The sequence below is a fragment of the Saccharothrix luteola genome, from assembly GCF_020859565.1.
Lineage (GTDB): Bacteria > Actinomycetota > Actinomycetes > Mycobacteriales > Pseudonocardiaceae > Actinosynnema > Actinosynnema luteola.
The window spans coordinates 137,824-195,494 of the sequence record NZ_JAJHUO010000012.1 but is presented as its reverse complement, the minus strand read 5'-3'; the positions used below and the strand labels follow the sequence as shown (position 1 = coordinate 195,494).

Below are 57,671 nucleotides of genomic sequence, written 5' to 3'. Positions count from 1 at the left end.
TCGACGGCGGCAAGGGGTTGTGGACGATCTGGGAGCGCCTGGCCGGCCCGCTGGCCGACGGCGTGCCGCCGGGGGCGTTGGCGGTGCCGGAGAACGCGCCGCCGGCCGTGGCACGGGCGTTGGAGCTGCTCATCGGTCAGCTGCACGAGCACGACATGCTCGTGGAGGTGCCCGCCGACTGGGGTGGTGACGCGCCGCCCGAGGACATCGCGAGCTGGCTGGAGTCCGTCGCGCCGGCACCGGTCGAAGCGTGGCGACGGCTCCGGTCGGCGACGGTCGTGGTGACCGGTGAGGGTGCGTTGGCCGCTCACGCGCACCGGGCGCTGGTCGCCGCGGGGGTGGACGTGTCGCCCGTCCGGCCCGGCGCCGGTCTGCTCCTGGTCGCCGGCGGGCACGCCGTCGCCGCCGGGTGTGCCGCCGACGTCGGTTTCGTGGTCGCGCCGGGCGCCGTCGCGGACGTCGAGGCCGACGCGGCCGCGGTGGCGGCGCGGCTGGCCGGCGCGCCGGGGACGCCGCCGGAGGTGTTGGCCGCTCTGGTCGGGTCGGCCGCGGCGCACCGGATCGTGTGCGCGTTGGGCGGGCTGCCCGACCCGTCCACCGAGGTGGTCGACATGTGGAGCGACGTGCCGCCGACCGGGCCGCCGCACCAGGCCGTCCTGGTCGCGCGGGTCGACCCGCTGCACGCGGAGTACCACCCGTGGCTGTCCGCGGTCCGGCCGCGGGAGCCGACCGGTGCCCTGCTGGAGGTGCTGGGTGATCGGGAGCTGGGACCGGTGCCCACCCCGTTGCCGGGCGAGCTGCCGCAGTTGCCGGTGAAGCTGGCCGCGTCCGGCGAGGTGATCGGTTTCGGGACCACCGAGCACGCCGCCCGGCTGGATGCTCTGTTGCGCGCCGCACGTGCGCTCGCACCGGACGGTGTGGCGCTCGGCGCGGATCGGGTGCACGCGCTCGGTTTGGCCTTGCGCACGGCAGTGCGGTCCCTGGTCGGCACACCGGTCGCGGAGGAGGAGTGGGCCACCGACCCGACCGCCCGGCGTTGGTGGAAGGCCGTGACGCTCCGGTTCGCCCTGCCGGCCGAACTGGAGGTGACCAGGCTCGGCCCGCGCGTGGTGCGGGCGGTGGTGCGGGTGGGTGGGGAGGAGCTGTCCTGGGCGGTCGAGGCCGAGCCGGGGGACGCGGTCGCATTCGCCGCAATGGGCGCCGCCGGGCGGGCACAGGCCAGAGCCGTGACAACCGCCGAACCCGGACCAACCGCAGTCACCGAACCCGTCGTGCTCTGCGGCGCGGCGCCGTTCGCCGAGCCCGACGGGGCCGCGGCGCCGTGGACGAACCGCGACTGGCACTGGCCGTACGGGCTGCGCGATGGCGAGGAGGCGTTCCAGGAAGACTTGCGGGCGCTCGCGGCGGACGTCAAGCCGGTGCACCTCGGCCCCGTGCTGGAGGCGGCGGGCCTCGTGGGGTTCGCGGTGGCGGGGGGCGGACGGTGACCGTGCGTGTGGTGGAGTTGGCCGAGTACGCGATCGGTGACCTGGACGGCGTCGGCGCGGACGGTCCGGTGGTGCCGGTGCGGTTCGACGGCGCGTTGGTGCTGATCGGTCCGGTGTCGGACGGGGTGTGCGTGAGTTGCGCCGAGGACGCGCGACTGGCCACGCTCGGCGCGTCCGTGCCGCGTGGTGATCGGCGGATGCGGTTGGGCGGCTTGGCGTCCTCGGCGTTGCGGCCGTTGATCACCACCCTCGTCGAGCGCGTGCGGGCCGATCCGGACGCCCACCGCGACAAGGTGGTGGCGTTGCGGACCGATCTGGCGACCGTCGGCGAGCACCGGGTCCGGCCCCGGCCCGGTGGCTGCCCGACGTGCGGCCCGGTGCCCGACGATTCCCCGGAAACGGTGGTGCGCGAGCCGATCCCGGTGGTCCCGGGCACGTTGCGCGGGCCCAACCCGCTCACCGAGGGCGACGCGCTGCGGCGCGAGCTGTTCGACCTCAGGCACGGTCCGGTCGGCGGGATGCACCGCATCGGCGACCTGACCGTGGCGGCGGTCAGCGCCGAGCTGGGCGGCGGGCAGGCCGGGTTCGGCCGCACCGCCGACTACGCCGACGCCGAACGGGTCGCGCTGTACGAAGCGGTGGAACGGCACGCGGGCCTGCGGCCCCGGCGCGTCACCACGGTCCTGGAGGCGTCGTTCGCCGAGCTGGGCGACCGCGCGCTCGACCCGACGCGGCTCGGCCTGCCCGACCACGAGTCGCCGCACGTCGTGCCGTACCACCCGGACGAGCGGACCCGGTGGGTGCACGGCTGGTCGTACACCCGCGGGCGGCCGGTCGCGGTGCCCGAGCACGTGGCCTACTGGGGCCACGGCGACGGCACGCGATTCGTGGACGAGACGTCCAACGGGTGCGGCACCGGCAACAGCCTCACCGAAGCGGTGCTGTACGGGTTGTTCGAGGTCGCCGAACGGGACGCGTTCCTGATGGCCTGGTACCAGCGGACGCCGTTGCGGAGCCTGCGCGTGCGCGACGACGTCACCGCGCACATCGCGGACCGGCTGGAGCAGCTGGGCTACCGGCTGGAGCTCTACGACGCCACCAACGACCTGGGTGTGCCGTCGGTGCTGTCGCTTGCGCGCTCCCCCCGGCAGCCGCACGCGTTCTTCGCCGCCGGGGCCGGGCTCGACCCGGACGCCGCGATGCGGTCGGCGGCGGCCGAGGTGGCGATGGACGTCGAGGCGGGCGCGAAGCGCTACCGCGTCGAGCCCGGCGACTACGACGTGGACCGGCTGCGGGCCCTGCTGCGCGAACCGCGGCTGATCCGGAGCATGGACGACCACGTCAACGTCAACGGCCTGACCGAAGCCGCCGAGCGGTACGACTTCCTGGCACCCGGTCCGGAGGTGGAGCTGGAGGTGCCCGACGTGCCGCGGGACGACCTGGACGCCTTGCTGGAGCACTACGTGCGCAAGTGGGCGGCGTTGGACCTGGAGGTGATCGCGGTCGACCAGAGCGACCCGGTGGTGCGCGACCGGCTCGGCCTGCACTCGGCGAAGGTGATCGTGCCCGGCGCCGTGCCGATGACGTTCGGGGAGCTGAACCGGCGCACGCACGGCCTGCCGCGGCTGCGCCTGGCCGGCACCCCGCTACCCCACCCGTTCCCGTGAGCGCCGAGGCCCTGCTCGCCGCGTACACCCACGGTCCGGGGCGGGTGGTCGAGCCCGGGGCGTCGCCGCGCACGGCCGCCCCGGAGGGACCGCGCGTGCCGCTGACGGCGTTGCGGGGACGCTTCGGCGCGGCGTTGGGGCGGCTGCTGTCCGACGTGGCGACACCGCTGCGCTGGGAACCGTGGAACCAGTACAACGACCACCGGGCCTACCCGTCGGCACGGGCCGCGGCCACCGTCGACCTGGTGGTGGACGGGCGGTGGACGCTCGACCCGGTGCGGCGGGCGTTGGTCGGCGACGGCACGCCCGCGGTCGACGGGCCGGTGCGGGTCGAGCTGGTCCGCCGGCGCGACCGCCTCTCCCCCGGCTACCGCGACTTCGGCGACGTGCTCACGGAGTTGGAGGTGGGCCACGTCGCGGCGGCGTTGGTCGAGCACGCGGCACGGCTCGGCCTCGTGGCGCGCGTCTCGGGGCTGACGGTCACCGTGGCGTTCGACGGGGTGACGCCGGAGCCCGCTCCCGTGCCGCGGCGCAGTTCGGGGGTGGGTCCGCGCGGTATCGCGGCCGATCCCCGGCCGTTGCCCGAAAGCGCGCTGCGGGCGGTCGTGGCGGTGCTCAACGACCCGCCGGCCGGGTCGCCCGTGCGCGACGACCTGCGGCACCGGCTGGCCGTGCGCAACGTCGAGGGCGTCGCCGACGGCTGGTACGCCGTGGACGGCGGGCTGAGGCTGGTGTCGCCCGGACCGGCGGTGGCCGGGTTGCGGCCGGTGTTCGGGCACCCGCCCGGGACGATCCACGTCGCCTCGATGAACCTCGCGCTGGTGACGACCGGCGACCCGGCCGCCGCCGTCGCGTCCGGCGGTCCGGACGGCTACCGGGCCCTGCTGCGCGCGGCCGGCGCGATGGCGCAGCACGTGGGCACGGCCGCGGCGTCCGCCGGCGCGTTCTGCCGGCCCGCGCGCAGCACCGACGACGGCCCGTTGGAGGCCATGGTCGGCGCGCCCCCGTCGCACGTGCTGCTCTACCTGCTGCTGGCCGGGCGTTCGCGTGGCACGGGCTTCACCTACGACCTCACCCCACTGGAGACGTGATGACGTGGACCAGCCTGCACGTGCGGCTGTCGTGGTCGGTCGAGGACGTCGACGCGTTCATCGCCGGCGTCCTCGCGCCGGAGCTGGACGGGCACCGCGCGGCGGGACGGGTCGCCGACTGGTTCTACGTGCGGTACTGGGAGGCCGGGCCGCACCTGCGCGTCCGGGTGCGTGACGCGACCGTCGACCTGGCCGGTCGGTTGCGCTCGCTGGTCGCGGAGGCCGATCACCCGGTGCAGGCCTCGTCCCCCGGGTGGCTGCCGCACGGTGACGTGCGCGAGACGCCGTACGAGCCGGAGGTGGAGCGGTACGGCGGGCCGGAGGCGTTGCCCGTGGCCGAGGACGTGTTCTGCCGCAGCACCGAGGTGGCGGTCGCCGTGCTGCGGTCGTCGGGGGTGCGGTTCACCGCGGCGGTGGAGCTGGTGATGGCCACGACGATCGCGCTGCGGATGGACCGCCTGGAGGCGGCGGCGTGGCTGCGTTCCCTGGCGACGGGGTGGCGGCAGGCGCTCGAACCCGTCGCACCGCCCGGCCTGCGCTCCCACGTCGCCGCGCGGACGATGCACGAGGCGCGCGCCGCCCACCTCGCCGCCCGGTGGGACCGGCTCGAATCGGGCGCCACGGGTGTGGTGGCGTACTGGATGGACCAGGTGCGGGCGGCGGACCTGCCGCGTTACGCCTGGGCCTCGCAACTGCACATGCTGTGCAACCGCCTCGGCGTCGACCCGGAGGAGGAGCGCACCGCCTGCCGGCTGGTGGCGATGACGGCCGAGGCGCCGGACGGGCCCACCCCGTTCCACGAGGACGGTGCGACCGCGCCGGACCGGCGCTACCTGGCGGCCAGCAGGTTCCACTGGGGCGTGCCCGACCAGGGTGGGCGCCAGGACGAGGTCACGCCGCCGGCCACGCCCCCGTGGTGGCCGGACGTGCCGCTGCCCGAGGGCGCGCCGGTGGCCGGCGGCCTGGCCGACGCGCTGCTGACCCGGCACACCGCACGCGGCGCCGAGCTGTCCGGCACGCTCGACGCCGGGCAGCTGGCGACCCTGCTGTGGACCGCGCAAGGCGCTCTCCCGGACGGGCGCAGGCCGTACCCGAGCGCGGGCGCGCGGCACAGCGCCCGGCTGCGGGTGGTGGCGTGGCGGGTCGCCGGGCTCGCACCGGGCGTGTACGAGGTGGACGAGGTGCGGCGGACGCTGGTCCACGTCGCGTCCGCACCGCTGGTGGACGACGTGCGGGCGATCTCCATGTACTTCGGCGACGGGGAGACCAAGGTCGACCCGGCCACGATGCCCGCGATGCTGGCGCTCTACACGCGGGTCGGCGCGTTGCGCGAGGTGTACGGCCTGCGGACGCTGCGGCTGGCGTTCACGGAGGCGGGGCACCTGGCGCAGAACCTCGCGCTGGTCGCCGCGTCGTCCGGGCTGGCGCTGGGCGTGATCGGCGGTTTCTACGACGACATGGCGCACGACGTGCTGTGCCTGGACGGGGTGGACGACGCGTTGGTCTACCTGATGCCGCTGGCCGCCGTCGGCTGACCGGTGATCCGGCCGATCGCGGTGGTGAGGACGCGGAGCAGTTCGTGCGGCAGCGACCTGCCCGCCGCGGTGAAGAGGTCGGGGTAGAGCGCGGGACCGGTGTTGACGTCCACGACGATCGGTTCGCCTTCGTGGCGGATGACGTCCAGGCCGAGCAGCGGCAGGCCGAAGGCCCGGTGCGCCCGCAGCGCCAGTGCGGCGTGCGTGGCGGGCACTTCCCGGTGTTCGACGGCGCCGCCGCCGCGTCCCGCGTCGTAGACCTTCCAGGCGAAGTCGTTCCACCGCACGTGGCGTTCGGGGGTCTTCCGGAAGCCGTACACCACCTCGTGCTCCGCGACGGTGACGCCCAGCCAGTCCTCCGGGTCGTTGGGGTAGAAGCGCTCGAGCAGGTAGCTGCGGGCCGGTCCCGACGACGGCACGCCGCGGACCCGTCCCTCGGTGGTCTCGGAGTCGATGTAGCCGACGACGTCCCTGAGCGTGGTGAAGTTGTCGATGAACAGCACTCCCCAGCCGAAGCAGCCACGCCGCGGCTTGAGGACGGCGTGGCCCCACTCCTCGATCACGGGCGCCGCCGCGTCCAGGTTGCGCCGGCTGACCAGCACGTTGTCCGGGACGGGGACGCCGGCGCGGGCGAGCGTCAGGTACGACCAGTGCTTGTCGAACGCGACCGCGATCCGCTCGGGGTCGGGCACGACCGCCGTGTCGCGCTTCACCGTGAGCAACGCGTCGAGGTCGTAGGTGCCGGGCTTGCGCGCGAAGTCGGCGTACCAGAGGTACAGGTCCAGGTCGTTCAGGCACACGTCACCGCAGTGGACCCGGCCCCGGCGGATGTAGGAGTCCCGGAAGTCCAGCCCGTGCACGAACTCCACTCCGGGCAGTTCCGACAGCAGCCCCATCAGGGTCGCGTGGTCGTCGGGCGGGATGACTCCGCCGTTGCCGGGCCCGCCGTCGGCCGGGCGAGCAGGCAGGAACGTCCCCACCCGGACCATGGCGCCACCTCCGGCAGTGGGATGGCACGCCACCCGCCCGTCATGCGCACCCGGCCGCGATATCACCCGGAAGACTCGCGAACCGGCTCCTGCGCAGGGACATGCTCACACGTTCGGTACACGGTCGGTAACGCAAAGCGAACGGTGGCCGATGACCACCATGTCCGCCGCTGAGACATCGGGAGGTCCCGGATGAACGCGAGCAAGGCCACCGCAGCTGCCTGCCTGGCCGCCGCGGCGACGTTGACCGGCGTCGTGCCGACCGCGAACGCCGCCGTCGAGCAGGCCTGCCTGGTCAACGAAGTGGTGACCTTCAGCGAACCGGTGACCAACACGCCGAACACGGTCACCGTCACCGTCGAGGGCCAACTCTTCAACTGCGCCAACGGCTCCGCGGCCACCGGTTCCTACACCGAGGTCGCCACGCTGCCGGACTACACCTGCACCGCGCTGTTCTACCAGGGCGCCGGCACGCGGACCTTCACGTGGACCGACCCGGCCGTCGCGCCGAGCACGTTCTCCTACAACCGGACGTCCAGCCGGGTCGGCGCGAACATCGTCATCGTGCTGCTCGGCTCGATCAGCTCCGGCACGTTCGCCGCCCAACCCGCGAAGGCGCAGCTGACCGCGCTGAACCCCGACCCGATCAGCTGCGCCACCACCGGCGTCTCCCGGCTGTCCCTCGTCGGCGCCCTCACCGTGGGGCTCTGACCCGCATCACCCGATCGGGACCTCGGACCACGCGGACCCCCTCGTTGCGCTACGGTTGCAACCGTACGGTTGCTACTCACGAGAGGCGTCCCGCCATGGGTTTTCCCGATCACATCGAGCGGGTCGTGGAGATCGCTCAACCGCCGGCCAAGGTCTGGGCGGCGATCACCACGGCCGAGGGGCTGGGCACGTGGTTCGGCAACGAGGCGACGATCGACCTGCGCCCGGGCGGCACCGCGCGGGTGACCTGGTCCGACGGGCCGACGGTCGAGCTGCGCGTGGAACGGGTGGAGGAGCCGACCGTGTTCGCCTTCACGTGGCCGGTCTTCGGCATGCCCGCGGACGACCCGCGCCGCACGTACGTCGAGTTCACCTTGGAGGAGGTCGACTCCGGCACGCGGCTCAAGGTCGTGGAGCGCGGGTTCGCGCAACTGCCGGAGGACGGCTACGGCAAGGGGTACGAGGCGCACAACCAGGGTTGGACGAGCGAGCTGGGAGAGCTGGTCGACTACCTCGAACCCGCCTGACGCCGATGCCGCCCGACGTCGAAGCGGTCGCCGAACGGGTCTTCACCGCCCTGTCCGACCCGACCCGGCGCGCCATCCTGGCGGCACTGGCGGCGGGCGGCCCGGCCACGGCCACGGACCTGGCCGATCGCCTGCCCGTCACCCGGCAGGCGATCGCGAAGCACCTCGCCCTGCTCACCGACGCGGGCCTGGTGCTGGCGGAGCCCGGCGAACGGCGCCGGGTGCGGTTCCGCCTGCGCTCCGCGCCGATGCGGGTGGCACAGCAGTACCTCGCGGCGCTGGCACGCGACTGGGACGGACCGCTCAGCGCCCTGAAGGACCACCTCGACCGCGACCCCACCGGATGACCGCGGCCCTTCACGACCACCCACCTCCGCGGTGGGCTGCCGTGAACGTCAACCCGAGAGTGGAAGGTGGACAGCCATGATGAAAACCCCTCCGATCGTGTCCGCGGCGGCGTGGGAGGACGCTCGCCGGGAACTGCTGGTGAAGGAGAAGGAGCTGACCCGGGCTCGGGACGCGATGGCCGCGGCACGGCGGCGGATGCCGTGGTTCGAGGTGGAGAAGGAGTACGCGTTCGACACGCCGCGCGGCCGGCAGAGCCTGCTCGACCTGTTCGAGGGCCGGCGGCAGCTGATCGTCTACCGGGCGTTCTTCGAGCCCGGCGTGCACGGCTGGCCGGACCACGCGTGCCCCGGCTGCTCCCTCGTGACGGCCGACCAGATCGGTCACCTCTCCCACCTCAACGCCCGCGGCACCACCCTCGTGCTCGCCTCGCGCGCGCCCCAGGCCGACATCCGGCGGTTGAAGGAGCGGATGGACTGGCGGATGCCCTGGGTGACCATCCTCGACGAGTTCGACGTCGACTTCGGCGTCGACGAGTGGCACGGCACCAACGCGTTCATCCGCGAGGGAGACCGCGTGTTCCGCACCTACTTCATCAACGAACGCGGCGACGAGGCGTTGGGCAGCACGTTCAGCTACCTCGACATGACCGCGCTCGGCAGGCAGGAGGACTGGGAGGACTCGCCCGAGGGCTACCCCCAGACCCCGGCCGGCTCGTGGTGGAGGTGGCACGACGAGTACCCCGACGCGACCGCCGACCACGGGTCTCCGTCTCCGACGACGGGGTGAGAACCCGCGGGCGGCCGTGGCCGGCGCGATGGTCGCCGGAACACGGGGCGGCGCGGAACGGTCCGGTGCGCGTGGACCGGATCGTTCCGCGTGGCCCGGGCGGCAACCCGGGGCGCGGTGGGGCGTCTCGCACGGTGTAGCCGTCCCACTTCCCCTGTGAGGTCGCCATGTTCCGCCGCACCCTGATCGCGCTGTCGGTCGCGGTCACCGCCGCCGTGGTCGTCGTCGCGCCACCGGCGTCCGCCGCCATCCCGGGCGACGAACTGGTCCTGTCCTCCCCCGCCGGCCCTTCGTCGTACGTCAGCCGGATCAACTCCGCGTCCTGCCCGGCGGGCAAGCAGGTGATCGGAGCGTTCGCCTACGCGCGCGGGGCCAGACGTGACGTGCTGATCACCGCGTTGATCCCGTCGGCGACGTCGGTCGTCGCGCTCGCCCAGGAGGACCAGGACGGCACCGACGCCGAGTGGAGCCTCATCGTGGAGGCGATGTGCGCGCTGCCCGTGCCGGGCCACACCGTCGTCCAGTCCTCGTCGGACTCGACGTCGGCCAACAAGCAGGTGCGCGCCACGTGCCCGGCGGGCAAGAAGCTCCTCGCCTCCGGCTGGAACACGCAGGGCGCGGGCCAGGTGCACGTCAACCAGGTCGCGCAGGCGCCGGACCTGACGAGCGTCGCGGTGACCGGCATGGAGGACCCCGACGGGTACGGGGGCAACTGGCGGTTGACGACCTACGCGGTGTGCTCGGATCCGTTGCCCGGCCAGGGGTTGCGCACGGCGACGTCACCGGTGGACCAGGGTGACAAGTGGTTCGACGTGCGGTGCGACTCCGACCAGCGGCGGCTGTCGGCGGGCTGGTCGTTCATCGGCGCGGCCGGCGTGACGCCCGCCGGGCAGGTGCTGCCGACCATCTGGGCCACCGGGACCTCGTGGTACGAGCTCGACGTCTGGGAGGACGACGACGGTTTCGCGCACGCCTGGTACGCGATCGGTCGGGTCGTGTGCGTGGACCGGTGAGCACCGGCGGGAACACAGCGGAAATATAGATTTCGGTAAACCGTCGCGGTATTCGTGCGTGCCCTCGCGGTGCGGTGGCGCGCGCGGGTACGGTTCGCCGATGATTGATCCGGGGTTCGTCGGAAAACGGCTCGATCCCGTTGTGCTGCGGGTGCCGCGGGAGCGGGTGGTCGCATTCGCGCGGGCCATCGGCGAGGACGGCGCGGTGCACGTCGACATCGACGCGGCGCGGGCCGCCGGTCATCCCGACTTGGTGTTGCCGCCGACGATGTTGTTCGGCTTGGAACTCGAGGCGCGTGGCGAGGAGTTGTTGGTCGACATGGGCCTCGACCCGTTGCGCGCGTTGCACGCCGAGCAGTCGTTCACCTATCACCGGAACGCGCACGCCGGCGACGAGTTGCGGTTCGAGAGCGTGGTCGCCGACGTTTACCGGCGGATGGGTGGCCGGTTGGAGTTCATCGTGCAGGAGACGTCCGTGCACCGGGGTGGTGAACACCTGGTGGATTTGCGCCAGGTGCTCGTGATCGAGGATAGGGAGGCGGCGTGAACGCGCCCGCGGTCGGTGACCGGTTGCCCGTGACCGAGCTGCCCGCGATCACCCGGGAGGGGCTTCGGGAATTCGCAGTCGCGTCCGGCGACGACAATCCCGTGCACCTCGACGACGCCGCGGCGCGGCAGGGCGGGCTGGACGGCGTGGTGACGCACGGGATGCTCGTCATGGCGCACCTCGGCCGGCTGGTCACCTCGTGGCCGGCGGCGGGCGCGCTGCGGTCGTTCAAGGCCCGGTTCACCGCGCCGACCCCGGTCGGCGCGCGGGTGACGTGCAGCGGGAAGGTCGCGTCGGTCGACGTGGCGGCCGCGACGGCTCGCGTCCAGGTGACGGCGACCCGGGACGACGGCGTCGCCGTGGCGCGCGGCGAGGCGGTCGTGGAGCTGGCGCCATGACCCGGTCCGTGCTGGTCGTGGGCGCGAGCCGGGGTATCGGCGAGGCGGTTGCGCGGGAGTTCCGGCGCGCCGGCGACCGGGTGGCGGGCACGCACCGCGGGTCGGGCGTGCCGGTGGACGGGGTGTTCGGGGTGGAGCTGGACCTGGCCGACGCCGACCGGGTGGCCGACGCCGTCGCCGAGGTCACCGCGCACCAGGGCGCGCCGGAGGTGGTCGTGCTGAACGCGGGCGTGACCCGCGACGGGCTGGTCGCGCGGATGCCCGAGGAGCACTACCGGGAGATCATCGAGGTGACGCAGCTCGGCGCGTTCCGCGTGGTGCAGCGGGTGCTGCCCGCGATGGCGAAGGCGCGGGCGGGGTCGATCGTGCTGGTCTCGTCGGCGTCGGCCCGTGCCGGGTCACCCGGTCAGGCGAACTACGCGGCGGCCAAGGCGGCGTTGGAGGGGTTCGCGCGGTCGGTGGCGCTGGAGTACGGGCGACGTGGTGTGCGGGTCAACGTCGTCGCGCCGGGCCCGGTGGACACCGACATGGTCGCCGTGCTGACGGACGCGCAGCGGCAGGCGTTGATCGACCAGGTGCCGCTGGGCCGCCTGGCGCGGCCGGAGGAGATCGCCGAGGTGGTGCGCTGGGTCGCGGGCTCCACGTACGTGACCGGTGCGACGATCCCCGTCACGGGCGGCGGCGCGCTCGGCTGGTGAGGCCCACACAGGCCTGGCGGGGCCCGGTGAGGCCTGGTGCGATCCCCGCGTCACACCAGGTCGTTCTCCTGGGCGTAGATGGCCGCCTGCACGCGCGAGCGCAGCTCCAGCTTCGTCAGGATGCGGGAGACGTGGGTCTTCGCCGTCGCGCCGCTGATGAACAGCTCGTGCGCGATCTGGGCGTTCGACAGGCCGCGGCCGAGGCAGCGCAGGACGTCCAGCTCCCGCTCGGTCAGCTGGTCGAGCCGGCTGTCGACGACCGGCTGGGCCTTCACCGGCGCCTCGGCGTAAGCCTTGATCAGCTTGCGGGTGATCTCCGGGCCCAGCACGTTCTCGCCCGCCGCGACCAGCCGCACCGCCTCCACCAGCCGCGGTGCGTCCACCGACTTCAGCAGGAAGCCCGCGGCGCCCGCGCGCAGCGCCGCGAACACGTACTCGTCCAGGTCGAACGTCGTCAGCACGAGCACCTGGGCCACGCTGTCGCCGTGCAACGCCTTGGTCGCGGCGATGCCGTCCAGGCCGGGCATGCGGATGTCCATCAGCACCACGTCCGGCCGCAGCGCCCTCGCCTGGCTGATCGCCGTCGCCCCGTCACCGGCCTCGCCGACCACCTCGATGCCCTCGGCGTTGCCCAGGATCAGCACGAGGCCGGCGCGGATGGCCGCGTGGTCGTCCACGACCAGCACCCTGATGCTCACCGCTCCACCCCGGGCAGCGGCAGCACCGCGCGGACCTTCCACGCGCCGTCGGACGGCCCGGCGGTCAGCGAGCCGCCGACCGCCGCCGTGCGCTCCCGCATGTTCAGCAGCCCCGTGCCGAGCCCTCCGCCGCCACCGCCGTCCCGCAGCTCGTTGACCACTTCCAGCACCATCTCGGTGTCGGTGCGGCGCAGTTCCAGGACGACGCTCGTGCGCGGTGCGTGCTTCATGGCGTTGGTCAGCGCCTCCTGCGCGATCCGGTACGCGGTCAGGTCGACCGCGGCGGGCAACGGCTCGGTGTCGTCGTAGTCCACCCGGACGTCCAGCTTCATGCCGCCCGCCTGTGCCGACTCGATGAGCCGGGACAGCTGGGCCAGCCGCGCGGGCGCGGTCGGCTCGTCCGGGTCGGTGACGTCGGCGCGCAGCAGGTTGATCATGGCACGCATCTCGTCCAACGCGCTGACGCTGTTCTCGCGCACGGACTTGAGCACCACTCGCGTCATCGGGTCGTCGTCCTTCAACGACAGCGCCGCCTCGGCCTGGATGGCGATCGCGGAGAGGTGCCCGGCGATCACATCGTGCAGGTCACGGGCCATGTGCGCGCGTTCGGCGGCGACCGCGGCGGTCCGGTCCAGCTGGGCGATCTTGGCCAGCTGCCGGGCGTTCGCCCGCTCCACCTCGGCCATCCGCTGGTGCTGCCGGACGTTCGTCGCCCACCACACCGGGATCAGCAGGAACGGCAGCACGGCGAACGCGGCCAGCACCGTGGCGCGCCAGCCGGGCACCAGCAGCACGGTCGCGGTGATCGTGCTGATCGACGTCAGCACGGCGATCGGCACCATGTCGCGGCTGAGCCGGCGCGGGCCGTAGAGCGTGGCCGCGTAGAGCAGGTCGGCGTACACGACGAGCGTGGGCGTGCTGACGCCGATGACGCAGTCCACGAGCAGGAACGCCGTGCCGACCGCGAGGGCCGTGCCCGGCGCGATCCGGCGGAACGCCTCCACCACGCAGATGCCGCCGAACAACAGCACCCGCACCCACAGCGGAATGTGGTCGTCCAGGCGGAACAACGGGTACAGGCCGGTGACGAACAAGACCGAACCGACCACCAACGAGCTGATCACGATGAGCGCGTCGTGCTGCCACTCCGGCAACTTCCGGAGCCCGGAGACAGCGCGACTCAGTCCGGCCTGCACCGCGCGATCACAGCACACGCCACGGCGGCTCGCATCGGCCGAAGTGATGACCCGTGATCGCTCCGACCGCCGATGCCGCGGCAACGTCCGCTTCGCGATGATGTCATCACGGCAGGCGCACGGGCCGCCGACCACACCGGGAGGAGCGGATGTCACCATGAAAAGCGTGGCGGTAGCACTGGCGGTGGTGTCGGTTCTCGCGCTGAGCGGCTGCGAACCGTCCGCGAACCAGACTTCGCCGGACAACACCGACGAGGGTCGGAAGACCTTGCTGTGCCACGTGGCGAACGGATGGGTGTCCGCGGGTCCCGACGGCAAGAGCGAATCGGCCAAGACATTGGCTTCGGTTATCGACGACATCGCCGGGAACATGGACGAATCGTCGCAGACCGCCAAGGTGTTGGCCGCGGCCCGGCAGTTGTTGTCGGACAACGCCCAGGACATCTCCGAGGGCGCCGCGAAAATCAAGGAACTGTGCTGAGGGTGTGCCCGCGCCCGGCAAGGAGGACAAGTGGCTGAGGGCAAGGTGAACGACGGTCGGTGGGCCCCGTGGTGGGTGTACGTCGTCCTGATCGTCGGGTCCAACCTGATCAAGCAGTACTTCATCGGCGGCAAGGTGTCCGACGTGGCCAACGTCGCGATCACGGTGGCGATGGTCGGCGTGCTGATCGTCGTCATCACGGCGGTGTACCGGTCGATGTTCGCCGCCCGGCGGGGGTGAGGGCGCCCGGGACTCGGCGGCCCCCCCTGGTCGCCGCGCGGTCGGTGGGCCGGGCCCCCGCCCCACCTACCGCTGTTCACCGGGCCGCCACGCGGCGGTAGGCGCGCATGCTCAGCGGCACGAACACCGCCACGATCAGCAGCGACGACAGCCAGGCGTAGGCCAGCGCGTGGTCGTCGGGCCACGAGCCGGACACGACGTCCAGCCCCGGCACGGTGTTGCCGAACAGCCCGCGCACCGCGTTGATGACGGCGGTCAGCGGGTTCCACTCGGCGATCACCCGCAGCGGGCCCGGCATCGACTCCTCCGGCACGAAGCCGGACGACACGAACGTCAGCGGGGTCAGCCAGATCAGGCCGGCGCTCTGCGCGGCCTCCGGGCTCGGCGAGACCAGCCCGATGAGCGCCCCGATCCACGACATGGCGAACGCGAACACCAGCAGCACCAGGAACGCCAGCACCGCGTCGGTGAAGCTGCCCCGCACCCGCCAGCCGATGAGCAGGCCGCACAGGCACGTCACGAGCATCGCCACGACGCTCACCGCCAGGTCCGACAGCGTGCGGCCGACCATCACCGACACACCGGACATCGGCAGCGACCGCAGCCGGTCGATGAAGCCCTTGCGCAGGTCCGTCGACAGGCCGATGACGGTGAACGCGGAGTTGAACGCCAGCGTCTGCACCAGGATGCCCGCCAGCAGGTACTCGCGGTACGCCGCGCCGCCGAGCAGGCCGCCGAACACGAACCCGAACAGCAGCACGAACATCACCGGCTGCACCACCGCGGCGAACGCCCAGTCGACGCTGCGCCGCACGTGCAGCAGGTTGCGCCAGGCGATCATCCAGCCGTCGACGGCGACCTTGGCCACTGCGGTCACGAGTCCTCCCCGTCGTCGGCGCGGTCGGTGAGCATCAGGAACACGTCGTCCAGCTTGGGGCGGTGCAGCGACACGTCGAGCACCCGCACGTCCAGCGCGTCCAGCCGCTGCAACGCCTCCATCAACGTCTTCGGGCCCACGTGCACCAGCACGTGCGCCCGGCGCAGGTGCTCGTCCACCACGGGCTCGGCCGCGCCGACCTCGGCGAGCACGCGGGTCAGCTCGGGCAGGTCCGCGTGGTCGGCGACGACGATCTCCAGGCGTTCGCTGCCGACGCGGGCCTTCAGCTCGTCGGACGTGCCCCGCTCCACCACCCGGCCGCGGTCGATCACCACGATCGAGTCGGCCAGGTGGTCGGCCTCCTCCAGGTACTGGGTCGTGAGCAGCACGGACGCGCCGTCGTCCACGAGCCGCCGCACCATCTCCCACGTGTCGAGGCGGGACCGCGGGTCCAGGCCCGTGGTCGGTTCGTCCAGCACCACCACCGGCGGCCGGGCGACGAGCGCGCCCGCCAGGTCCAGCCGCCGTCGCATACCGCCCGAGTAGGTGCGCAGCAGCCGGGACGCGGCCTGCTCCAGCCGGAACAACGCCAGCAGCTCCCGGGCCCGCGCCCGCGCCGCGGCGGCCTTGTACCCGTACAGCCGACCGACCAGGTACAGGTTCTCGTACCCGGTCAGGCTCTCGTCCACGGCCGCGTACTGCCCGGACAGGCCAATGGACCGGCGCACGTCGGCCGATTGCGAGACCACGTCGTAGCCGGCCACGCGGACGTCGCCCGCGTCGGGCCGCAGCAACGTCGTCAACACCCGCACCATCGTGGTCTTGCCCGCGCCGTTGGGGCCCAACAAGCCCAGCACCGTCCCGGTGGGCACGGTCAGGTCCACGCCGTCGAGGGCGCGGTGCGCCTTGTAGGACTTGACGACGCCTCGCGCCTCGACGGCTGCGGTCACCGTTCCTCCTCCGTGTGGTCGTCCGCCCCGACCGGCGTCCTGGGCGGGAACAACGTCAAGCGCAGCGGCCAACCGACGAGCCAGATCGCGGTCACCGCGGCGAGCTGGATCTCGAAGTTCCACAACTCGACCGTGCTCGGCCCGCCGATCAGGAACATCACCAGCGTCAACGCCGACGAGATGCCCAGCGCGGCCAGGCAGCGCAGCCACATCGCCCACTCGTGCCGCTGCCGGGCACGCCCGCGGCGCGGCGGGCGGGCCGGCTTCGGGCCACCGGCGAAGCGGTGCGCGAACCACGCGTCCGCCCGCGCCACCAGGTACGGGCCGAACGCCACGCTGATGCCCAGGTAGGCCGCGGCCAGGCTGTGCGTCATGCCCGGCGTGCCGCCCGTGCGCAGGTCGACGGCGCACGCCACCACCAGCACCAGGTCGACCACCGGCACGCCCACCAGCAGCGCGCCGCCCAGCCGGGGCTTGCGCAGCGCGTACCGGGCGAGCAGGCCCGAGGCCAGCACCACCCAGAACGCGATCTCGCACGCCACGATCAGGTACAGCACGAACGGGTCCTGCCCCGCCGCCTGAGCCCGGACCTCCTGCGCCCACGACCCCATGTCCCGTGATCACGATCCCGCCGACGGCGGCAGTCCCACGACGGGGACACCGGGCCGGTCTCCGACCACGTGCGCGCCGCCGTCGACGTGGACGATCTCGCCGGTCGTCGCCGGGAACCAGTCCGACAGCAGGGCCACGCACGCGCGGGCGACGGGCGTGAACTCCTGGTCGTCCCAGCCGAGCGGGGACTTGCCGTGCCACCGCAGGCCTTCGCGGCGGGCGGCTTCGTCACCGCCCGGCCCGATCGCGACGGCCGCGGTGGTGCGCAGCGGACCGGCGGCGACGAGGTTGACGCGGATGCCGTCGCGGCCGAGGTAGGACGCCAGGTACCGGGCGCAGGACTCCAGCGCCGCCTTCGCCACGCCCATCCAGTCGTACTCGGCGTAGGCGTGCGAGGCGTCGAAGTCCAGGCCCACCACGGAACTGCCCCGTCCCAGCATCGGCCGCACGGCGCGCACGAGCGCCTGCAACGAGTAGGCGGAGACGTGCAACGCCGGCGCGACGTCGTCCCAGCGCGCGGTGAGGAAGTTGCCGCCGAGCGCTTCGGCCGGCGCGTACGCCACGGAGTGCAGCACGCCGTCCACGCGGTCCGCGTGCGCACTGATCCGGTCCGGCAGGGACGCGAGGTGGTCGGCGTCGGTGACGTCCAGCTCCACCACCGGCGCGGGCGACGGCAGGCGTTGCGCGAGCCGTTCCACCAGCCGCACCCGGCCGTAGGCGGTGAGGACGACGTTCGCGCCTTCCTCCTGCGCCAGGCGTGCCACGTGGTAGGCGATGGACGACGGCGTGAGCACGCCCGTCACGAGCAGGGTCTTGCCCTTGAGCAGGTCCACGGCTCAGCTCTCCAGCACGTAGCCGTCGCCGGGGCGGTGGCCCCGGGAGCGGCGGAGGTCGGCGAAGACGAACGTGCGCTGCAGCCAGCGGTCCGCGCCGTCGTAGCGCGGGGTGAACGCCGACCGGCCGTGCACGGTGACCCGGTTGTCCACGATCGCCAGGTCGCCCGCGGTCAGCCGCAGCGCGTTGAACGAGTTGTCGAACAGCTCGCCCAGCTCGGCCATCGCCGCGACCGCGCGCTCGGTGACGGGCCGGGTGGCCGCCTGGTCGACGCACAGGTCCGGGTCGTCCGGGTCGCCGTGCAGCACGGCGCGCGGCGGCACCTCGCCGGACGTCGCGCCGAACGAGGGCGGCGGCGCGGTGACGAACTCCGCCGACGACAGCGCCGAGCGGGCCTGCTCGCCCAGCTTCGGCAGCACCTGGCGCGAGCACACCAGCCGCAGCTCGGCGATCCGCTCGTGGTCCGGTCGCACGCACCCCAGCAGAACGAAGTCGGGGCGGTGCCGGTGGAACGCGTTCTCGGTGTGGAACGTCAGGTGCGCCGACCCGACGTTGCCCTGCACCTCCTCCTTGCCCGGCACCGGCACCACGTTCTGCACCAGCGCGCCCGACTTCTCCGCGCGGAACGCGCCGGGGTCGCCGAGGCCGTGCGCCACGAGCACGAGCACGGCGGCCGACACCGTCGCCTCGCGCACCACGGAGCCCTCGGCCTTCGGCGTCGGCGGCAGGTTGTCCTCGTCCACGGGCAGGTTGCGCAGCAGCAACGCGCCGCCGGTGCCCGAGTCGCGACGGAATTCCTTGAGCGCGTGCCGGAGGGTCGCGGGCGCGTCCTCCCACGCCCGGCGTGCGGCGGCCACCCACTCGGGGCTGTCGAGCCGCCCGCCGGCCACGTCCAGCAGGTCGCGGGCGATCCGGTCGAGCCACTCGTGCTCGGCGGCGTCCAGCGCGGCGGTGGTCAGCACGTCTTCGTTGGCCAACAACATTTCCCTCACCCTCAGTGAGTCGTCACCGGGCGGACCCGCCCGAGGTGCGCGGAGATCGCCCCGAGCAGGGCGGTCGGGTCGTGCCGGAAGTAGAAGTGGCCGCCGGCGAACGCGCGGTGCTCGCGCAGCCGGCCGGACGCGGCGAGGTCGCGCCACGCCTCGCCGCCGTCCGCGTCGACGTCCGGGTCGGCGTCGCCGCGGTAGACCACGAGCGGGGTGGCCAGGGGCGGTGTGCCCATGGGATCCGGCACGGCGGGCGCGTACCGCTCGATGAGCCGGTAGTCGGCGCGGATCATCGGCAGCAGCAGTTCGCGCAGGTCGGGGCTCTCCAGCGCGGCGGCGTCGGCGCCGGACACGCGGGTGAGCTCGGCGACGAGCGCGTCGTCGTCGCGGGTGTGCAGGTCGCCGCGCGCGCGGCGGTGCGGAGCGGTGAACCCGGAGGCCACGAGCAGGGCCGGCGGGTGGCCGCGCTCCTCGCACCGCCGGGTCACCTCGTACCCGATCGCCGCGCCCATGCTGTGCCCGAACAGCACGACCGGCCGGTCGAACAGCGGGGCGAGGACGTCGGCGAGCACGTCGGCCATCGCCGCCATGTCGTCGACCAGATCGTCGACGAGGCGTTCCTCCCGGCCGGGGTACTGCACGACGCGCACCTCGACCGACGCGGGCAGCCGCGCGCCCCAGTCGCGGTAGTAGCTCGCCGATCCGCCCGCGTGCGGCAGGCACACGAGGGTCGTCGTGGCCGACGGCCGGGGCGTGCGCGTGCGCAGCCAGCGGTCGGCGGTGGTCGTGGCCGCCATGCGCACCTCCTTGTCGTAGACGGGTCTGCTCAGGCGCCCATGGCGTCGACGAGGCTCTTGGGGCGCATGTCGGTCCAGGTCGCCTCGACGTGGTCCAGGCAGTCCTGGCGGGACGCCTCGCCGAACACCACGCGCCAGCCGTCGGGCACGGGGATGAAGTGCGGCCAGAGGGAGTGCTGGTCCTCGTCGTTGACCAGCACGAAGTAGGTGCCGTTCTCGTCCTCGAACGGGTTGGTGCTCATCGCGGGTCTCCTTCGGGTCGCGGCGTCGTCACGGCGGTGGTGACCGCCCTGGCGACCTCGTCGAGGACGTCTCGACGAGTCATCTCTTCGTGGGGTGCGGGCACGTCGTGCACGCGGATGGCGCCGGTGACGTGCGGCGTCCACCGGCCCGGGTCGCGTTCCGGGTGGTCGGCGGCGTCGGTGGCGCGGAAGAACAGCAGGTCGCCGTCGAAGCGGCGCGGCGCGTGGGCGGACAGGGCGCGGCCGTTGGCCAGGTAGGTGGTCAGGACGGCGCGGGCGAGGTCGTCGGTGGTCTGCTCGTAGCCGCCGAGTTCGGTGCGCACCACGGCGACGGCGCGGGCGTGGCCCTCGGGGGTGGCGAGGTCTTCCGGGCTCAGGCCGGTGCCGGCGAACGCGTCGGCGAAGACCTCTTCGGTGGTCAGCGGGGTGGCGTCGGCGCGGGGGTAGGAGTCGAGGATCGCGAGCAGGTCGACGGTCTCGCCGGCTCCCTGGAGGCGGACGGCGACCTCGTGCGCGAGGTGGCCGCCCATGGACCAGCCCAGCAGGCGGTACGGGCCGTGCGGCGCGACGGTGCGGATGTGGTCCGCGAAGCGGGCCGCCTGGTCGCCGATGGTGGGCGGCTCGCCGAGCGAGCCCCGATCACCCGCCCCGCCGAAACCCGGCCCGTCACCGGGCGAGTCCTCGCCGGCGGTCGCGGAGAGGTCCGCTTGGAGGCCGTAGAGCGGCACGTCCGGGTCGAGCGCGCCGAGCAGCCCGGTGTAGCACCAGCTCAGCCCGGAGGCCGGGGGCAGGCAGAACAGCGGCGGCGCGTCACCGCCGACCCGCAGCGGCAGGACCGGGCCGAGGGCGTCGACGTCGGTCGCGGCCGGGTCGCCGTCGAGGCGGCGGGCGAGTTCGGCCGGGCTGGGCGCCTCGAACAGCGTCCGCACGGTCACGTCGGCGGCGAAGCGCGACCGCACCCGGTCGGCCAGCGTCACGGCCAGCAGCGAGTGGCCGCCCGCCGCGAAGAACCCGCGATCCGGGTCGACCCCGTCCACCCGCAGCACCTCGGCGAACATGCGGCACAGCAGGTCCTCGGTGAGGCTGCGCGGCGCGCGTCCGGCGGTCGCGACGGCGCTCGGCGCGGGCAGGGCGCGCCGGTCCAGCTTGCCGTTGGCGTTGAGCGGCAACGCGTCCAGTGCGGTGAACGTGCCCGGCACCAGGTGCGCGGGCAGGTCGGCGGCGACGTGGTCGCGCACCACGTCCGGGTCCGGCGACGCACCGGGCTCCGGCACGTAGTACGCGGCCAGCCGCTGGTCGCCGGGCACGTCCTCGCGCACCGCGACGGCCGCGTGGGCCACGCCCGCGCACCGCGCCACGGCGGCCTCGACCTCGCCCAGCTCCACCCGGACGCCCCGGAGCTTCACCTGGTCGTCGACCCGGCCCAGGTACACGAGCGCGCCGTCGTCGTCCCACCGCGCCAGGTCGCCCGTCCGGTACAGGCGCGAGCCGGGCGGCCCGTACGGGTCGGCGACGAACCGCGTCGCGGTCACGCCGGGGCGGCCGAGGTAGCCGCGGGCCAGCTGCACGCCCGCCAGGTACAGCTCACCCGGCGCGCCGGGCGGCACGGGCGCGAGGCGGGCGTCCAGCACGTGCGCGCGGGTGTTCCACACCGGCCTGCCGATGGGCACGCGCGGGTCGTCGGCGTCGCACTGCCACGACGTGACGTCGACCGAGGCCTCGGTGGGGCCGTAGAGGTTGTGCAGTTCGGCGGAGTACGCGGCCAGGAACCGGTCCCGGGTCGCCGGGAGGAGCGCTTCGCCGCTGCACACCACCCGGCGCAAGGTCGGGCAGGGCACGGGTTCCACCAGGAACGAGTCCAACATGGATGGCACGAAGTGGACGGTTGTCACCCCGTGCTCGTTGATCGCCTGCGCCAGGTACGCCGGGTCGCGGTGGCCGTCCGGCTTGGCGACCACGATCGCGGCGCCGGTGATCAGCGGCCAGAAGAACTCCCACACCGACACGTCGAACGTGTAGGGGGTCTTGAGCAGCACCCGGTCGTCGGCGGCGAGGCCGTAGCGGTCCTGCATCCACCGCAGCCGGTTCACGATGCCGCGGTGCGGCACGCCGACCCCCTTGGGCGTGCCCGTGGAGCCGGAGGTGTGGATGACGTACGCCAGGTCGTCCGGTCGCGCACGGCGCGGGGTCGCCTCCGGCCCCTCGCCGTGCACCCCCAGCACCGACGCACCGGGGAACGCCGCCGGGTCGTCGGTCACCACGCACACCGGCCGGGCCTCGTCCAGCAGCACGGCGCGCCGCCGGGCCGGCAGGTCGGTGTCCAGCGGCAGGTAGGCCGCGCCGGACTTCAGCACGGCCAGCAGCGCCACCACCAGGTCGGCCGAGCGCGGCAGCGACACGGCCACCAGCGCGTCCGGCCCGGCGCCCGCGGCGACGAGGCGGCGGGCCAGGCGGTCCGCGGACGCGTGCAGCGCGGTGTAGTCCAGCACCCGGTCGTGCTCGACGACGGCCGTGGCGTCCGGCGAAGTGGCCGCCTGCCGGTCCAGCAGGTCGGTGAGCGTGACGTCCTCGACGGGCGTCGCGGTGGAGTTCCACTCGTGCAGCACCCGGTGGCGGTCGGCGTCGTCCAGCGGCGTGATCGCGCTCAACGGCCGGTCCGGGTGCTCGACCAGGTCGGCCACGATGCGCAGCAACCAGTCCGCCAGGCGGCGGGCGGTGGCCGCGTCCACCAGGTCGGGCCGGTGGTCCAGCCGGAACGCCAGGTTCTCCCCCGGCACGCCGATCAGGGTCACCGGGTAGTGCGTGGCGTCGCGGGCCTCCACGTCGATCAGGAACGCGCCGCCGGCCAGCTCGGTGTTGTCGTCGTCGCCCGCCGGGTAGTTCTCGAACACCAGGGTCGTGTCGAAGAGCGGTCCGCGCCCGACCCGGCCCTGGAGGTCGGCGAGGTTGACGTGCTGGTGCTCCAGCAGGCCGGTCTGCTGCGACTGCAGCGCGTCGAGCAGGTCCGCGGCGGTGTCGTCGGGCGACCAGGTCACCCGCACCGGCAAGGTGTTGATGAACAGGCCGATCATGCGCTCCACGCCCGGCAGCTCGGGCGGGCGGCCGGACACCGTGCCGCCGAACACCACGTCGGTGCGGCCGGCGTGCACTCCGAGCGTGAGGCCCCACGCGGCCTGCACGACGGTGTTGACCGTCCAGCCGCGCTCACGGGCCAGCTCGCCGAGCCGCCCGGTCAGCTCCGCGCCCAGCTTCGCCTTCAGCTGCGCGGGCGGCGCCTGCTCCCCCGGCCGACCGGCCCCACCGACCAGCGTCGGCTCGGTGACGCCGTGCAGCACCGCGTCCCACGCCTTGCGGGACACCTCGTGGTCGCGGGCGTCGAGCCACGCCAGGTAGTCGCGGTAGGGCGCGACGGGCGCCATGCCCCGCTCGTCGCCGTGCCGGTCGTACAGCTCGAACAGCTCGTCCAGCAGCACGGGCAGGGACCAGCCGTCGACCACGATGTGGTGCACGGTGACGGCGAGCCGGAAGTCCTTGAACGGCATCCGGAACAGCACGCACCGCAGCGGCACGTCCTCGTGCAGCGCGAAGCGGCGCAGGCGTTCGGCGTCGTAGCGCTCCTGGAACCGGGCTTCCGCCTCCGCGACGGACAGCGTCGAGCAGTCCACCACCTCCCACGGCACGTCGACGTGGTCGAGCACGACCTGCACGGGCTGGTCGAGCCCTTCGTGGACGAACACCGACCGCAGCCCGGCGTGCCGCCGCACCAACGCCTCCACGGCGTCGCGCAGCGCGTCCACGCCGAGTTCGCCGTAGAGGTCGACGGCCACCTGGACGGTGTAGAAGTCGAGGCCGTCGGTGTCGTGCAGGGCGTGGAACAGCAGGCCCTGCTGCAACGGGGCCAGCGGGAGGATGTCCTCGATGCGCGGTGCGGCGCTCATGAGCGGCCTGCCTTCCTCATCATGGCCTCCAGGTGGGCGATGTTCTTCTGCGACAGGGGAACCAGCGCCACGTCGGAGGGCGTGAGGCCGCCGGCGCGCGGGTCGCGGGCGTGCGCGGCGAGCGCGGCCAGGGCGTCGCGCCACAGCCCGCCGAGCGCGGCCACGTCCGGTTCGTCGAGCAGGGCGGCGGGCCACGACAGGGCGGCGACGAGGCGCGGGCCGCCCGCGCCGTCCTCGGTGAAGGCGTTGACCTCCAGCACGTGGGCGAACGGCAGCCCGTCGTCGCCCACCGCGCCGCCGGCGTCGGTCAGCGGCGTCCAGTCGCGGCCGGTCGCGCCGACGCTCGTGCGGCCCAGGTAGTTGAACCCGATCCGCGGCGGCGGGCAGGCGGCGAGCTTGCCCGCGGTGTCCGGGTTGAGGTGGCGCAGCAGGCCGTAGCCCAGGCCGTGGTCGGGCACCGCGCGCAGCCCTTCCTTGACCTGCTTGAGCGCCGTGCCCACGGGTTCGCCCGCCGCGAGCACCTCGTCCCACCGCAGCGGCGGCACGTCCACCCGCACCGGGTAGAGGTTGGTGAACCAGCCGACCGTGCGGGACAGGTCCAGGCCCGGCGCGACGGCGTCCTCGTGCCTGCCGTGGCCCTCGCGGTCCACCAGCAGCGCGTCGGGCAGCCGTTCGCCGCGCCGGGCCAGCCACTCGCGCACGGCCAGGCCGAAGCCGGTGAGCAGCACGTCGTCCACGCTGACGCGGAACGCGGCGGGCGCGGTGGTCAGCAGGGCCGTGGTGACGTCCGGGTCGACCTCGACCACAGCGGTCCGCGCCGTGGCGAGGGTGTCGCGGCGCGGGTCCAGTGGACGGGAGCCGATCGCGGGCTGCGCGGTGTCGGCGGTGGCGAGCCAGTGGGGCAACTGCTCGGCCCACCGCGGTTGCGTCGCCGCCTCGGCGAGGCGGGTGGCCCAGCGCCGCCACGACGTCCGCACCGGCGGGAGCTCGGGTGTGACGCCCAGGCGGGCGGCGGTCGCGGCGGAGGCGAGGTCGGGCAGCAGGATCCGCCACGACACGCCGTCCACGACCAGGTGGTGCGCCAGCACGAGCAGCCGGCCGGGCGCGTCGGGTCCGGCGTCGAACCACACCAGGCGCAGCACCACCGCGTCGTCGGGCCGCAGGGCGCGGCGGGCGGTCTCGGTGTGCTCGGCGACCACCGCCGCCAGGTCGCCCTCGGCGAGTCCGGCGACGTCGACGCGCGTGACGTGCTCCTCGGCCCGCACCGCGCCGTGCGGCAGGACTTCCAGCGCCCAGCCGTCGTCGTCGCGGTGCAACCGGGTGCGCAGCGCGTCGTGGTGGTCGAGCACGACGGCCAGCGCGTCCACCAGGTGATCGGCGGTGGTCCCGGCGGGTGTGGCGACCACGTGCGACTGGTTGAACCCGTCGACCGGGCCGCCGCCGGCGCGCAGCCACTCCACGATCGGCATCAGCGGCACCCCGCCGACGCCGTCGGCCACCTCGTCCTGCTCCACCGGCGGCACGGCGACCTCGGCGAGGCGTCGGACGGTCTTCAGCTCGAACACGTCGCGCGGGGTGAACACCCAGCCGGCCGTGCGGGCGCGGCTGACCAGCTGGATCGACATGATGCTGTCGCCGCCCAGGTCGAAGAACCCGTCGTCCACGCCGACCCGCGCCACGCCGAGCACGTCGGCGAAGACACCGGCCAGGGCCTCTTCCACCGCCGTGCGCGGCACGGTCACCGGCGCGGCTTCCCGTTGCGGCGCGGGCAGCGCGCGGCGGTCGACCTTGCCGTTGACCGTCAGCGGCAGCTCCGGCAGCACCACGAACGCCGACGGCACCGAGTAGTCCGGCAGCGCGGCGACGGCGGCGGCGCGCGCTCCCTCCACGTCCACGTGGTCGCCGACGAGGTAGGCGACGAGTCGGCGCTCACCGGGCCGGTCCTCGCGGAGCACGACCGCCGCGCCCCGGACGCCGGCCCGGCCGGTCAGCGCGGCCTCGACCTCGCCCGGCTCGATCCGGAAGCCGCGCAGCTTGACCTGCCCGTCGGTGCGGCCGACGAACTCCAGCCTGCCGTCGCGGGACCAGCGGGCCAGGTCGCCCGTGCGGTACATGCGGTCGCCGGGCGCGCCGTGCGGGTCGGGCAGGAACCGCTCGGCGGTGAGCCCCGGTCGGGCCAGGTAGCCGCGGGCGAGCTTGCCGCCGGCCACGTACAGTTCGCCCGTCACGCCCGGCGGCACGGGCTGCAGCCGGCTGTCCAGGACGCGCAGCGCGGTGCCCGCCATCGGGGCGCCGATCGGCAGCGGGCTCGCGGCCACGTCGCCGGGCAGCACCGCGTGGCGCGCGGCGAACGTGGTCGTCTCGGTGGGGCCGTAGCCGTTGACCAGCACCAGGTCCGGGCAGGCCCGGCGCACGGCGGCGACGGCGTGCTCCGACACCACGTCACCGCCGGCCCACACCTCGCGCAGGCCCGCCAACGTCTCCGGGGCCTCCTGCGCGACCACCCGGAACAGGCCGGCGGTCAGCCACAGCGCGGTCACGCCGTGCCGGTGGATCGCGGCGGCGAGACCGGCGATGTCCACGTCGTCCGGCGAGTCCACGACGGCCGTGCCGCCGTTGAGCAGCGGCACCCACATCTCGTACGTGCTCGCGTCGAACGCGTAGGAGGAGTGGACCAGGACGCGGTGGTGCGCGCCCGTGGCGAAGATCGAGTCGGTGGCCAGCTCGACCACGTTCGCGTGGGTGACGGCCGCGCCCTTCGGCACGCCCGTGGAACCGGACGTGTGGATCACGTACGCCAACTGGTCCGGGTGCGGTGCCGGCAACTCGGTGTCGGGCGCGGGCGGCAACTCGGCCGTGAAGTCCACGACGTGCGCCGGTGCGGCCAGGCCGGCGGGCAGATCGGCGCGGTCGGTGAGCAGGACCGCGGCGGAGGTGTCGGCGAGGATCAGGTTGTGCCGCTCGACGGGGTTGCCGTCGTGCAGCGGCACGTAGGCGCCGCCCGCGTAGAGCGCGGCGAGGGTGGCGACGGTCCGCTCGGCGGTGCGCCGGGCGAGCACGGCCACCCGGGTCTCGGCGCGCACCCCGATCCCGACCAGGTGGTGGGCGAGCGCGCGGGCGCGGGCGTCCACCTCGGCGTAGGTCAGCTCCCGGTCGCCGTCGACCAGGGCCACCGCGTCCGGGGCCTTCGCGACCTGCGCGCGGAAGCGGCCGACGACCGTGCCGCGCGCCCGGTGGGAGGGGTTGCGGCCCCACACGTCCAGCACGATGCCGCGTTCGCCTTCACCCAGGACCGGCAGGGCGCTCACCGGGGTGGCGGCGTCGGCGGCGACGGTCCGCAGCACGCGCGTCAGGCGTGCGCCGAGGGCTTCGGCGGTGGCGCGGTCGAACAGGTCGGCGGCGAACTGGATGGTGCCCTCCAGGCCCGCCGGCGCGCCGTCGCGGTGGGTCTCGCCCAGGTCGAACGACAGGTCGAACTTCGCCGGGCCGTCGCCGAGGTCCACCAGGTCCAGGCTCAGGCCGGGCAGCTCCAGGTCCGGCTCGGGCGCGTTCTGGAGCACGAGCATCACCTGGAACAACGGGTGCCGCGCGACGGACCGCTCGGGGTTGAGCGCGTCCACGAGCCGGTCGAACGGCAGGTCCTGGTGCGCGAACGCGGCCAGGTCGGTCTGCCGGACGCGGCCGAGCAGCTCCTCGAACGCGGGGTCGCCGGACGTGTCGGTCCGCAGCACGAGCGTGTTGACGAAGAAGCCGACCAGGTCTTCCAGCGCGGCGTCCGTGCGGCCCGCGACGGCCGTGCCGAGGACCACGTCCTCACCGGCGCCCAGCCGGGTCAGCAGCGCCGAGATCGCCGCCTGGAGCACCATGAACAGGCTCGTGCCGGTCCGGCGGGCCAGGGTCAGCAGGTCGGCGTGCAGGTCGGCGTCCACGTGCCACCGCACGAGGCCGCCGCGGTGGGAGGCGACGGCCGGCCGACGCCGGTCGCTGGGCAGCTCCAGGGCGTCGGGGATGCCGTCGAGCTGCCGCCGCCAGAACTCCAGCTGCGCCGCGCCCGCCGAGTCGGGGTCGCCGTCCGCGCCCAGCACGTCGGCCTGCCACAACGCGTAGTCCGCGTACTGGACGGGCAGTTCCGGCAGCTCCGGGGCGCGTCCGGCGAGGCGGGCGCGGTAGGCGTGGCCGAGGTCGCGGGTCAGCGGCGTGAACGACCAGCCGTCGCCCGCGATGTGGTGCAGCACCAGCAGCAGCACGTGCTCCGAGGGCGACACCTCGAACAGCCACGCCTTGAGCGGCAGTTCGCGGGACAGGTCGAACGTGCACGCCGCCGCCTCGTCCAGGCGCTCCCGCAGCACGGTCGCGTCCGTGGTGCGCACGCTGAACGCCCGGGTCAGCGCCTCGTGGGCCTCGGCGGCGGGCACCACGAGCTGGCGCGGCGCGCCGTCGGAGTCGGGGAAGACGGTGCGCAGCGACTCGTGGCGGGCCAGCACGTCGCCCAGGGCGGCGCGCAGCGCGGTCACGTCCAGGTCGCCGGACAGCCGCAGCGCGATCGGGATGTTGTACATCCCGTTGGCGTCTTCCAGCCGGTCGAGGAACCACAGGCGGCGCTGGGCGAACGACAGCGGCACCACGTCGGGCCGTTCGGCGCGGGTGACGCCCTTCCGGGCGGCGCCGGCGGCGGTGGCACGGGCGGCCAGCAGCGCGGGCGTCGGCGCTTCGAACACCGCGCGCAGCGGCAGTTCCACGCCCATCGCCGCACGCACCTGGCTGATCAGGCGGGTGGCGAGCAGCGAGTGGCCGCCGAGGTCGAAGAACCCGTCGTCCACGCCGACCCGCGCCAGGCCGAGCACGTCCGCGAACACCGCGCACAGCACCTCTTCGGCGGGGGTGCGCGGCGCGGCGTCGCCGACCACGGCGGCGTCCGGCGCGGGCAGGGCCCGGCGGTCGAGCTTGCCGTTGGCGTTCAAGGGGAACGCGTCGAGCACGACGAGCGCGGCGGGCACCATGTACGCGGGCAGGGTGGCGCGCACGGTGTCGAGCACGGCGGCCGGGTCGACGGGGCGGCCGGGCACGACGTACCCGACGAGCCGCTTGTCCCCCGGCCGGTCCTCGCGGACCACGACGGCGGCGCGGTCCACGTCGGCGTGCCGGGCGAGCGCGGCCTCGACCTCGCCGAGCTCGATCCGGAAGCCGCGCAGCTTCACCTGGTCGTCGGAGCGGCCGAGGTACTCCAACTGCCCGTCCACGCCCCAGCGCACGAGGTCGCCGGTGCGGTAGAGCCGCCCGCCCCGGCCGAACGGGTCGGCCACGAACCGCTCGGCGGTCAGCGCGGCCCGCCCGACGTAACCCCGGGCCAGGCTGTCACCCGCCAGGTACAGCTCACCGGGCGTGCCGGGCGGTACGGGTCGCAGGGCCGCGTCCAGGACGTACGCGCGGGTGTTCCACAGTGGACGGCCGGTGGGCGCGGGACCGTCGAGCGGGTCGGGCGCCGTGGAACCCCACTGGAGGGTGTAGACGGTGGCCTCGGTGGGGCCGTAGATGTTGTCGATCCGGGCGGCCGGGAGGGCGGCGCGCACGTCGTTGTAGACGCTCGCGGGCAGGCCTTCGCCGGCCAGCACGACGGCCCGCGCGTCCAGCTCCACACCGGCCGCGAGGACCTGGGCGCACACCGAGGGCACGCCGCTGACCAGGCCGCCCGTCCAACCGCCGCGCTCCACGAGGGTGGTCAGGTTCTCCACGACCTCCACGCGTCCGCCCACCGTGAGCGGGGTGAACAGCTCGAAGACGGACACGTCGAAGTTCAGCGAGGTGGACAGCAGCACCGAGGACAGCTCGTCGGCGGTGAAGTGGTCGGCGGCCCAGCCGACGAGGTTCGCCATGCCGCGCCGCGTCACGGCCACGCCCTTGGGCCGGCCGGTGGAGCCGGAGGTGTGGATGACGTAGGCGAGCGACCCGCCGTGCACGGCCGGGGCCGGCGGCGCGACGGGCCAGGTGAGGCGTTCGGCGACGGCCGGGTCGTCGAGCAGGACGAGCCGGTCGGCGGCGACGGTGAGGCGGGACGCCGTGGTGCTGTCGGCCACCACGCACACCGGTCGCGTGTCGTCCAGCACGAACGCCACCCGCTCGGCCGGGTGGCCGGGGTCCAGCGGCACGTACGCGCCGCCCGCCCTCAGCACCGCGAGCAGCGCGACCACGGCCTCGGACGTGCGGGGCAACGAGACCGCGACCACCGTCTCCGGCCGCACGCCGCGCTCGACGAGCAGGGCGGCGAGCCGGTCGGCGCGGGCGTCCAGCTCGGCGTAGGTGAGCACGCGGTCGGGGCCGATGACGGCGAACGCGTCCGGCGTGCGGCCCGCCTGCCGTGCGATGAGCTGCTCCACGAACACCTCCGGCACGGGCCGCGCGGTGTCGTTCCACGTGTGCAGCACGCGTTCGCGTTCGGTGGGGTCCAGGACGTCCACGTCGCCGAGCCGGATCGCCGGGTCGGCGACGACGGTCTCCAGCAGCCGCACGAGCCGCCGCGCGAGCACCCGGGCCGTCGACGCGTCGAACAGGTCGAGGGCGTGTTCGAGGTCGCCTTCCACACCGGCCGGCCGGCCCGCGTGGTCGTGGGTCTCGCGCAGGTCGAGCAGCAGGTCGAACTTGGCCGCGCCGCCCGGCACTTCTTCGAGGTCGATGGCGAGGTCGGGCAGCTCCAGGTCGGCCTCGGGCGTGTTCTGCAGCACGAGCATCACCTGGAACAGCGGGTGCCGCGCCAACGACCGGCGCGGGTTGAGCACCTCCACCAGCCGTTCGAACGGCACGTCCTGGTGCGCCAACGCGGCCAGGTCGGTCTGCCGCACCCGCTCCAGCAACTCCTTGAACGTCGGATCGCCCGAGGTGTCCGTGCGCAGCACCAAGGTGTTGACGAAGAACCCGACCAGGTCGTCCAACGCCTCGTCGGAACGCCCCGCCACCGCCGTCCCCAGCGGGATGTCGGTACCGGCGCCCAAGCGCGTCAACAACGCCGCCACGGCGGCCTGGAGCACCATGAACACCGTCGTGCGGGTCTGCCGCGCCAGCGCCACGAGCCTGGTGTGCGTGTCGGCGTCCAACCGCAACGGCACCCGCCCGCCCCGGTAGGACGCCACCGCCGGCCGCGGCCGGTCCGTCGGCAGCTCCAGCACCTCGGGCAGGCCGGCCAACCGCGTGCGCCAGAACTCGACCTGCGCGGCGAGCGCGCTGCCCTCCTCCTCGTCGGAGCCGAGCACGCGCCGCTGCCACAGCGTGTAGTCCGCGTACTGCAACGGCAACGGCGGCAGGTCCGGGGCCTCGCCGGCGAGCCGGGCGCGGTAGGCCGTGCCGAGGTCGCGCAGCAGCGGCGTCAACGACCAGCCGTCGCCCGCGATGTGGTGCACCAGGAACAGCACCACGTGCTCGTCGGGCGCGAGCTCGAACAGCCACACCCGGCACGGGAGCTCGGCGGCCAGGTCGAACCGGTGGCCCAACGCGTCGGCGACGGCGGCCGGCAGGTCGTCCTCGTCCACCTCGACGTGCACCACCGGCAGCACGGGCGCGTCGAGCACGTGCTGGCGCGGTTCGCCGTCGACTTCCGGGAACGTGGTGCGCAACGACTCGTGCCGGCCCACGACGTCGCGGAACGCCGCGGTGAGCGCGTCTCGGTCCAACCGCCCGGTCAGCCGCAGCGGCAGCGGCACGTTGTACATGCCCGCCGCCTCCTCCAGGCGGTCGAGGAACCACAGGCGCCGCTGGGCGTACGACAGGGGCAGCACGTCCGGGCGCGGCATCACCTCCACGTCGTGGCGGGTGCCCCTGGCGCGTTCGGCGAGGGCGGCCAGCGCGGCGGGCGTGGGCGCTTCGAACACCGAGCGGATGGACAGCTCCACGTCCAGCACCGACCGCACGCGGCTGACCAGGCGGGTGGCGAGCAGGGAGTGGCCGCCGAGGTCGAAGAAGCTGTCCTCCACGCCGACCGACGGCACGTTGAGGACCGTGGCGAACACGCCGACCAGCACTTCCTCGGTGAAGTTGCGCGGTGCGCGGCCGGTCGCGGCGGTGCCGCCGACCACGTCCGGCGCGGGCAGGCCGCGGCGGTCCAGCTTGCCGTTGGTGGTCAACGGCAACGCGTCGAGCCGCACGAACGCCGACGGCACCATGTAGTCCGGCACGGCGGCGGCCACGTGCGCGTGCAGCGCGACGGGGTCGAAGTCGTGGCCCTCGGCGGGCACGACGTAGGCGACGAGCCGCTGGTCGCCGGGCTGGTCCTCGCGCACGACCACGCCGACCGGCCCGGTCGACGGGTGCCGCGACAGCACGGACTCGATCTCGCCCAGCTCGACGCGGTAGCCGCGGATCTTCACCTGGTCGTCGGCCCGGCCGGCGAACAGCAGGTCGCCGTGCTCGCCCCACCGGGCCAGGTCGCCGGTGCGGTACATGCGCGAGCCCGCCGGACCGTACGGGTTGGCGACGAACCGGCCGGACGTGAGGCCGGGCCGGGCGACGTACCCGCGGGCCAGGTTCTCGCCCGCGATGTACAGCTCGCCGACCACGCCGGGCGGCACCGGGCGCAACGCGTCGTCCAGCACGTAAGCCTGCGTGTTCCACAGTGGACGGCCGAGCGACAGCACCTCGGCCGGGATCTCGTCGTCCGGCTCGATCACCAGCGACGTGCAGCCGACCGTGGTCTCGGTGGGGCCGTACTCGTTGACCACGCGGGCGCCGGGGTGCCGTTTGCGCCACACGTCGAGCTGCGCGCCGGGCAGCGGCTCGCCGCCCAGGACGAGTTCGGCGGTCGGCGAGTAGGTGTCCGGCAGCACGTCGAGCACGGACAGGTGGCTGGGCGTGCCCTTGAGGTACGCGAAACCGGCGGCGGTGGGGCTCGCCGGGTCGATGCCCTCGTCGGCGAGGTCGCCCAGGTGCACGGCGCCGCCGGAGATCAGCGGCGCGTACAGGCCGGTGACGGTGAGGTCGAACGTGACGGGCGAGTGCAGGAACGCGCCGGATCGCACGGACGGGTACGCGTCGACCGACCACTGGAGGTAGTTCACGGCGGCGCGGTGCTCGACCAGCGTGCCCTTGGGCCGGCCGGTGGAGCCGGACGTGTAGATGACGTACGCGGCGTGCTCCAGCCGCAGCGGCGCGCGTCGGTCGGCGTCGGTCAGCGGTTCGGCGGACCGGGACGCGTGGTCGAGGTGGTCCAGGACCAGCGCCGGCACGGCGAGCGCGGCGAGGCGGGGCGCGAGGGCCGCGTCGGTGACCAGCCGCACGGGCCGGGTCTCGCCGATCATGTCGGCGAGCCGTTCGGCGGGCTGGTCTGGGTCGAGCGGCAGGTAGCCCGCGCCGGTCTTGAGCACCGCGAGCAACGTCGTGACCAGGCGCGTGCCGCGCGGGAGCGCCACCGCCACCAGGGTTTCCGGCCCGGCGCCGTGCTCGACGAGCAGGCGGGCGAGGCGGTTGGCGTCGGCGTGCAGCTCGGCGTAGGTGCGGACGTCGAGCCCGTGCACGACGGCGGTCGCGTCCGGCGTGGCGGCGGCCTGCCGGTCGAGCAGGGCGGTCAGGTGCAGCGGCTCCACGGCGTGGTCGGTGTCGTTCCAGTCGACCAGGACGCGGTCCCGCTCGTCCGCGTCGAGCAGGTCGACGGCGTTCACCGGCCGGTCGGGGTCGGCGGCGATGGCGCGCAGCACCAGCCGCAGCCACTCGCCCATCCGGGCCACGGTCGCCCGGCCGAGCACGTCGGGCCGGTAGTCCAAGCGGAACGCCAGCCGCTCGCCGGGCAGGCCGACGAGGCTGATCGGGTAGTGCGTGGCGTCGCGGGCCTGGAAGTCGGTGATCCGCACTCCGCCGCCCAGCACGGGCGCGGTGTCGACGTCGACCGGGTAGTTCTCGAACACCATCGTGGTGTCGAACAGCTCGCCGTGGCCCGTGCGGCGCTGCACGTCGGCCAGGCCCACGTGCTGGTGCGCGATCAGCCCGGCCTGCCGGTCCTGCACGGCGGCCAGCAGGTCGCCCAGCGACTGGCCGGCCGTCCACGACACGCGCACCGGCAGCGTGTTGATGAACAGGCCGAGCATGGTCTCCACGCCCGGCAGCTCGGCGGGCCGGCCGGAGACCGTGCCGCCGAACACCACGTCGCGGCGGCCGAGGTAGCGGCCGAGCACCACGCCCCACGCGCCCTGGGCGAGGGTGTTCATCGTCCAGCCGCGGGCGCGGGAGGTGCGGGTGAGGGCGTCGGTCAGCTCGTCGTCCAGCTCGACCAGCACGCCGTCGGGCACCACGGAGGCGTTGACCGCGGCCGACCCGACGAGCGTCGGCCCGTCGAGGCCCGCCAGCACCTCGTCGTAGGCGGCCAGCGCGCCGTCCACGTCCTGGCGCCTGAGCCAGCCCAGGTAGTCGCGGTAGGGGGTGACGCGGGGCATCGCCGAGTCGTCGCCCGCGTGCTCGTAGAGGGTGAACAGCTCGTCCAGGAACACGGGCGTGGACCAGCCGTCCATCAGGATGTGGTGCATGGTCAGCAGCAGCCGGTGCACCTGACCGGGCAGCACGACGAGCACGAACCGCAGCAGCGGCGCGCGGGCCATGTCGAAGCGGCGGGCGCGTTCGGAGTCGACCAGCGCCGCGTACTCGGTCTCCGGGTCCGGACTGCCGGTCAGGTCGACCTCGTGCCAGGGCGCGCGCACCTCGCGGCGCACGACCTGCACGGGCCGGTCGAGGCCCTTGTGCCGGAACCCGACGCGCAGGTTCGCGTGCCGGCGCAGCAACGCGTCGGCGGCGGCGCGCAGCGCGGCCACGTCCACCGCGCCGGTCAGCTCGGTGGCCATCTGCACGGTGTAGACGTCCAGGCCGTCGCGGTCGTACAGGGCGTGGAAGAGGAATCCCTCCTGCAACGACGACAGCGGCAGGACGTCCTCGACTGCGGACTTCTTGCTCATCGGTCCAAGTCCTCGCTCTCGTCGTCTTCGTCTTCCAGCAGGTCCAGCTCGTCCTGGCTGAGCGGGACCAGGTCGACGTCGGACGGGGTGAGCCCGCCCGCCGCCGCGCCCCGGACGTGCTCGACCAGACCGCGCAGCGCCTGCCGCCACGCCGTGCCGAGGTCGGCGGCCTCGGCGTCGGCGAGCAGGTCGGCGGGCCAGGCGAGGGTGGCGGCCAGGCGCGGGCCTTCCGGTGTGTCCTCGGTGACGGCCGTGACCTCGATCGCGTGCACGAACGGCAGGTCGTCGTGCCCGACCGGGGCGGTGAAACCGGGCGCGGGCAACCACAACCGGTCGCCGCCGGATGCGGCGGTGTCGACGCGGCCCAGGTAGTTGAACGCGATCTGCGGCGCGCCCAGGCCCGCGAGCTTGCCCGCCGTGTCGGCGTTGAGGTGGCGCAGCAGCCCGTAGCCGACGCCCTTCTCCGGCAGCTCGCGCAGCTGTTCCTTGACCCGCTTCAGCGCCGTGCCCGCGGCGGGTCCGCCGGCGAGCAGCTCGGGCCAGCCGACCCGGCCGGGGTCCAACCGCACCGGGTGCACGCTGGTGAACCAGCCGACCGTGCGGGACAGCTCCACGTCCGGCACGACGTCCTCGCGGCCGTGGCCCTCGACCTGGAGCAGCACGGAGGTCTCCGCGCCCCGGCCGCGGCGTTCCCGCCACCGGCCGACGGCCAGCGCGAGCGCGGTCAGCAGCACGTCGTCCACGCCCGCGTGGAACGCCGCGGGCACCTCCGTGAGCAGCGGCGCGGTTTCCTCGACCGTGAGGGCGACCTCACTGGTGCGGGCCGTGCCCACGGTGTCGCGCGCCGGGTCGAGGGGCCGTGCGCCGAGCAGCGGGTCCGGGCCGTCGAGCACGGCGGTCCAGTACGGGAGCTGGTCGGCGCGGGCCGGGTCGTGCGCGGCGTCGTGCAGCAGGTGGGACCAGCGCCGCCACGACGTCCACACCGGTTCCAGCCCGGGCTCGCGGCCGGCCGCGAGGGCGTGCCACGCCTGGGCGAGGTCGGGCAGCAGGATCCGCCACGACACGCCGTCCACCGCGAGGTGGTGCACGACCAGCAGCAGGTCGCCGGGGTGCGCGGGGCCCGCGTCGAACCACACCGCTTGGACCAGGCGGCCGCGTGCCGGGTCGAGGCGCCGCCACGCGGTGTCGGCCTCGGCGCGGATGGCGGCGGCACGCGCGGTGTCGTCCAGCCCGGTCACGTCCACGCGGCGGGTGACGTCGGCGGCGCGCACCGTGCCGCGCTCGGCGATCTCGTAGACCCACTCCCCCTCCGCGTCGCGGTCGAGGCGGGCGCGCAGGGCGTCGTGGTGGTCCAGCAGCGCGTCGAGCGCGGCCGGCAACCGGTCGGGGCCCAGTTCCGCCGGCACCGCGACGAGCTGGGCCTGGTTGAAGCCGTCGAGCGTGCCGCCACTGTCGAGGAACCAGCGCACGACCGGCGTGAGCACGGCGGGGCCGCTGCCGGTCGGGTCGGCCACGAGGCGGGCGTCGGCGGGCTCGACGGCCACGAGCGCGAGCTCGGCCGCCGTCTTGCGCTCGAACACGTCACGCGGGGTGAACACCAGGCCGGCCCGGCGGGCGCGGCTCACGAGCTGGATGGAGCCGATGCTGTCGCCGCCGAGGTCGAAGAAGCTGTCGTCCACGCCGACGTCCGGCAGGCCGAGCACGTCGGCGAACACCGCGCACAGCGCCTCTTCCCGTGCGGTGCGCGTGCCGTGGGACCGCGGTGTCGGCTCGGGCGCGGCGGGCGCGGGCAGCTCGGCGTGGTCGAGCTTGCCGTTGCGGCTCAACGGGAGTCGGTCCAGCACCACCACCGCTGACGGCACCATGTAGTCGGGCAGTTCGGCGCGCAGCGCGGACCTCAGGGCCGCCGTGTCCAGCAGCTTGCCGGGTGTCGCGGTGACGTACGCGACGAGCCGGGGCGTGCCGCCGTGGTCGGGGCGCAGCAGCACGGCGCACGTGTCGACGCCGTCGTGGCGGCGCAGCGCGGCTTCGACCTCGCCGGGCTCGACCCGGAAGCCGCGCACCTTGACCTGGCTGTCGACCCGGCCCAGGAACTCCACGTGCCCGTCGGGCAGGCGGCGGGCGAGGTCGCCGGTGCGGTACATGCGGGCGCCGCAGGCGTTCGGGTCGGCGACGAACCGGTGCGCGGTGAGCGCGGGTCGGTCGAGGTAGCCGCGGGCGACGTTCGGCCCGGACAGGTACAGCTCGCCGGGCACGCCCACCGGCACTGGCCGCAGCCACGCGTCGAGGACGTGCGCCCGGCTGTTGAGCACCGGCGTGCCGATGACCGGGGCCGGGTGGTCGGCCAGGTCGGCGATCACGGAGTCCACTGTGGACTCGGTTGGCCCGTAGAGGTTGAGCGCCACCAGTCCGGGCGTGCCGCGCAGCCTCTCCCACAGGTGCGCGGGCACCGCCTCGCCGCCGAGCAGCACGACCGACGGGAACCGCTCTTCGCCGTCCAGCAGGCCGTGCGCCACGAGGTGGTCCACATAGGACGGGGTGGTCTCGATGACGTCGATCCGCTCCCGGCGCAGGTGGGCCACGAGGGCGTCCGGGTCGCGGCGGGCGTCGTCTCCGATGACGTGCAGCTCGTGGCCGGCGAGCATCCACAGCACCGGGTCCCACGACGCGTCGAACGCCGCGGGCGCGGTCAGCGCGGCCCGCAACCGGTCACGGCCGAGGCGGCGCGCGACGAGGGCGAAGACGTGCTCTTCGTGGTGGCGCAGGAGGTTCGCCAGCGAGCCGTGCTCGACCACGACGCCCTTGGGCCGGCCGGTGGAGCCGGAGGTGTAGATGACGTAGGCGGCGTCACGTGCCGTCAACGGCCGGGTCCGGTCGGCGTCGGTGGGCGCCGTGTCCGGGGCGCCCGGCGCGGTGTGGTCGGCGACCGAGCCCTCGATGACCAGGGTCGGGCGGGCGTCGGCGAGGGTGGCGCGCCGCCGTTCCTCCGGGTGGTCCGGGTCGAGCGGCAGGTACACCGCACCCGCCTTGAGCACGGCGAGCAGCGCCACGACCGTGTCGACCGAGCGCGGCAGCACCACCGCCACCACGTCGCCGACCGCCGTGCCGCGGCGCAGCAGGGAGTGCGCGAGCCGGTTGGCGCGCCGTTCCACCTCGGCCGCGGTGAGGCGGACGTCGCCCGCCACCAGGGCCCGCCGGTCGTCGGCGAACCGCTCGAACCCGGCGAGCACGGTCTGGTCGACCACCGGGCCGACGGGTCCGGCCGCGCTCCGGACCAGGTGGTCGGCCTCGCCGGGCGCGAGGAGGTCCAGCTCGCCGACGCGCCGCGCCGGCTCGGCGGTGGCCTGGTCCAGCACGCGCGCGAACCAGCCCGCGATCCGGTGGGCGGTGTCGGCGTCGAAGAGGTCGCGGCTGTACTCCAGCTCGCCGTGCAGGCCCGCGGGCCGGCCGGCGGAGTGCCGCTCGGCCAGCGTGAACGACAGGTCGAACTTGGCCGGCCCGGCGGGCAGGTCCACCACCTCGGGCGTGACGCCCGGCAGGTCGAGGTCCGGGTCGGCGTTGTTCTGCAGCACCAGCAGCACCTGGAACAGCGGGTGCCTGGCCAGCGACCGTTGCGGGGCCAACTCCTCGACCAGCCGGTCGAACGGCACGTCCTGGTTCGCGAACGCGGCCAGGTCGACGTCGCGCACCCGCTCGACCAGGTCGGCGAACGCGGGCTCGCCCGACGTGTCCACCCGCAGCACGAGCGTGTTGACGAAGAACCCGACCAGGTCGTCGAGCGCCTCGTCACGCCGACCGGCCACGGGCGTGCCGACCGCGATGTCGACACCCGCGCCCAACCTCGTCAGCAACGCGGCCAGCGCGGCGTGCAGCACCATGAACGGGCTGGCGCCGTGCGCGGCGGCCAGTCGCGCCACGCGAGCGTGCACGTCGGCGTCCAGGCGCAGCGGCACGGAGCCGCCCTCGTGCTCCGGCCGGCTCGGACGGGGCCGGTCCGTCGGCAGGTCCACGGTGTCGGGCAGGTCGGCCAGCCGGGCGCGCCAGTGGTCGAGCTGCGCGCGCAACGGGCTGCGCTCGTCGTCGTCGGAACCGAGCACGTCGTGCTGCCACACCGTGTAGTCCGCGTACTGCACGGGCAGCGGCGTGAACTCCGGCGCGACGCCCGCGTGCCGGGCGCGGTAGGCGACGCCGAGGTCGCGTAGCAGCGGCGCGAGGGACCAGCCGTCGGCGGCCACGTGGTGCAGCAGCAGGAGCAGCACGTGGTGGTCGGCGGCGAGCCGGTACAACCGGACGGCCACCGGCAGGTCGTCGGCCAGGGCGAACTTGTGCCGAAGGGCCTCGGCCAGCTCGGCGGTCAGCTCGTCCTCGGTGGTGTCGACCCGCCTGGTCGCGGCGCTGAGCAGCGCGGTCGCCGCCGCCGGCTCCAGCACCGCCTGCCGCGGCGCTCCGTGGACCTCGGGGAACACGGTCCGCAGCACCTCGTGCCGGACCACCACGTCGGCCACGGCCGCGAGCAGCGCCGAGTCGTCCAACGCGCCGGTCAGCCGCACGGCCAGCGGCACGGAGTACATGCCGCCCGCCTCGTCCAGCCGGTCGAGGAACCACAGGCGTTGCTGGGCGGCGGACAACGGCACCACGTCGGGGCGGGGCCGCGGCGTCACGCGGGCACGTGCGGGCGCGGCGTCGTGCAGGGCGCGGGCCAGCCCGGCGGGCGTCGGGTGCTCGAACACCGCGCGGATCGGCGCCTCCACGCCCAGCACGGCGCGGACCCGGCTGATCAGCCGCATGGCGAGCAGCGAGTGGCCGCCCAGGTCGAAGAACCCGTCGTCCACACCCACCTCGGGCACACCGAGCACGTCGGCGAACAACCCGCACAGCGCCTCCTCCACGCCGTGCGCCGCGCGGGACGGGGAGGTGGCGGCGGTGGCGGGCGCGGGCAGGGCGTGCCGGTCGACCTTGCCGTTGGCGTTGAGCGGCAACGAGTCCAGCTCCACCACCACCGACGGCACCATGTACGCCGGCAGCGCGTCGCCGACGTGGGCGCGCAACACCGCCTGGTCCACGATCGCGCCTTCGGCGGGCACCACGTACGCGACGAGACGACGTTCACCGCGGTGGTCGGCCCGCACGGCGACGACGGCGTGCGCCACGTCCGGGCGCCGTGCCAGCACGGCCTCGACCTCGCCCGGCTCGATGCGGAAGCCCCGCAGCTTCACCTGGTCGTCGGCCCGCCCGTGGAACGCCAACCGTCCGTCCGGCAGTCGCCGCACCAGGTCGCCGGTGCGGTACATGCGGTCGCCGGGCGGCCCGTACGGGTCGGCCACGAACCGCTCGGCGGTCAGCCCGGCTCGCCCGAGGTAGCCGCGCGCGAGCCCGGTGCCCGCCACGTACAGCTCACCCACCGCGCCGGGCGGCGTGAGCCCGAGGTCGGCGTCGAGGACGTGCACCCTCGTGTTGTCCATCGGCAACCCGATGGGCATGGCCTCCGGGTCGGGTTCGCCGGGCCGCAGGGCGAAGCGCGTGGCGAACGTCGTGGTCTCGGTGGGGCCGTAGCCGTCGACCACGGTCAGCTCCGGGCAGTGCGCGCGGACGCGGGCCACCGCGGCGGCGGGCACGACGTCACCGCCGGTCCACACCTCCCGCACGCCCGCGAGGCACGTCGGCGCTTCCTCCGCGACCAGCCGGAACAGGCCGGCGGTCAGCCACAGGGCGGTGACGCGGTGCTCGGCGACGACCCGGCCGAGCGTGATGATGTCGAGCACGCCGGGCGGCGCGACGACGACCGCGCCGCCCGAGAGCAGCGGGGCCCACAGCTCGTAGGTGGCGGCGTCGAAGGCGTGCGACGAGTGCAGCAGCACGCGGGCGTGCGCGGGGGTGGTGAACAGCCGGTCGGTGGCCAGTTCCACGACGTTCGCGTGCGTGACGGCGACACCCTTGGGCACACCCGTGGACCCGGACGTGTGCATGACGTACGCGAGCTGGTCGGGGTGCGTGCGCCGGTTCAGCGGACCCGCGGCGGGTGGCTGCTCGTCGGTGCGCACGACGTGCACGGGTGCGGTCAGGCCCTCGGGCAGCGTCGGGCGGTCGGTGACCAGGACGGGCGCGTCGAGGTCGGCGAGCACGAAGTCCAGGCGCTCCACCGGGTACGACTCGTGCAGCGGCACGTAGTAACCGCCAGCCTTGAGCACCGCGAGGATCAGGACCACGAGCGCGGGCGACCGGTCCACCAGCAGCGCTACCGGCGTTTCGGCGTCGACGCCCGCGGCGGCGAGCCGGTGCGCCCACCGGTCGGCCTCGGCGTCGAGCTGCCGGTAGGTGAAGGAGACCTCGTCGGACACCACGGCGGGCGCGTCGGGCGTGGCGGCGGCCTGCGCCTCGAACCGGGCGGCCAGGGACGTGACGTCGACGGGGCGGGCGGTGTCGTTCCAGGTGACGAGTTCGGCGTGCCGTTCGTCGGCGGTGAGCAGGTCGAGCCGGGCCAGGGGCGCGGCGGGGTCGGCGGCGACGGCTTGGAGGAGCGTGCCGAGGCGGGTCACCAGGTGTCGCGCGGTGGCCTCGTCGAACAGGTCGAGGGCGTACTCCAGGGCGCCGGCGACACCGGTCACCGCGCCGCTGCCGTCGCGGGTCTCGTACAGGTCGAACCACAGGTCGAACTTGGCCACGGCCGTGCGCAGGTCGGCCACGGCGACGTCCAGGCCGGGCAGCTCGACGTCCGGGTCGGGGGTGTTCTGGAGGACGAGCATCACCTGGAACAGCGGGTGCCGCGCCAACGACCGGCGCGGGTTCAGCTCCTCCACCAGCCGTTCGAACGGCACGTCCTGGTGCGCCAACGCGGCCAGGTCGGTCTGCCGCACCCGTTCCAACAACTCCTTGAACGTCGGATCGCCCGAGGTGTCGGTCCGCAACACCATCGTGTTGACGAAGAACCCGACCAAGTCGTCCAGCACCTCGTCGGAACGCCCGGCCACCGCCGTGCCCAGCGGGATGTCCGTCCCCGCGCCCAACCGCGTCAACAACGCCGCCACGGCCGCGTGCAGCACCATGAACACGCTGGTGCGCGTGTCCCGCGCGATGTCGGCCAGCCGGCCGTACAGCTCGCCGTCCACGGTCAGCGGCACGCGTGCGCCCCGGTGCGAGGGCACGTCCGGGCGCGGTCGGTCGGCGGGCAGCTCCAGCACCTCGGGCAGGCCGGCGAGCCGGTCGCGCCAGAACCGGACCTGGCGGGTGAGCACGCCGTCCGGGTCGTCCTCGTCGCCGAGCGCGTCCCGTTGCCACAGCGCGTAGTCCGCGTACTGCAACGGCAACGGCGTGAACTCCGGGGCGACGCCCGCGTGCCGGGCGCGGTAGGCCGTGCCCAGGTCGCGCAGCAGCGGGGCCAGCGACCAGCCGTCGGCGGCGATGTGGTGCACGACCAGCAGCAGCACGTGCTCGTCCGGAGCCGTGTCGAACAGCCACAACCGCCACGGCAAGCCGTGCGCGAGGTCGAAGCGGTGGCCGGTGGCGGCGGTCATCTCCGCCGCCGGGTCCGCGACGGCCGCCGTCACCACGTGGTCGGGCAGCAGGCGCAGGGCGTCGGCCGGGTCGAGCACGTGCTGGACGGGTTCGCCACCGACCTCCGGGTAGCGGGTGCGCAACGGCTCGTGGCGGGTGACGACGTCACCGAGGGCGGCCAGCAGCGCGGCGCGGTCGAGCGGTCCGGTCAGGCGCAAGGGCAGCGGCACGTTGTAGGTGCCGCCGGTCTCGTCCAGGCCGTGCAGGAACCACAACCGGCGCTGGGCGGACGACAGCGGCACGAGGTCCGGGCGCGGCCGGGCCGCGGGACGGGAGCGGGCGACGGCGGCCCCGTCCACGACGAGCGCGAGCCCGGCCGGGGTCGGGTGGTCGAACACCGAGCGCAAGGACAGCTCCACGCCGAGCGCGGCCCGCACCTTGCTGATCAGCCGGGTCGCGAGCAGCGAGTGCCCGCCGAGGTCGAAGAACCCCTCGTCCACGCCCACCCGCTCGACGTCGAGCACGTCGGCGAACACGGCGACCAGCAGTTCTTCCAGCGGCGTGCGGGGCGCACGGCCGACGGCGCCGGCGTCGGGCGCCGGCAGCGCGTGCCGGTCGAGCTTCCCGTTGGGCGTCAACGGCAACGCGTCCAGCCCGACGAACGCCGACGGCACCATGTACCCCGGCAGCCGGGACTCGGCGGTGGCCCGCAGCGCGGTGGTGTCGACGTCGGCGGGCGTCACGTACGCGACGAGCCGCTTGTCACCGGGCCGGTCCTCGCGCACCACGACGGCGAGCGCGCCGACGCCGTCGTGCTCGGCCAGCACCGCCTCGACCTCGCCCAGCTCGATGCGGTGGCCGCGGACCTTCACCTGGTGGTCGCGGCGCTCCAGGAACACCAGCGACCCGTCGGCGCGGCGCACCACGTAGTCGCCGGTGCGGTACATGCGGCGGCCGGGACGCGGCGTGAACGGGTCGGGCACGAACACCACGCCCGTGCGGCCCGGGTCGCCGAGGTAGCCCCGGCCGACGCCCTCGCCGCCGACGTACAGCTCGCCGGGCGTGCCGACGGGCACCGGCCGCAGCCGGTCGTCCAGCACGTACAGGCGGGTGTTGCGCAGCGCGCTGCCGATCGGCACGCCGTCGGCCACGTCGGCGGGCGAGGTGATGAACGCGTGCGTGACGTCGTCGGCGCACTCGGTGGGGCCGTAGGCGTTCATCAGCGGGATGCCGGGGAACGCGTCGAGCCAGCGGGCGCACAGGTCGGCGGGCAGCGCCTCGCCGGTGGCGACGAGCAGGCGCAACGAGGCCAACCCGGGCCGGCCGCCGTCGGCGTCCCACAGGTCCAGCGCGGCGCGCAGCAGCGACGGCACGACCTCCAGCACGGCCACGCGTTCGGCGTCGGTGCGGTCGAACAGGCCGCGCGGGTCGGCGGCGAGCTCCCGGGTGACGACCCGCGCCGTGCCGCCCGCCACGAGCGGGGCGAGCATCTGCCAGATGGAGATGTCGAACGTCAGCGGCGCGTTCTGGACCACGGTGTCCACTTCGGACAGCGCGCAGTCCTCGACCTTGGCCAGCAGGTGGTTCACCATGCCCCGGTGGGTGACCATGGCGCCCTTGGGCTTGCCGGTCGACCCGGACGTGAACAGCACGTACGCCAGGTCGTCGCCCGCGCCGACGGGCTCGGGCCACTCGTCGGTGATCTCGTCGGTGACCGGCAGCAGGTCCACGGCCCCGGCCAGGTCGGCGGCGAAGGGCGCCACCGCCGGTGACGCGAGCACCAGGCGTGCCCCGCTGTCGGCCAGCAGCGCCCGGCCGCGGGCGATCGGCGCGTCGGAGTCCACCGGCACGTAGGCCGCGCCCGCGCCGAACACCGCCAGCACGGACACCACGAAGTCACGGCCCGGGGCGGTGGGCAGCGCGACGACGTCGCCGCGCTCCACCCCCGCGTCCCACAACCGGCGGGTCAGCGCTCCGGCCCGCCCGGCCAGCTCGGCGTAGGTGGTCGGCCCCTCGTCGTCCACCACGGCCACCGCGTCGGGGTGGCGCCGGGCGTGGTCCAGCACCCGGCGCACCACGCCGTCCGCGTCGTCCAACGGGGCGTCGGTGCGGTTCCAGCCGTCCAGCGCCTGGTCGCGCTCGGCGGCGTCGAGCAGGTCGAACCACGCCAGCGGTGCGTCCGGCTCGGCCAGCAGCCGGTCGAGCAGCCGCAGCAACCGGTCCAGGTGCCCGGCCACCTCGTCGGCGGTGTAGAGGAACTCGTTGCCGTCCAGGTCGATCCGCACGGGGTTGCCGTCGGACCTGTCGTAGGCGGTGACCTCCACGTCGTCGATCACGCCGTTGGACAGGTTGTGCGCGGTGACGGGGTGTCCGCCGAAGGTGACGTTGTAGTCGAACGGCATGATGTTGACCACGACGTTCGCCAGCTGCCCCGCGCCGCGCACCAGGCCGAGGTCGCGGAGCACGTCCTCCTGCCGGTACCGCTGGTGCTTGAGCGTGGTGCGGGCCTCGACCGTGGTGCGGCGCAGCACGTCGACGAACGTCGCCGCCGGGTCGACGTCCACGAACAGCGCGAGGATGTTGCTGACCATGCCCGGCGTGTCGCGCAGCAGCTTGCTCTTGCGCGCCATCACGGGGAAGCCGACGGGCGTGGTGCGCGCGCCCGTGACCAGGTGCAGGTAGACGGCGGTGGCGGCGGTCAGCGCCATCGGCCAGGTGGACGCGTTGGCCCGGGTGAGCTCCTTCATCCGGTCCATCAACGCCGGGTCGACGTGCGCGGTGGCGCGGGCGGGGCGGGCGCTGGCGGGCGCGGTGCCGGAGGTGAGGCCGACGGGCGCGGGCCGGTCGGCCAGCCGGGCCCGCCAGTGCTCCTGGTCGCGGCGGTAGGCGTCCGAGGCGCGGTACGCGGCGTCGTCGTCCAGGTACTGCTGGAGGGTGGCGAACGCGCTGGGCGGCGGCTCCTGTCCCGCCACCAGAGCCGAGTACACCGCTGCCAGGCGGTCGGTGAAGATGCGCCCGCTCACCCCGTCTGCGATCACGTGGTGGTTGCGCTGGTAGTACAGGTACCGCTCGTCCTCGACCTTGAACAGCGCGTCCACCGACAGCGGTCCCTTTTCCAGGTCCATCGGCCGGTACAGGTCCTCGTCCATCCACGCCACCGCGTCACCGACCGGGTCGGCGCGATCGGTGTGGTCGAAGAAGTGCAGGTGCGGGTCGGGTGCGAGGAACTGCCACACGCCGTCGGCGTCCTCGGCGAACCGGACCTGGACGGTCTCGGCCTCCAGCACGGTGCGGCGCAACGCCTCCTCGAACAGCGCCACGTCCACCGCGCCGTGGATCTCCAGGTACTCCGACATGACGAACACGTTGTCGGGGTTCAACCGCTGGCCGTACCAGATCCCCAGCTGTCCCGGGGAGAGCGGCCACCGCCGCCTGTCCTCGCTCACGTCCCTGGTCCTCCCTAGTGCCGTGACCGGCAGCCTTTGCCCCGTATTTCGATGGTCGGACGGGTGCGTCGCGGTGCCGAGCGCCGGAAGACGCGGCGAAGGTTGCCGGTCACGGCACTGGCCCTCGTCTCGTGGTCCCGGCCCGGGATTCCCTAGCCCTGCCACCGGCGCAGCACGACCACGGCGTTGTGGCCGCCGAAGCCGAAGGAATTGCTCATCACCACGTCCACGTCGTGCGCCTGCGCCTCGTGGGCGACGAAGTTGACCGCGCGGTCGATCGGCCGGTGGCAGTTGATCGTCGGCGGCACGAGACCGCGGTTGATCGCCATCGCGCCGACGATCGCCTCCACCGAGCCCGCCGCGCCGATCATGTGGCCGGTCATGGACTTCGTGGAGCTGATCGGGACGCGCTCGGCGTGCTCGCCGAACACCGCGCGGATCGAGTCCAGTTCGGACTGGTCGTTGAACACGGTGCTGGTGCCGTGCGCGTTGACGTAGCCGACGTCCTCGGGCGCGAGGCCCGCGTCGGCCAGCGCACCGCGCATGGCGGCCCGCGCGCCCCGGCCCTCGGGGTGCGGCGCGGTCCAGTGGTGGGCGTCGGACGTGGCGGCGTAGCCGGCGACCTCGGCGAGGATCGTCGCGCCGCGCGCGAGCGCGTGCTCCTCGGACTCCAGCACGACCATCCCGGACCCGGAGGCCATCACGAACCCGTCGCGGTCCTCGTCGAACGGCCGGCACGCCTCGGCGGGCGCGTCGGTGCGGGTGGACAGCGCCTTGGCGTTGCCGCTGCCCGCGAGGTCCACGCGGGTGAGGATGTTCTCCGCGCCGCCCGCGATCACCGCGTCGACCACGCCGTAGCGCACCCAGCGCGCCGCCTCGCCGATGGCGTCCGTGCCCGTCGCGCACGCGCTGCTCAACGCCCGGGTCGGCCCGGTGACGCCGAACGCCAGGCTGATCTCGCCCGCCGCGCTGTCGATGGCGCCGGTGATGGGCGCGAACGGGCTGACCGCGCGCGGCCCCTTCGCGTTGAGCGCCACCACGTGCTCGCCGAGGGACTGCATCGGCCCGTAGCCGCTGCCGATGAGCGCACCGACGCGGTGCGCGTCGTCCTCGGTGATCTCCAGCTTCGCCGTGCCGACGGCCTCCGAGGCGGCGGCGAACGCGTACTGCGCGTACGGGTCCATGCGGCGCAGCTGCTTGTGGTTCAGGTACTTCTTCGGCTCGAAGCCCTTGACCTCGCCCGCCAGGTCGGTCGGCAGGTCGGAGGCGTCGACGACGGTCACGTTCCCGATGCCGCTGCGCCCGGCGACCAGCGCGTCCCACGTCTCGTCGGCGGTGAGGCCGACCGGGGACACCACGCCCCAGCCGGTGATGACGACCCGCCTGCCGTGTCGTTCAGCCATGTGCTGCTCCTCGCTCCAGTCAGGGGGTCAGTCGGCGACCGGGAAGGCGCCGCCGAGTTCGTGGTCGGCGAACAACGCGTCTTCCAGGCGTGTGGGGACGTTGAGGACGGCGACCTCGCCCTCCTGCGCGCGCCGCCACGCGTCGGCCACGTCGGCGCGCAACGACTCCTTGGTGACGGTCACCTGGTGCACGCCGCGCAGTTGCGGCGCACGGGCCGTGACGGCGTCCGGGTCCACGAACGCCGTGCCCGCCAAGCCCTCGTTGTCCGGGCCGAGCTGGGAGTGCAGCCAGCCGTAGCCGCCGTTGCGCAGCACCACGTACAGCAGCCCGGAGCCGAGCGCGGCGGCCGTCGGCAGGTCGGCGTCGAACAGGCCGAACGCGCCGTCACCGACGAACGCCACCACCGGCCGGTCGCCCGCCGCGGCCTTCACGCCGATCGCCGCCGCCGCGCCGAACCCGAGGCTGGTCTGCTCGGACGGCACGACCGAGCCCGCGCCGTGCGCGCACTCGAACCGGGGGAAGCTGTAGGACCACATGTCCTGCAAGCCGTTCTCCTGCACGAGGACGCGGTCGGCGGGCAGCTCGGCGTCGAGCGCGGCCAGCACCTCCACCACGTGCAGCTCGGGCTTCGCGGCGAGGTCGGCCAGCTCGCGGCGGTGGTCGGCGCGCAGCCCGTGGTGCACCTCGTCCACGCGCTTGGACCACTCGACGGGCGCGCCGTCCACGACCTGCTCCAGCCAGGCCGCGCACACGTCCGCGCCGTCGCCGAGCACGACCGGTCCGGCGTACTGGGTGGCCACGCCCGCCGCGTCCACGTTGACCTGCACCACGGGCGCGGTCGTGCCCAGGGCGGTCGGCCAGCCGTGGGTCGCGGTCTCCTCCAGCCTGCTGCCGAGCACGACCACGCAGTCGGTGTCGTCCCACAGCACCTTGGCGCGGTCCGGCGCGTACAGGCCGGCGAGCCCGATGAACCGCACCGACGACTCGTCCACCACGCCGCGTCCGCTGGCCGTGCACGACAGGGCCGCGCCGACGCGTTCGGCGAACCGCTCGACCACGCCGTCCGCGTTGCGGTGCCGCATGCCGCCGCCGACCAGCACGATCGGCCGCCGCGCCTGGCGCAGCACGTCCAGCGCCGCCGAGTCGCCGGGCACCGTGACCGACGCCGGCCGTTCGACGGGCGGCGCGGGCGGCGGCACGGGCACGTCCACCTTCAGCAGGTGGTCGGGCAGCTCGACGTACACCGGACCGGGCGCGCCGGACGTGGCGACCAGGACGGCCCGGCGCACGGCGGGGGCGAGCCGGGCGGGGTGGTCGACGCGGGTCGCGGACTTCACCAGGGGCACGACCACGGCTTGCTGGTCCAGCTCCTGGAACGCGCCGCTGCCCCGCCGCTCGGCCGCCGTGCCGCCGGAGAGCAGCAGCACGGGCGCGCCGGACGACGCCGCCTCCAGCAGGCCCGTCACGGTGTTGGTCACCGCCGGGCCCTTGCCGACGAGCGCGACGCCGAGCGCGCCGGACCGCAGGGCGTAGCCCGCGGCCATGAACACGGCGTTGCGCTGGTCGCGGCACACGACCAGCCGGACACCGGCGGCGTGCAGCGCGCCGAGGGCGTCCAGGTCGTCGTCGGGCAGGCCGAACACGACCTCGACACCGGCTTCGGCGAGCAGCCGGGCCACGGCGTGCCAGGCGCCCCGGACGTGGTTCGGCGACAGCGGTTCCATGTCGATCACACCCCTCTGTTCGGCGGCCGTCAGGCCGTGCGGCCGGTGGCGTCGGACGCGGCCAGGCGGTCGGAGCCGAGGTGGTCCGCGACGGCCTTCGAGATCAGCAGCGGCTCGGCGTGGCGCTTGCGGCCGAGGGCGGCGTAGTTGGCGCGGATGCCCGTGCCGCCGAACGGTGCGTTGCCGTCCTCGATGTCGATCACGGTCTCGTTCACGCTGACGGTGTGCCGCCGGCGCAGCAGCTCGACGGTCCCGGACAGGTCGCCGTACACCGTGGCGGCCATGGCCCTCTCCTGGAAGTACTGGTGGTCGAGCATCGGGTGCAGCCAGTCCGTCGAGGTGAACGGCACCACGTTGAAGATCGGCGCGAACAGCTCGGGCGGGGTGATCTTCGTGTCGGCGGGCCGGATCAGCACGGTGGGGCTGAGGTGGTCGTCCACGAAGTTGACCTCGCCGCCCGCGGCCAGGTGCTCGCGACCCGACCGCAGGTAGTCCAGCGAGGCGTCGAACGCGTCGAGGTAGAACATGTGGCTGTAGTCGGCGTTCGGGTCGTCGAACCGGCCGTAGCGCAGGTTGTCCACCCGGCGGCACAGCAGGTTGCAGAACTGGGCGCTGATCGAGGTGTGCACGAACACCACGTCCGGGCCGAAGCAGTCCTGGCCGGAGTTCAGCATCCGCACGCGCAGCAGGCCGTCGACGGCCTTGGGGATGTCGGCGTCCGCGCCGACCACGAACGGGTTCACGCCCTGGCCGAAGTAGAGGAAGAGCTGGTCGCGGCGCAGCCCGGCGCGGATCTTCTCGGCGTTGTTGAATGTGCCGGTGAACACGAGCACGTCGGAGCGCGCGCCCTCGCCCTCCAGGAACTCCCGCTGGTCGCCGTCGTCGAGCACGATCGGCAGGTGGTGCACGCCGGACAGCAGCTCGTGCAGCTTGAGCAGCTGGTCGGAGATCCGCCGCGACGGCCGGAACACCACGCGCTCGCTGTAGAGGCTGGGGATCGCCAGGTACAGCACGTAGCTGTAGAGCGGGATGTTCGACGGCATCAGCACGCCGATCTGGCCGATCGCGGGCGGCCGGTACCGGGCGATCTCGGCCGCGGCGCCCTCCAGGGCGGCGATCGAGGCGTCGATCTCGCCGTACGCGGTCTTGTAGCTCATCACCTGCGTGAGCAGGGACATCACCTCGGTGCGGCGTTCGCGCAGCAGCTGGGCGAGGTCGGTGAGCCGGGCCAGCCGGTCGGGGAACGGGATGGCCGACGGGTCGGCGTCGCCGTGCCCGCGCGGGAACACGCCCTTGACGCCTTCGAGGGCCACCGTCGAGGCGGCGATGTCGCGCAGCGCCTGGAGGTCGACCTTGCCGTTGCCGCCCAGCGGGAGCTCCTTGAGCACGACCACGCGGTTGGGCTGCTCGTGCGCGGCGACGAACCGGGACACGGCGCGCTTCCAGTGCGCCACGGGCTGCTCGGCCGGGTCGGTGATCACGAACACGAGCTGGGTGCCGCGCTGCTCGTCCTCGACCGGGATCACGCGCACCGGCGCGCCGCACGCGCCCGCCTTCTCGGCGATGGCGTCGGGGTAGAGCGTGTGGCCGAAGCGGTGCACGGCGGACTTGCGGCCCAGCACGCGCAGCTGCCCGGCGGGGGTGAGGTAGCCGATGTCGCGGGTGTGGAACTCCCGCCGCTCCACCTCGCGGACGCGCCCGCCGGGTTCGAGCAGGCCGACCATGATGTCGGGGGTGCGGACCACGACCTCGCCGATCTCGCCCGCCGGCACCCGGTTGCCCAGCGGGTCGCGCACCTCCACCGCGACGCCGTCCAGCGGCGTGCCGCAGTGGGCCGGGTCCTCGGTCGAGGACAGCGCGATGTTGCCCGCCTCGCTGCTGCCGTAGCCGTCCAGCAGCGTGGCGTCGAAGCGGGTCTCGAAGCGGGTGCGCAGCTCGTCGCGCAGCGGTTCGCCGCCGACGCACCACATGCGCACCGAGCCCAGGTCGCGGGTGTCGCGGCGGGCGACGACGCGCAGCATCGTGTCGTAGGTGGCGGGCACGGCGTCCACCACGGTCACGCGCTGCCGGGCGATCACGTCCAACGCCTGGTCGACGCGCCTGCTCGGCGCGATCACGAGCGTGGCGCGGGCGTGCCACCAGAGCAGCAGCATGGACAGCCCGTACTGGTGGGTGAAGGGCAGCAGCGGCAGCAGCACGTCGGACTCGACGTAGCCCATGCGGGCCTGGGTGCGCTCGACGTTGCGCAGCACGGACGCGCCGGAGCGCACGACGCCCTTGGGCTTGCCGGAGCTGCCTGAACTCCAGACCACGAGCGCGTCGCGCCGTCGGCCCCACTCGGCGAAGGTCAGCTCCGGGACCTCGGCCACCGGCACGTCGCGCGCCGTCTTCACCAGGCCGCGCAGGTCGAGCAGGCCGGCCGCGATGCGGTCGAACGCGGGGTCGGCCTGGTCGGCGTCGGTGATGAACCAGCGGGCGCCGGAGTCGACCACGTGCTCGGCGGACTGCGCGGGCGGCAGGCCGGGGTCGACCAGCCCGACGGAGACGCCCAGCTCCATCAGCGCGAACAGCAGCACGACGAAGTCGTCGGAGTTGCGCGCCGACAGCACGACCCGGTCGCCGTCGCCGACCCCGCGTTCGCGCAGCACGCCGATGAGCGCGTGGCAGCGTTCGGCGACGTGTGCCAGGGGTGTTTCCCCGCCGTGTTCGTTCACAAGCATGGCTCTGCCCTCGTTCCTCGTTCATCGGACACCCACCGGGGCGTTGACGCGGAATGGACCCGGTCCGGCGGCACGGGAAAACCTCGTGCGGGACCGCATTCGCCACTACCGCCCGGACAGGCGTGGGCGGCTCACGAACCAGGACGTGAGCCGAGGCTTTCGGACACATTTCACCCGCGACCGCACGCGGGGTGCCGGAATTCGCGCGGGGGCGCTAGGAGAAGGGTCGCGCCGCACGTGGCACACGTGTCGGGTGCGACACGTGCCACGGGTGCGACCGCTGCGCACGACTCGGCGTGACGCCCGGCGGCGCGGTGTCGACCGCGCCACCCGAGTTACCGCCGGTAGTGCCCGCCTCACGTTTGTCCGCCCCGCGCACCGCGTTCCCGAATAGCTCGGGAACGGCGGTGAACGGGCCCCTGGGACAGGAGATCGTATTCACTGCCGTTGTCCTTGATGGAAGTTCGCGCGCGGCCGGCGGACCACGCGTCACGGTACTGCGCACACCGCCCCAGTACTGGAGGGTGTGCCGGAACCTCCCTGATCTGCGCAGATCTCGGAGGTTGCCGATCGTCGAACGGGCTCGTCAATCTCCAACAGGTATCGAGTCGTTCCCGTTCCTCAGCACCGACCACCTTGGCAACGCGGCTTGTCGATCACAATCAGCCGATTGGCGCAGCACGCTGACAAATCCGTCTCAAAACCCTGAACAAGAACACCGTTCACATTGTCCGGCGCGGCAAGCTAGCGACCCGTTGAAGGGGTGTCAAATCGAGCCGAACGGCCCGTTGAACGCCGGTGGACTTGCGGCACGTTCGAGTGCCGCCTTAACATGGAGATATAGAGGACATATAGGGGCCGCGATCGACGGCCAGCCGGACGATCTTCACGTTAACTCGGCCGACAGGTTCTCCACAGAGTGCGGTGAACGGTCCCGCGCGCCGACCGGGACGGCACTCCGGAACCGCCCGGCCACCGACCTGCGCACCTCCGAAGCACCGGACCCGAAAAGGGCGGCCGACTCCGCGACCCCGCACCGCTCCGGTTGACGCGACGCTTCGGCGCGCGCCAGAATTGCGCGATTTGACCGGTCAAATGAGACCTCGCCGCCCGTCCTCGCCACCACGAGGGGACTGCCGACGACCGACCCGCCGTCGTCCGTTGTGGACCTCCACATCGGACGCACTCCCCCGATGCCCCACCGCACAGCCCCGAAGTCGCCAGAGGCGGTGGACGACATCGCGCCCACCGCCTCTTCGGTCCAGGGTCGCCCTGGCTCGGTCCTCAGCCCTTCACGGGCGGCACGGTGTCAGTGCCCGTGTCGCCCTCACTGTCGCTCTCACTGTCGTTCTCGTCGTCGCTCTCGGTCGCGTCGACGGTCCCGGCCTCGGTCTCGGCCTCGGCCTCGGTCTCGGCCTCGGTCGGCTCCGGGCGCTCCACGCCGACCGACCACGGGCCCGCGAGAGCCGCGAGAGCCGCCACGGCCGTCACCACCGGCGCGGCCACCGCGGCCACCACGCCGGCCGTCACCGGGATGTCGAGCACCGGCTCGCCGTCGGCGTTGCGCACGACCACCCGACGCGTGTTGCCCTCGTCCACGAGCTGCCTGATCTTGTCCGTCAACGCCTCGACACCCGGCGCCTGACGATCACCCTGCTCCGTCATGTCCACCCCCTTCACCGACCATCCTCCCGCGTGCCGCTCGGTCAGATCCAGTCGCGTCGCTTGAACAGCGCGTACAGCCCGGCGGACAGCAGGAGCATGGCGACCGTGGAGACCCAGAAGCCCCACACCTGGTCGAAGCCCGGGTAGGGGACGTTCTGGCCGTAGAAGCCGGTCACCGCGGTCGGCACGGCGATGATCGCGGCCCACCCGGTCACCTTCTTCATGATCAGGTTCAGCCGGTTGCCCTGGAGGTTGAGCTGGATGTCGCGGATGGTGGCGACCATGTCCCGCAACGACTCCGTCCACTCCGACGCACGCAGCACGTGGTCGTAGACGTCCTGGTAGTAGGGCGTCATCCGGCTGTCCACCACGGCGTGGTCGCGGCGCATCAGGCCGCTGAGCACTTCGCGCATCGGCAGCACGACCCGGCGCAGCGTCACCAGCGACTTCCGCATCGCCAACGCCCGCCGTTGCATGTCGGGGTCGTCCGGCCGCTCGGCGAACACCAGGTCCTCCAGGCCCTCGATGTGGTCGTCGAGCGCCTGCACGGCGTCGAAGTGGCTGTCCACGACGACGTCCAGCAGCCCGTGCAGCAGGAAGCCGACCCCGCTGCCGGCCAGGCTCGACGACTCGTCCCACCGCCTGGTCAGGGCGTCCACGTCGAACCGGTCGTCGTTGCGGACCGTGATCAACGCCCGCGCCGTCACGAACGCCGACAGCTCCGCCGTCGTCAACCGGCCCGACGCCTCGTCCAGGCTCACCGCGTACGCGTTCACGAGCAGGTGCGTGTCGTACTGGTGCAGCTTGGGCCGCTCGTGGTGCTCCAGCGCGTCTTCGACGGACGTCTCGTGCAGGCCCAGTTCGTCCGCTATGACCGCCAGGTCCGACTCGGTCGGGCCGCACAGGTCGAGCCAGACGACGGCGTCCTCGTCGCGCAGCAGCCGGGGCACGTCGGCGAGCGGGAAGTCCTCCTCCGCGAGCGTGCCGTCGCGGTACAGGCGGTTTCGTGGCACCTGACCCACAGTAGCGACGGACGTCCCCGGCCGCGGTGCGAGCCCGCGGCCGGGGAGGCGATCAGGCGACCGTGCCCGGTTGCGCGGACAGCAGGACCTGCGTCCAGCCCTGCGCGTCCACGGTGTCCGGGCCGCGCAGGTCCGCCCCGCTGCCGTCGTACGGGTTCGCGTCCGTGTAGCGCAGCAGCCCGCCCTCGGCGTCGTGTCCGAAGTAGACACCGCCACCGGCCGACAGGAGGTGCCGGAAGACCTGCCACGTGCTCGACCTGAGCTCGTAGCGGGTCCAGTCGCCCGCACCGCGGATCCGGTACGACAGCAGCTCTCCCGCGCTGGTCGTGCCGAGCAGCCAGTCCGCCCCGGTCGCCGTCAGCGTCTTCAGTGTGAAGCCGGTGTCGATCAGACCGTCACTGACGATGTTCGCCGCGGCAGGCTTGTTGGCTGTCACCGTGTAGCGGCGGAGTGCGCCATCGGCGATGCCGTACAGACTCCCCCGGCCGTCATAAGCCAGCAGGTCGTGCGTCCACCCACCACCGAGCAGCACCGGAGCGTTGAACGCCAACGACGTGTTGTTCGTGATCACGTCGACGCGGTAGAGCTGACCACCGGGCGAGGTGACCAAGAGGGTGTTGAAGTTCAACGTCGCCATCGCCTTCGGCACGAAGCCCAACGACGCGCCGGACACGACCGCGCCGTGCGTCCGGTCGCCGGTGGCCGCGTCGACGGCGGTGTAGGTGAGGCGGCCGTCGGACGTCGCGCCGTAGATGGACGCCGTGCCCGCCACGCCGCCGCCGCAGTTGCGGGAGGTCAGCGTCTGGTCGGGGTAGCCGAACCGCACGCCGTCGAAGTAGGCGGGCTGGATGTTGCCCGGGTAACCGGAGCCGAGCCGGACCTCGTAGTGCAGGTGCGGGCTGATGTCGTTGCCCGGCCTGCTGGTGTTGCCGACCGTGCCGATGCTCGCGCCCTGCGCCACGCTCTGGCCCTCCCGGACCGCCATCGTGTTCAGGTGGGCGTAGTAGGTGAAGGAGCCGTCGGTGTGCTCGATCTTCACCAAGTTGCCGTAGCCGTTGTCCGAACCCTGGTGCGCCGCCGTCCGCACGACGCCCGCCGCCGCCGCGACGACCGGGTCGCCGAGGTCGTCGGCGCCGGAGCCGCGGTTGAAGTCGATCTCCCACGACCTGTGGGCGGTGCTGCCGTCCGAGTCGCCCCGCCACGTCTGGCCGCACGGGAACGGCAGCTGGAACAACGGCGCGGCGGCCTGCGCGGGCGCCGCCACCGCCATGCTCGCGGCCACGACCACGACGGCCGTGACGATCCCCCGGTGCACCCTCATGTCCGCATCTCCTTCCAGTCAGGCGACGGTGGCCGGTTGCGCGGACAGCAGGTCCATCCCACTGCCGTCGTACGGGTTGTCGTCGATGTGGTGGTAGAGCCCGCCCTCGGCGTCGCGCCCGAAGTGCACGCCGCCGCTGGTCGTGCCCGGCAGCCGGTCCCGACCTGTCGCGGTCAGCGTCTTGAGCGTGGTGGTTCCGGGCATGGTGCGTCCTCTCCCCATGAGTCCTCTCCGAGCCGGACCCTCCCAGGGCGCGCTAACAGGTCGCTAACCGGCGCGTGGAGAGCGTCGATTCCGTGGAGCTAGTTGCCGGTCGCTGTGGAGCTATATTTTCGGTACCGTTGGCTCCATGGGAACTCCCGGTGCACGGCGGCAGGCGCGTGGCGAGGTCGAACGGCTGCCGAGCGGGTCGTTGCGGGTGCGGGTGTACGCCGGGGTCGACCCCGGCTCGGGCAAGCGGCGCTACCTGACCGAGACGGTGCCCGCCGGTCCCGCGGCCGACCGCGAGGCGGAGTCGGTCCGGACCCGGCTGCTCGACGAGGTGGACGCGATGCGGAACCCGCAGGCCAGGGAGCGTCCGCTCGCGAACGCACGGCCGCGTGGGCGCAGGCGTGGCGAGCTGACCGTCGCGGCGGTCGCGCGGCTGGCCGGTGTGTCCGCGCCGACGGTGTCGAAGGTGCTCAACGGGCGTCCGGGCGTGGCGGCGACGACCCGGCGGCGGGTGGAGGCGGCCCTGCGCGAGCACGGCTACCGGCGGCCGGAGGCGGTCGTGCGGGCGCCGAACGTGGAGGTCGTCTTCTTCGGCATGCAGAGCTACCTGGCGGTCGAGGTCATGCACGGCGTGGAGCGGGTCGCGGGCACGCACCGGCTGGCCGTCGGCTTCACCGACGCCGCGCGCCAGTCGGCGACCGGCCGGTCGTGGGCGCACGACCTGCTGTCGCGGCAGCCGTACGGCGTGGTCGTCGTGCACCTCGGCTTCACCAGCGAGCAGCACGGCCTGCTGGCCACGAGCGGCATCCCGCTGGTGGCGCTGGACCCGACGGGCGAGCCGGAGCACTCGGTGCCGTCGGTCGGCGCGGCCAACTGGAGCGGCGGCATCGCGGCGGCCCGGCACCTGCTCTCCCTCGGCCACCAGCGCATCGCCGTCATCGCCGGTCCGCCCGACCGGATGTGCGCGCGGGCCAGGCTCGGCGGCATCCGGGCGGCGATGGCCGAGCACGGCGTGCCGCTGGACGACCGGTTGGTGCGCATCGGGCAGTGGTTCGCCTTCGAGGAGGGGTTCAACCACGCCCGCGAGCTGCTGAGGCTGCCCGACCCGCCCACCGCCGTGCTGTGCGGCAACGACCTCCAGGCGCTCGGCGTCTACGAGGCGGCCCGGCAGGCGGGCCTGCGCATCCCCGAGGACCTCAGCGTGGTCGGCTTCGACGACATACCGGCCGTGCGCTGGTGCGGGCCGCCGATGACGACCGTGCGGCAGCCGATGGTCGAGATGGGCGCCGCCGCCGCCGAGCTGGTCCTGGCCCTGGCCGCGGGCCGGACGCCCGACCAGGCCCGGGTCGAGCTGGCCACCACCCTCATCGTCCGCGACAGCACCGCGCCGCCGAAGTGAGTCCACATACCGAAATCCGGCTGCGCCGAACGAGTGAAGTCCCGAAGCGTTTCCACAGTTGATCGAAAGCTTTCGACCTGCGGACTCGTCCTCTGGTCCCCATTCTCCGCACGGTCGCCGTGGTTGCCCTCCCCCGCTCCGCGTCCCTAACTTCCGCAACGGGCGGGAGCGATTCGGAGGGACGACGATGTTCCGGACGGTGTTCCAACGGCGACGGCTGCGCGCCGTCGCCACGGCGCTGGTCGTGGCGGCGGGCGTGACGCCGGTCGGCGCGCCGGTCGCCTGGGCGGCCACCGCGGTCACGGTGGACACCGCGACCACGTACCAGCGCGTCGACGGTTTCGGCTTCTCCCAGGCGTTCGGTCAGGCCAAGGTGCTCGGCGGCGCGCTGGGCCTGTCGGCCGCCAACCAGCGCGAGGTGCTCGACCTGCTGTTCGACCGGAGCCGGGGCGCGGGTTTCAGCATCCTGCGCAACCTGATCGACTCCGGCGCGGCCAACACCATCGCGCCGACGGCCCCCAGCGGCCCGAGCGCCACGCCGACGTGGCGGTGGGACGGCACCGACCGCGGTCAGGTGTGGCTGTCCAAGCAAGCCTTGGCCTACGGCGTGCGCACGATCTACGCCGACGCGTGGAGCGCGCCCGGCTACATGAAGACCAACGGCAGCGAGGTCGATGGCGGCACGCTGTGCGGCATGCC

At 73.8% G+C, this 57,671-nt stretch carries 36 protein-coding genes (2 of these 36 only partly in view); 16 read left to right on the top strand and 20 right to left on the bottom strand.

All coding sequences use genetic code 11. The features are described from left to right. The 4 genes in view from LNK82_RS18635 to LNK82_RS18620 are tightly spaced (each overlapping or abutting the next) and all read left to right on the top strand, a layout consistent with a single transcriptional unit that may run on beyond the window. On the top strand, positions 1-1,487 hold the 3' portion of the coding sequence (locus tag LNK82_RS18635; RefSeq protein WP_230568273.1) for a hypothetical protein. It extends 94 nt beyond the left edge of the window; 1,487 of the gene's 1,581 nt are visible here — the last part of the coding sequence; its start codon lies beyond the left edge, outside the window; it ends in the stop codon at positions 1,485-1,487. Beyond that, the gene (locus tag LNK82_RS18630; protein WP_230568272.1) at positions 1,484-3,154 is read left to right on the top strand and encodes a TOMM precursor leader peptide-binding protein; all 1,671 of its coding nucleotides are present in this window, start codon (positions 1,484-1,486) and stop codon (positions 3,152-3,154) included. The genes LNK82_RS18635 and LNK82_RS18630 overlap by 4 nt, the downstream gene beginning before the upstream one ends. Further along, on the top strand, positions 3,151-4,245 hold the full coding sequence (locus tag LNK82_RS18625) for a nitroreductase family protein (RefSeq protein ID WP_230568271.1): 1,095 nt from the start codon (positions 3,151-3,153) through the stop codon (positions 4,243-4,245). The genes LNK82_RS18630 and LNK82_RS18625 overlap by 4 nt, the downstream gene beginning before the upstream one ends. After that, positions 4,245-5,780, top strand: a complete 1,536-nt coding sequence (locus LNK82_RS18620) for a thiopeptide-type bacteriocin biosynthesis protein (protein WP_230568270.1) — start codon at positions 4,245-4,247, stop codon at positions 5,778-5,780. Before LNK82_RS18625 ends, LNK82_RS18620 begins: the two co-directional genes overlap by 1 nt. Here LNK82_RS18620 and LNK82_RS18615 read toward each other — a convergent pair. Then, the gene (locus LNK82_RS18615; RefSeq protein ID WP_230568269.1) at positions 5,750-6,769 is read right to left on the bottom strand and encodes an ATP-grasp domain-containing protein; all 1,020 of its coding nucleotides are present in this window, start codon (positions 6,767-6,769) and stop codon (positions 5,750-5,752) included. The genes LNK82_RS18620 and LNK82_RS18615 overlap by 31 nt on opposite strands. Before the next feature lie 192 nt (positions 6,770-6,961). On the opposite strand from LNK82_RS18615, the gene LNK82_RS18610 reads away from it, so the two are divergent. The 8 genes from LNK82_RS18610 to LNK82_RS18575 all read left to right on the top strand — a co-directional run bounded on the left by LNK82_RS18610 (position 6,962) and on the right by LNK82_RS18575 (position 11,797). Then, complete coding sequence (locus LNK82_RS18610; RefSeq protein ID WP_230568268.1) at positions 6,962-7,480, top strand: hypothetical protein; 519 nt, start codon at positions 6,962-6,964, stop codon at positions 7,478-7,480. A gap of 95 nt (positions 7,481-7,575) precedes the next feature. After that, positions 7,576-8,007 (top strand): SRPBCC domain-containing protein, encoded by a 432-nt coding sequence (locus LNK82_RS18605; protein WP_230568267.1) that lies wholly within the window; start codon positions 7,576-7,578, stop codon positions 8,005-8,007. A 5-nt stretch (positions 8,008-8,012) separates the two neighbouring features. Beyond that, positions 8,013-8,354, top strand: coding sequence for a metalloregulator ArsR/SmtB family transcription factor (locus LNK82_RS18600; protein ID WP_230568266.1), 342 nt, complete (start codon positions 8,013-8,015; stop codon positions 8,352-8,354). A gap of 79 nt (positions 8,355-8,433) precedes the next feature. Next, the gene (locus LNK82_RS18595) at positions 8,434-9,141 is read left to right on the top strand and encodes a DUF899 domain-containing protein (RefSeq protein ID WP_230568340.1); all 708 of its coding nucleotides are present in this window, start codon (positions 8,434-8,436) and stop codon (positions 9,139-9,141) included. Between the two features lie 167 nt (positions 9,142-9,308). Further along, positions 9,309-10,154: a hypothetical protein gene (locus LNK82_RS18590; protein ID WP_230568265.1), complete on the top strand. Its 846-nt coding sequence runs from the start codon at positions 9,309-9,311 to the stop codon at positions 10,152-10,154. A gap of 100 nt (positions 10,155-10,254) precedes the next feature. Next, positions 10,255-10,701 (top strand): FAS1-like dehydratase domain-containing protein, encoded by a 447-nt coding sequence (locus tag LNK82_RS18585; protein WP_230568264.1) that lies wholly within the window; start codon positions 10,255-10,257, stop codon positions 10,699-10,701. Continuing rightward, complete coding sequence (locus LNK82_RS18580; RefSeq protein ID WP_230568263.1) at positions 10,698-11,099, top strand: MaoC/PaaZ C-terminal domain-containing protein; 402 nt, start codon at positions 10,698-10,700, stop codon at positions 11,097-11,099. Before LNK82_RS18585 ends, LNK82_RS18580 begins: the two co-directional genes overlap by 4 nt. Continuing rightward, positions 11,096-11,797, top strand: a complete 702-nt coding sequence (locus tag LNK82_RS18575; RefSeq protein ID WP_230568262.1) for an SDR family oxidoreductase — start codon at positions 11,096-11,098, stop codon at positions 11,795-11,797. Before LNK82_RS18580 ends, LNK82_RS18575 begins: the two co-directional genes overlap by 4 nt. A 50-nt stretch (positions 11,798-11,847) precedes the next feature. On the opposite strand, the gene LNK82_RS18570 is transcribed toward LNK82_RS18575, so the two are convergent. Together LNK82_RS18570 and LNK82_RS18565 are read right to left on the bottom strand one after the other, a co-directional pair. Beyond that, positions 11,848-12,495 carry a response regulator gene (locus tag LNK82_RS18570; RefSeq protein ID WP_230568261.1) on the bottom strand — a complete coding sequence of 216 codons (648 nt, stop codon included), beginning with the start codon at positions 12,493-12,495 and terminating at the stop codon, positions 11,848-11,850. Then, a complete protein-coding gene (locus LNK82_RS18565) occupies positions 12,492-13,604 on the bottom strand; it encodes a sensor histidine kinase (RefSeq protein ID WP_308257236.1) in 1,113 nt (370 codons plus the stop codon). The genes LNK82_RS18570 and LNK82_RS18565 overlap by 4 nt, the downstream gene beginning before the upstream one ends. Here LNK82_RS18565 and LNK82_RS18560 point away from each other — a divergent pair. Then, positions 13,579-14,172 (top strand): hypothetical protein, encoded by a 594-nt coding sequence (locus tag LNK82_RS18560; protein WP_230568260.1) that lies wholly within the window; start codon positions 13,579-13,581, stop codon positions 14,170-14,172. The two genes, LNK82_RS18565 and LNK82_RS18560, sit on opposite strands and share 26 nt — an antisense overlap. A 30-nt stretch (positions 14,173-14,202) precedes the next feature. Next, positions 14,203-14,412 carry a hypothetical protein gene (locus LNK82_RS18555; protein WP_230568259.1) on the top strand — a complete coding sequence of 70 codons (210 nt, stop codon included), beginning with the start codon at positions 14,203-14,205 and terminating at the stop codon, positions 14,410-14,412. Positions 14,413-14,488: 76 nt separating this feature from the next. On the opposite strand, the gene LNK82_RS18550 is transcribed toward LNK82_RS18555, so the two are convergent. From LNK82_RS18550 to LNK82_RS18470, 17 genes are all read right to left on the bottom strand, one after another. Then, positions 14,489-15,289 carry an ABC transporter permease gene (locus LNK82_RS18550; RefSeq protein ID WP_230568258.1) on the bottom strand — a complete coding sequence of 267 codons (801 nt, stop codon included), beginning with the start codon at positions 15,287-15,289 and terminating at the stop codon, positions 14,489-14,491. Continuing rightward, on the bottom strand, positions 15,286-16,239 hold the full coding sequence (locus LNK82_RS18545) for an ATP-binding cassette domain-containing protein (RefSeq protein WP_230568257.1): 954 nt from the start codon (positions 16,237-16,239) through the stop codon (positions 15,286-15,288). Before LNK82_RS18545 ends, LNK82_RS18550 begins: the two co-directional genes overlap by 4 nt. After that, positions 16,236-16,850, bottom strand: a complete 615-nt coding sequence (locus LNK82_RS18540; RefSeq protein ID WP_230568256.1) for a hypothetical protein — start codon at positions 16,848-16,850, stop codon at positions 16,236-16,238. Before LNK82_RS18540 ends, LNK82_RS18545 begins: the two co-directional genes overlap by 4 nt. Before the next feature lie 9 nt (positions 16,851-16,859). Continuing rightward, on the bottom strand, positions 16,860-17,684 hold the full coding sequence (fabI, locus tag LNK82_RS18535; protein ID WP_230568255.1) for an enoyl-ACP reductase FabI: 825 nt from the start codon (positions 17,682-17,684) through the stop codon (positions 16,860-16,862). Positions 17,685-17,687: 3 nt separating this feature from the next. Further along, complete coding sequence (locus LNK82_RS18530; RefSeq protein WP_230568254.1) at positions 17,688-18,668, bottom strand: TauD/TfdA family dioxygenase; 981 nt, start codon at positions 18,666-18,668, stop codon at positions 17,688-17,690. 11 nt (positions 18,669-18,679) lie between these two features. After that, positions 18,680-19,468: a thioesterase II family protein gene (locus LNK82_RS18525; RefSeq protein ID WP_230568253.1), complete on the bottom strand. Its 789-nt coding sequence runs from the start codon at positions 19,466-19,468 to the stop codon at positions 18,680-18,682. Positions 19,469-19,497: 29 nt separating this feature from the next. Further along, complete coding sequence (locus LNK82_RS18520) at positions 19,498-19,710, bottom strand: MbtH family protein (RefSeq protein ID WP_230568252.1); 213 nt, start codon at positions 19,708-19,710, stop codon at positions 19,498-19,500. Beyond that, positions 19,707-23,648, bottom strand: coding sequence for a non-ribosomal peptide synthetase (locus LNK82_RS18515; protein WP_230568251.1), 3,942 nt, complete (start codon positions 23,646-23,648; stop codon positions 19,707-19,709). Before LNK82_RS18515 ends, LNK82_RS18520 begins: the two co-directional genes overlap by 4 nt. Then, positions 23,645-34,570 (bottom strand): non-ribosomal peptide synthetase, encoded by a 10,926-nt coding sequence (locus tag LNK82_RS18510; RefSeq protein WP_230568250.1) that lies wholly within the window; start codon positions 34,568-34,570, stop codon positions 23,645-23,647. Before LNK82_RS18510 ends, LNK82_RS18515 begins: the two co-directional genes overlap by 4 nt. After that, positions 34,567-45,507 (bottom strand): non-ribosomal peptide synthetase, encoded by a 10,941-nt coding sequence (locus LNK82_RS18505; RefSeq protein WP_230568249.1) that lies wholly within the window; start codon positions 45,505-45,507, stop codon positions 34,567-34,569. Before LNK82_RS18505 ends, LNK82_RS18510 begins: the two co-directional genes overlap by 4 nt. 152 nt (positions 45,508-45,659) lie before the next feature. After that, entirely contained in the window at positions 45,660-46,910 is a 1,251-nt protein-coding gene (gene fabF / locus LNK82_RS18500) for a beta-ketoacyl-ACP synthase II (RefSeq protein WP_230568248.1), read from the bottom strand. 27 nt (positions 46,911-46,937) lie between these two features. After that, entirely contained in the window at positions 46,938-48,635 is a 1,698-nt protein-coding gene (locus LNK82_RS18495) for a thiamine pyrophosphate-binding protein (protein ID WP_230568247.1), read from the bottom strand. 29 nt (positions 48,636-48,664) lie between these two features. Beyond that, positions 48,665-51,355 carry an aldehyde dehydrogenase family protein gene (locus tag LNK82_RS18490; protein ID WP_230568246.1) on the bottom strand — a complete coding sequence of 897 codons (2,691 nt, stop codon included), beginning with the start codon at positions 51,353-51,355 and terminating at the stop codon, positions 48,665-48,667. Between the two features lie 1,284 nt (positions 51,356-52,639). Continuing rightward, positions 52,640-53,035 carry a DUF4342 domain-containing protein gene (locus LNK82_RS18485; RefSeq protein ID WP_230568245.1) on the bottom strand — a complete coding sequence of 132 codons (396 nt, stop codon included), beginning with the start codon at positions 53,033-53,035 and terminating at the stop codon, positions 52,640-52,642. A 26-nt stretch (positions 53,036-53,061) separates the two neighbouring features. Further along, complete coding sequence (locus LNK82_RS18480) at positions 53,062-54,033, bottom strand: magnesium transporter CorA family protein (RefSeq protein ID WP_230568244.1); 972 nt, start codon at positions 54,031-54,033, stop codon at positions 53,062-53,064. Between the two features lie 61 nt (positions 54,034-54,094). Beyond that, a complete protein-coding gene (locus LNK82_RS18475; protein WP_230568243.1) occupies positions 54,095-55,363 on the bottom strand; it encodes a M23 family metallopeptidase in 1,269 nt (422 codons plus the stop codon). An 18-nt stretch (positions 55,364-55,381) separates the two neighbouring features. Further along, the gene (locus LNK82_RS18470; RefSeq protein WP_230568242.1) at positions 55,382-55,567 is read right to left on the bottom strand and encodes a hypothetical protein; all 186 of its coding nucleotides are present in this window, start codon (positions 55,565-55,567) and stop codon (positions 55,382-55,384) included. Positions 55,568-55,712: 145 nt separating this feature from the next. Between LNK82_RS18470 and LNK82_RS18465 the strand changes: the two genes are divergently transcribed. Beyond that, positions 55,713-56,972, top strand: a complete 1,260-nt coding sequence (locus LNK82_RS18465; RefSeq protein WP_230568241.1) for a LacI family DNA-binding transcriptional regulator — start codon at positions 55,713-55,715, stop codon at positions 56,970-56,972. Between the two features lie 187 nt (positions 56,973-57,159). Beyond that, positions 57,160-57,671 carry the 5' end (the start) of a glycoside hydrolase family 30 protein gene (locus LNK82_RS18460; protein ID WP_230568240.1) on the top strand. Its footprint extends 913 nt past the window's final position, so only the first 512 of its 1,425 coding nucleotides appear in the window; its start codon is at positions 57,160-57,162; its stop codon lies beyond the right edge, outside the window.

Excerpts from the sequence above, each read along its gene's own strand:
- LNK82_RS18620 (WP_230568270.1), top strand. The coding sequence starts at position 4,245 with ATGACGTGGACCAGCCTGCACGTGCGGCTGTCGTGGTCGGTCGAGGAC.
- LNK82_RS18615 (WP_230568269.1), bottom strand. The coding sequence starts at position 6,769 with ATGGTCCGGGTGGGGACGTTCCTGCCTGCTCGCCCGGCCGACGGCGGG.
- LNK82_RS18610 (WP_230568268.1), top strand. The coding sequence starts at position 6,962 with ATGAACGCGAGCAAGGCCACCGCAGCTGCCTGCCTGGCCGCCGCGGCG.
- LNK82_RS18605 (WP_230568267.1), top strand. The coding sequence starts at position 7,576 with ATGGGTTTTCCCGATCACATCGAGCGGGTCGTGGAGATCGCTCAACCG.
- LNK82_RS18600 (WP_230568266.1), top strand. The coding sequence starts at position 8,013 with ATGCCGCCCGACGTCGAAGCGGTCGCCGAACGGGTCTTCACCGCCCTG.
- LNK82_RS18595 (WP_230568340.1), top strand. The coding sequence starts at position 8,434 with ATGAAAACCCCTCCGATCGTGTCCGCGGCGGCGTGGGAGGACGCTCGC.
- LNK82_RS18590 (WP_230568265.1), top strand. The coding sequence starts at position 9,309 with ATGTTCCGCCGCACCCTGATCGCGCTGTCGGTCGCGGTCACCGCCGCC.
- LNK82_RS18585 (WP_230568264.1), top strand. The coding sequence starts at position 10,255 with ATGATTGATCCGGGGTTCGTCGGAAAACGGCTCGATCCCGTTGTGCTG.
- LNK82_RS18575 (WP_230568262.1), top strand. The coding sequence starts at position 11,096 with ATGACCCGGTCCGTGCTGGTCGTGGGCGCGAGCCGGGGTATCGGCGAG.
- LNK82_RS18540 (WP_230568256.1), bottom strand. The coding sequence starts at position 16,850 with ATGGGGTCGTGGGCGCAGGAGGTCCGGGCTCAGGCGGCGGGGCAGGAC.
- LNK82_RS18530 (WP_230568254.1), bottom strand. The coding sequence starts at position 18,668 with ATGTTGTTGGCCAACGAAGACGTGCTGACCACCGCCGCGCTGGACGCC.
- LNK82_RS18525 (WP_230568253.1), bottom strand. The coding sequence starts at position 19,468 with ATGGCGGCCACGACCACCGCCGACCGCTGGCTGCGCACGCGCACGCCC.
- LNK82_RS18520 (WP_230568252.1), bottom strand. The coding sequence starts at position 19,710 with ATGAGCACCAACCCGTTCGAGGACGAGAACGGCACCTACTTCGTGCTG.
- LNK82_RS18515 (WP_230568251.1), bottom strand. The coding sequence starts at position 23,648 with ATGAGCGCCGCACCGCGCATCGAGGACATCCTCCCGCTGGCCCCGTTG.
- LNK82_RS18510 (WP_230568250.1), bottom strand. The coding sequence starts at position 34,570 with ATGAGCAAGAAGTCCGCAGTCGAGGACGTCCTGCCGCTGTCGTCGTTG.
- fabF (WP_230568248.1), bottom strand. The coding sequence starts at position 46,910 with ATGGCTGAACGACACGGCAGGCGGGTCGTCATCACCGGCTGGGGCGTG.
- LNK82_RS18495 (WP_230568247.1), bottom strand. The coding sequence starts at position 48,635 with ATGGAACCGCTGTCGCCGAACCACGTCCGGGGCGCCTGGCACGCCGTG.
- LNK82_RS18490 (WP_230568246.1), bottom strand. The coding sequence starts at position 51,355 with ATGCTTGTGAACGAACACGGCGGGGAAACACCCCTGGCACACGTCGCC.
- LNK82_RS18475 (WP_230568243.1), bottom strand. The coding sequence starts at position 55,363 with ATGAGGGTGCACCGGGGGATCGTCACGGCCGTCGTGGTCGTGGCCGCG.
- LNK82_RS18470 (WP_230568242.1), bottom strand. The coding sequence starts at position 55,567 with ATGCCCGGAACCACCACGCTCAAGACGCTGACCGCGACAGGTCGGGAC.
- LNK82_RS18465 (WP_230568241.1), top strand. The coding sequence starts at position 55,713 with ATGGGAACTCCCGGTGCACGGCGGCAGGCGCGTGGCGAGGTCGAACGG.